This is a genomic window from Mesorhizobium sp. M1399 (assembly GCF_040317735.1).
In the GTDB taxonomy this organism is placed as follows: Bacteria; Pseudomonadota; Alphaproteobacteria; order Rhizobiales; family Rhizobiaceae; genus Mesorhizobium.
The window spans coordinates 170,423-228,093 of record NZ_JAMYKZ010000009.1 but is presented as its reverse complement, the minus strand read 5'-3'; the positions used below and the strand labels follow the sequence as shown (position 1 = coordinate 228,093).

Annotated in this window: 48 protein-coding genes and 1 riboswitch (2 of these 49 running past the window's edge); of the genes, 17 read left to right on the top strand and 31 right to left on the bottom strand. The window is 62.7% G+C overall.

What is annotated here, in order from left to right:
- The 3 genes from mmsA to araD1 all read left to right on the top strand — a co-directional run.
- On the top strand, positions 1 to 943 hold the 3' portion of the coding sequence (mmsA, locus tag NKH05_RS17845) for a multiple monosaccharide ABC transporter ATP-binding protein (protein ID WP_353025816.1). It extends 590 nt beyond the left edge of the window; only the last 943 of its 1,533 coding nucleotides appear in the window; its start codon lies off the left edge, out of view; it ends in the stop codon at positions 941 to 943.
- Positions 940 to 2,232 (top strand): multiple monosaccharide ABC transporter permease, encoded by a 1,293-nt coding sequence (gene mmsB, locus NKH05_RS17840; RefSeq protein ID WP_023719488.1) that lies wholly within the window; start codon positions 940 to 942, stop codon positions 2,230 to 2,232. Before mmsA ends, mmsB begins: the two co-directional genes overlap by 4 nt.
- Positions 2,233 to 2,415: 183 nt before the next feature.
- On the top strand, positions 2,416 to 3,408 hold the full coding sequence (gene araD1 / locus NKH05_RS17835; RefSeq protein WP_353025814.1) for an AraD1 family protein: 993 nt from the start codon (positions 2,416 to 2,418) through the stop codon (positions 3,406 to 3,408).
- A gap of 30 nt (positions 3,409 to 3,438) precedes the next feature.
- On the opposite strand, the gene NKH05_RS17830 is transcribed toward araD1, so the two are convergent.
- Positions 3,439 to 4,533, bottom strand: coding sequence for a 2'-deoxycytidine 5'-triphosphate deaminase (locus NKH05_RS17830; protein WP_352493787.1), 1,095 nt, complete (start codon positions 4,531 to 4,533; stop codon positions 3,439 to 3,441).
- A gap of 135 nt (positions 4,534 to 4,668) precedes the next feature.
- A riboswitch (SAM riboswitch) is annotated at positions 4,669 to 4,746 on the top strand.
- 70 nt (positions 4,747 to 4,816) lie between these two features.
- Between NKH05_RS17830 and NKH05_RS17825 the strand changes: the two genes are divergently transcribed.
- Entirely contained in the window at positions 4,817 to 6,007 is a 1,191-nt protein-coding gene (locus tag NKH05_RS17825) for an O-succinylhomoserine sulfhydrylase (protein ID WP_352493786.1), read from the top strand.
- 34 nt (positions 6,008 to 6,041) lie between these two features.
- On the opposite strand, the gene NKH05_RS17820 is transcribed toward NKH05_RS17825, so the two are convergent.
- Complete coding sequence (locus NKH05_RS17820) at positions 6,042 to 7,196, bottom strand: ceramide glucosyltransferase (RefSeq protein ID WP_353025813.1); 1,155 nt, start codon at positions 7,194 to 7,196, stop codon at positions 6,042 to 6,044.
- Positions 7,197 to 7,423: 227 nt separating this feature from the next.
- On the opposite strand from NKH05_RS17820, the gene apaG reads away from it, so the two are divergent.
- Positions 7,424 to 7,816 carry a Co2+/Mg2+ efflux facilitator ApaG/CorD gene (apaG, locus tag NKH05_RS17815; RefSeq protein ID WP_023719493.1) on the top strand — a complete coding sequence of 131 codons (393 nt, stop codon included), beginning with the start codon at positions 7,424 to 7,426 and terminating at the stop codon, positions 7,814 to 7,816.
- 76 nt (positions 7,817 to 7,892) lie between these two features.
- Here the strand turns inward: apaG and NKH05_RS17810 are convergent, their stop codons facing one another.
- From NKH05_RS17810 to NKH05_RS17800, 3 genes are all read right to left on the bottom strand, one after another.
- Positions 7,893 to 8,903: an Hsp33 family molecular chaperone gene (locus tag NKH05_RS17810; protein ID WP_023719494.1), complete on the bottom strand. Its 1,011-nt coding sequence runs from the start codon at positions 8,901 to 8,903 to the stop codon at positions 7,893 to 7,895.
- 117 nt (positions 8,904 to 9,020) lie between these two features.
- Entirely contained in the window at positions 9,021 to 9,932 is a 912-nt protein-coding gene (gene argF, locus NKH05_RS17805; protein WP_031194171.1) for an ornithine carbamoyltransferase, read from the bottom strand.
- A gap of 14 nt (positions 9,933 to 9,946) precedes the next feature.
- Positions 9,947 to 11,146: an aspartate aminotransferase family protein gene (locus tag NKH05_RS17800; protein ID WP_353025811.1), complete on the bottom strand. Its 1,200-nt coding sequence runs from the start codon at positions 11,144 to 11,146 to the stop codon at positions 9,947 to 9,949.
- A gap of 354 nt (positions 11,147 to 11,500) precedes the next feature.
- Between NKH05_RS17800 and NKH05_RS17795 the strand changes: the two genes are divergently transcribed.
- On the top strand, positions 11,501 to 12,025 hold the full coding sequence (locus NKH05_RS17795) for a GcrA family cell cycle regulator (protein WP_023719497.1): 525 nt from the start codon (positions 11,501 to 11,503) through the stop codon (positions 12,023 to 12,025).
- A 69-nt stretch (positions 12,026 to 12,094) separates the two neighbouring features.
- On the opposite strand, the gene NKH05_RS17790 is transcribed toward NKH05_RS17795, so the two are convergent.
- The 3 genes from NKH05_RS17790 to NKH05_RS17780 form a co-directional block, all read right to left on the bottom strand.
- Positions 12,095 to 13,102, bottom strand: a complete 1,008-nt coding sequence (locus NKH05_RS17790; protein ID WP_023677347.1) for a magnesium and cobalt transport protein CorA — start codon at positions 13,100 to 13,102, stop codon at positions 12,095 to 12,097.
- Positions 13,103 to 13,294: 192 nt separating this feature from the next.
- Positions 13,295 to 14,020, bottom strand: a complete 726-nt coding sequence (gene phoU / locus NKH05_RS17785; protein ID WP_023719498.1) for a phosphate signaling complex protein PhoU — start codon at positions 14,018 to 14,020, stop codon at positions 13,295 to 13,297.
- Between the two features lie 113 nt (positions 14,021 to 14,133).
- Positions 14,134 to 15,399 (bottom strand): ATP-binding protein, encoded by a 1,266-nt coding sequence (locus NKH05_RS17780; RefSeq protein ID WP_352493784.1) that lies wholly within the window; start codon positions 15,397 to 15,399, stop codon positions 14,134 to 14,136.
- Positions 15,400 to 15,508: 109 nt separating this feature from the next.
- Here NKH05_RS17780 and ppk2 point away from each other — a divergent pair, with 109 nt between their 5' ends.
- Positions 15,509 to 16,411 carry a polyphosphate kinase 2 gene (ppk2, locus tag NKH05_RS17775; RefSeq protein ID WP_352482484.1) on the top strand — a complete coding sequence of 301 codons (903 nt, stop codon included), beginning with the start codon at positions 15,509 to 15,511 and terminating at the stop codon, positions 16,409 to 16,411.
- 24 nt (positions 16,412 to 16,435) lie between these two features.
- Here the strand turns inward: ppk2 and NKH05_RS17770 are convergent, their stop codons facing one another.
- The 3 genes from NKH05_RS17770 to NKH05_RS17760 all read right to left on the bottom strand — a co-directional run bounded on the left by NKH05_RS17770 (position 16,436) and on the right by NKH05_RS17760 (position 18,667).
- Positions 16,436 to 17,185 (bottom strand): enoyl-CoA hydratase-related protein, encoded by a 750-nt coding sequence (locus NKH05_RS17770; RefSeq protein ID WP_023719501.1) that lies wholly within the window; start codon positions 17,183 to 17,185, stop codon positions 16,436 to 16,438.
- 14 nt (positions 17,186 to 17,199) lie between these two features.
- Positions 17,200 to 17,838, bottom strand: coding sequence for an acyl-homoserine-lactone synthase (locus tag NKH05_RS17765; RefSeq protein WP_023719502.1), 639 nt, complete (start codon positions 17,836 to 17,838; stop codon positions 17,200 to 17,202).
- 97 nt (positions 17,839 to 17,935) lie between these two features.
- Positions 17,936 to 18,667 (bottom strand): helix-turn-helix transcriptional regulator, encoded by a 732-nt coding sequence (locus NKH05_RS17760; protein ID WP_352482485.1) that lies wholly within the window; start codon positions 18,665 to 18,667, stop codon positions 17,936 to 17,938.
- A 271-nt stretch (positions 18,668 to 18,938) separates the two neighbouring features.
- On the opposite strand from NKH05_RS17760, the gene NKH05_RS17755 reads away from it, so the two are divergent.
- Positions 18,939 to 19,790, top strand: a complete 852-nt coding sequence (locus NKH05_RS17755) for an ABC transporter substrate-binding protein (protein WP_353025810.1) — start codon at positions 18,939 to 18,941, stop codon at positions 19,788 to 19,790.
- Between the two features lie 14 nt (positions 19,791 to 19,804).
- On the opposite strand, the gene NKH05_RS17750 is transcribed toward NKH05_RS17755, so the two are convergent.
- Complete coding sequence (locus NKH05_RS17750; protein WP_023719505.1) at positions 19,805 to 20,215, bottom strand: tellurite resistance TerB family protein; 411 nt, start codon at positions 20,213 to 20,215, stop codon at positions 19,805 to 19,807.
- 247 nt (positions 20,216 to 20,462) lie between these two features.
- Between NKH05_RS17750 and NKH05_RS17745 the strand changes: the two genes are divergently transcribed.
- Positions 20,463 to 22,118 carry a lysine--tRNA ligase gene (locus NKH05_RS17745; RefSeq protein WP_352716970.1) on the top strand — a complete coding sequence of 552 codons (1,656 nt, stop codon included), beginning with the start codon at positions 20,463 to 20,465 and terminating at the stop codon, positions 22,116 to 22,118.
- Here the strand turns inward: NKH05_RS17745 and NKH05_RS17740 are convergent.
- From NKH05_RS17740 to NKH05_RS17710, 7 genes are all read right to left on the bottom strand, one after another.
- The gene (locus NKH05_RS17740) at positions 22,081 to 22,917 is read right to left on the bottom strand and encodes a thermonuclease family protein (RefSeq protein ID WP_353025809.1); all 837 of its coding nucleotides are present in this window, start codon (positions 22,915 to 22,917) and stop codon (positions 22,081 to 22,083) included. The genes NKH05_RS17745 and NKH05_RS17740 overlap by 38 nt on opposite strands.
- A gap of 11 nt (positions 22,918 to 22,928) precedes the next feature.
- Positions 22,929 to 23,573 (bottom strand): S24 family peptidase, encoded by a 645-nt coding sequence (locus NKH05_RS17735; RefSeq protein ID WP_023719508.1) that lies wholly within the window; start codon positions 23,571 to 23,573, stop codon positions 22,929 to 22,931.
- An 81-nt stretch (positions 23,574 to 23,654) separates the two neighbouring features.
- Complete coding sequence (locus NKH05_RS17730) at positions 23,655 to 25,874, bottom strand: 3-hydroxyacyl-CoA dehydrogenase NAD-binding domain-containing protein (protein WP_352716972.1); 2,220 nt, start codon at positions 25,872 to 25,874, stop codon at positions 23,655 to 23,657.
- A gap of 12 nt (positions 25,875 to 25,886) precedes the next feature.
- Entirely contained in the window at positions 25,887 to 27,095 is a 1,209-nt protein-coding gene (locus tag NKH05_RS17725; RefSeq protein ID WP_352547915.1) for an acetyl-CoA C-acetyltransferase, read from the bottom strand.
- Positions 27,096 to 27,126: 31 nt separating this feature from the next.
- Complete coding sequence (locus NKH05_RS17720; RefSeq protein WP_023719511.1) at positions 27,127 to 28,296, bottom strand: acyl-CoA dehydrogenase family protein; 1,170 nt, start codon at positions 28,294 to 28,296, stop codon at positions 27,127 to 27,129.
- Positions 28,297 to 28,410: 114 nt separating this feature from the next.
- Positions 28,411 to 30,207: an acyl-CoA dehydrogenase gene (locus NKH05_RS17715; protein ID WP_023719512.1), complete on the bottom strand. Its 1,797-nt coding sequence runs from the start codon at positions 30,205 to 30,207 to the stop codon at positions 28,411 to 28,413.
- A 237-nt stretch (positions 30,208 to 30,444) separates the two neighbouring features.
- Positions 30,445 to 30,906 carry a MerR family transcriptional regulator gene (locus NKH05_RS17710; RefSeq protein ID WP_353025839.1) on the bottom strand — a complete coding sequence of 154 codons (462 nt, stop codon included), beginning with the start codon at positions 30,904 to 30,906 and terminating at the stop codon, positions 30,445 to 30,447.
- A gap of 549 nt (positions 30,907 to 31,455) precedes the next feature.
- On the opposite strand from NKH05_RS17710, the gene NKH05_RS17705 reads away from it, so the two are divergent.
- The 4 genes from NKH05_RS17705 (at position 31,456) to NKH05_RS17690 (ending at position 38,580) form a co-directional block, all read left to right on the top strand.
- A complete protein-coding gene (locus NKH05_RS17705; RefSeq protein ID WP_353025807.1) occupies positions 31,456 to 35,310 on the top strand; it encodes a peptidoglycan-binding protein in 3,855 nt (1,284 codons plus the stop codon).
- A gap of 191 nt (positions 35,311 to 35,501) precedes the next feature.
- Entirely contained in the window at positions 35,502 to 36,425 is a 924-nt protein-coding gene (locus tag NKH05_RS17700; protein ID WP_023719515.1) for a sulfite exporter TauE/SafE family protein, read from the top strand.
- Positions 36,425 to 37,216: a TIGR02186 family protein gene (locus tag NKH05_RS17695; RefSeq protein ID WP_353025806.1), complete on the top strand. Its 792-nt coding sequence runs from the start codon at positions 36,425 to 36,427 to the stop codon at positions 37,214 to 37,216. Before NKH05_RS17700 ends, NKH05_RS17695 begins: the two co-directional genes overlap by 1 nt.
- Before the next feature lie 107 nt (positions 37,217 to 37,323).
- Positions 37,324 to 38,580, top strand: a complete 1,257-nt coding sequence (locus NKH05_RS17690; protein WP_352483221.1) for an Hsp70 family protein — start codon at positions 37,324 to 37,326, stop codon at positions 38,578 to 38,580.
- A gap of 5 nt (positions 38,581 to 38,585) precedes the next feature.
- On the opposite strand, the gene NKH05_RS17685 is transcribed toward NKH05_RS17690, so the two are convergent.
- Positions 38,586 to 39,488 (bottom strand): LysR substrate-binding domain-containing protein, encoded by a 903-nt coding sequence (locus NKH05_RS17685; RefSeq protein WP_023719518.1) that lies wholly within the window; start codon positions 39,486 to 39,488, stop codon positions 38,586 to 38,588.
- Between the two features lie 280 nt (positions 39,489 to 39,768).
- Between NKH05_RS17685 and NKH05_RS17680 the strand changes: the two genes are divergently transcribed.
- From NKH05_RS17680 to NKH05_RS17670, 3 genes are read left to right on the top strand one after another with little or no spacing between them, the layout of a single operon-like run.
- The gene (locus NKH05_RS17680) at positions 39,769 to 42,699 is read left to right on the top strand and encodes a molybdopterin oxidoreductase family protein (protein WP_023719520.1); all 2,931 of its coding nucleotides are present in this window, start codon (positions 39,769 to 39,771) and stop codon (positions 42,697 to 42,699) included.
- Positions 42,696 to 43,430, top strand: a complete 735-nt coding sequence (locus NKH05_RS17675; protein ID WP_023719521.1) for a 4Fe-4S dicluster domain-containing protein — start codon at positions 42,696 to 42,698, stop codon at positions 43,428 to 43,430. Before NKH05_RS17680 ends, NKH05_RS17675 begins: the two co-directional genes overlap by 4 nt.
- Positions 43,431 to 43,441: 11 nt before the next feature.
- Positions 43,442 to 44,377: a dimethyl sulfoxide reductase anchor subunit family protein gene (locus tag NKH05_RS17670; protein WP_023719522.1), complete on the top strand. Its 936-nt coding sequence runs from the start codon at positions 43,442 to 43,444 to the stop codon at positions 44,375 to 44,377.
- A gap of 6 nt (positions 44,378 to 44,383) precedes the next feature.
- Here the strand turns inward: NKH05_RS17670 and pdeM are convergent, their stop codons facing one another.
- The 5 genes from pdeM to NKH05_RS17645 all read right to left on the bottom strand — a co-directional run bounded on the left by pdeM (position 44,384) and on the right by NKH05_RS17645 (position 50,365).
- On the bottom strand, positions 44,384 to 45,082 hold the full coding sequence (gene pdeM, locus NKH05_RS17665; protein WP_502895892.1) for a ligase-associated DNA damage response endonuclease PdeM: 699 nt from the start codon (positions 45,080 to 45,082) through the stop codon (positions 44,384 to 44,386).
- 14 nt (positions 45,083 to 45,096) lie between these two features.
- The gene (locus NKH05_RS17660; RefSeq protein ID WP_352483225.1) at positions 45,097 to 47,619 is read right to left on the bottom strand and encodes a ligase-associated DNA damage response DEXH box helicase; all 2,523 of its coding nucleotides are present in this window, start codon (positions 47,617 to 47,619) and stop codon (positions 45,097 to 45,099) included.
- A 67-nt stretch (positions 47,620 to 47,686) separates the two neighbouring features.
- On the bottom strand, positions 47,687 to 48,547 hold the full coding sequence (locus NKH05_RS17655; protein ID WP_352483226.1) for a C40 family peptidase: 861 nt from the start codon (positions 48,545 to 48,547) through the stop codon (positions 47,687 to 47,689).
- A gap of 30 nt (positions 48,548 to 48,577) precedes the next feature.
- A complete protein-coding gene (locus tag NKH05_RS17650; protein WP_023719526.1) occupies positions 48,578 to 48,928 on the bottom strand; it encodes a MarR family winged helix-turn-helix transcriptional regulator in 351 nt (116 codons plus the stop codon).
- Positions 48,929 to 48,997: 69 nt separating this feature from the next.
- Positions 48,998 to 50,365, bottom strand: a complete 1,368-nt coding sequence (locus NKH05_RS17645; protein WP_023719527.1) for a leucyl aminopeptidase family protein — start codon at positions 50,363 to 50,365, stop codon at positions 48,998 to 49,000.
- 122 nt (positions 50,366 to 50,487) lie between these two features.
- Between NKH05_RS17645 and NKH05_RS17640 the strand changes: the two genes are divergently transcribed.
- Complete coding sequence (locus NKH05_RS17640) at positions 50,488 to 51,309, top strand: tetratricopeptide repeat protein (protein ID WP_023719528.1); 822 nt, start codon at positions 50,488 to 50,490, stop codon at positions 51,307 to 51,309.
- Between the two features lie 116 nt (positions 51,310 to 51,425).
- Here the strand turns inward: NKH05_RS17640 and NKH05_RS17635 are convergent, their stop codons facing one another.
- The 6 genes in view from NKH05_RS17635 to NKH05_RS17610 are tightly spaced (at most 54 nt apart) and all read right to left on the bottom strand, a layout consistent with a single transcriptional unit that may run on beyond the window.
- The gene (locus tag NKH05_RS17635) at positions 51,426 to 52,442 is read right to left on the bottom strand and encodes a type II secretion system F family protein (protein WP_352483228.1); all 1,017 of its coding nucleotides are present in this window, start codon (positions 52,440 to 52,442) and stop codon (positions 51,426 to 51,428) included.
- 11 nt (positions 52,443 to 52,453) lie between these two features.
- Positions 52,454 to 53,467, bottom strand: a complete 1,014-nt coding sequence (locus tag NKH05_RS17630) for a type II secretion system F family protein (RefSeq protein ID WP_023719530.1) — start codon at positions 53,465 to 53,467, stop codon at positions 52,454 to 52,456.
- A gap of 29 nt (positions 53,468 to 53,496) precedes the next feature.
- Complete coding sequence (locus NKH05_RS17625) at positions 53,497 to 55,005, bottom strand: TadA family conjugal transfer-associated ATPase (protein WP_023719531.1); 1,509 nt, start codon at positions 55,003 to 55,005, stop codon at positions 53,497 to 53,499.
- Between the two features lie 29 nt (positions 55,006 to 55,034).
- The gene (locus tag NKH05_RS17620; protein ID WP_023719532.1) at positions 55,035 to 56,318 is read right to left on the bottom strand and encodes a CpaE/TadZ family protein; all 1,284 of its coding nucleotides are present in this window, start codon (positions 56,316 to 56,318) and stop codon (positions 55,035 to 55,037) included.
- Between the two features lie 54 nt (positions 56,319 to 56,372).
- Positions 56,373 to 57,107, bottom strand: coding sequence for a CpaD family pilus assembly protein (locus tag NKH05_RS17615; RefSeq protein ID WP_023719533.1), 735 nt, complete (start codon positions 57,105 to 57,107; stop codon positions 56,373 to 56,375).
- Between the two features lie 14 nt (positions 57,108 to 57,121).
- Positions 57,122 to 57,671, bottom strand: partial view of a type II and III secretion system protein family protein gene (locus NKH05_RS17610; protein ID WP_023719534.1) — the final stretch only. Its footprint extends 977 nt past the window's final position; only the last 550 of its 1,527 coding nucleotides appear in the window; its start codon lies beyond the right edge, outside the window; its stop codon occupies positions 57,122 to 57,124.

The following is a 57,671-nucleotide window of genomic DNA, read 5'->3' as shown; positions in this document are numbered from 1 at the left end:
CCTGATCTCCCACAAGCTCAACGAGGTGAACCGGGTCGCCGACAAGGTCACGATCATCCGTGACGGCCGGACCATCGAGACGTTGGCCAAGAAGGACATCTCGGAGGACCGCATCATCACCTCGATGGTCGGCCGTTCGCTCGACGACCGCTACCCGCCGCGAGAGCCGAAGATCGGTGAGACCGTTCTCGAAGTGAAAAACTGGTCGGTCTACCATCCCATCCATGCCGAGCGGCAGGTCATCAAGGGCATCAGCCTCAACGCCCGCAAGGGCGAGGTGGTCGGCATTGCCGGGCTGATGGGCGCCGGCCGGACCGAGTTTGCCATGAGCCTGTTCGGCCGGTCCTATGGCCGTCGCATCACGGGCGAGGTGTTCCTTAACGGCAAGCCGATCGATGTCTCTTCGGTGAGCAAGGCGGTGGAACACGGCATCGCCTATGTTACGGAGGACCGCAAGACCTACGGTCTCAACTTGATCGACCATATCAAGCATAACATCACGCTGGCCAACCTGCCCGGCGTCTCGCGCCATGGCGTGATCGACGATTTGCGCGAGCTTTCCGTCGCCAACGATTATCGCGGCAGGACTAATATCCGCGCCTCAAGCGTCTACCAGATGACCGGCAACCTTTCTGGCGGCAATCAGCAGAAGGTGGTGCTGTCGAAATGGCTGTTCGCCAATCCGGAAGTGCTGATCCTCGACGAGCCGACACGCGGTATCGATGTCGGCGCCAAATATGAAATCTATACGATCATCGCGCGTCTCGCCTCCGAGGGTAAGGCAATCATCGTCATCTCGTCGGAAATGCCCGAACTGCTCGGCATCACCGACCGCATCTACGTCATGAACGAAGGACGCATCGTCGGCGAAATGGCGGCGAGCGACGCCAGCCAGGAAAAGATCATGCGCGCCATCGTCCGTGGAGAAGGGAAAGCATCATGAGCACCGAAAGCGCTCCCGGGCCGCAAACCGGCGTCGCCCAGGATATACAACAGGCACCTCGCATTGCCGTCTCGGCGCTGGTCACCAATCTGCGCGAATACGGGTTGGTGCTGGCGTTGATCGCAATCATGGTGTTCTTCCAGTTCACCACGTCCGGAACGCTGTTCAAGCCGGTGAACCTCAGCAATCTCGTGCAGCAGAACAGCTTCATCATCGTGATGGCGCTGGGCATGCTTCTGGTGATCGTTTCGGGCCATATCGATCTCAGCGTCGGCTCAGTCGCCGGCTTCATCGGCGCACTGGCGGCGATGATGATGGTTATCTGGCCGCTTGGCCCATTGAGCAATCCGCTGGTGGTGTCGATCATCTGCCTGATCGTGGGTGGCGCGATCGGCGCGGCACAAGGCTACTGGATTGCCTATCACCGAATACCGAGCTTTATCGTCACGTTGGCGGGCATGCTGATCTTCCGCGGCATCTGTCAGGCGCTGCTGGGTGGCGGGTCTTCCGTGGGGCCGCTTCCAGTCGGCTTCAAGGCGCTGAGTTCCGGCTTCATTCCGGACCTGATCGGCCCATTGACGCTGATACCACCGACCGTGAACGCCGCCGGCAAAACCATTGTCGGCAGCGGCCTGACGCTGCACCTGACGACTATCGTGATCGGCCTCGCCGCCGTGCTCGCCTATGCCTATTTCGGGCTCAGGGCGCGGCGCACCCGCGAGCGGCATGGCTACGAAGCCGAGCCTTTCTCGCTGTTCGTCGTCAAGACCCTGGTGATCAGCGGGCTGGCACTGTTTCTGGTCTACCAATTCGCCACCTATAGGGGCCTGCCCATCGTTCTCATGGTGATGGGCGTGCTGATCGCGTTGTTCGTCTTCGTTACCAAACGCATGACGATCGGACGCCGCATCTATGCGATGGGCGGCAATGCCAAGGCAGCCCAGCTATCGGGCATCAAGACCGAACGGCTGACGTTGATGGTGTTCATCAACATGGGCGTGCTGTCGGCACTCGGCGGCCTGATTATCGCGGCGCGCCTGGGGCAGGCGGTGCCTGCGGCGGGCCTCGGCAGCGAACTCGACGTCATCGCCGCGGTGTTCATTGGTGGCGCTTCGGCGATGGGCGGCGTCGGCCAGGTCATCGGCGCGGTGGTCGGCGGTTTCATCATGGGCGTCATGAACAACGGCATGTCGATCATGGGCGTCAATGTCGATTGGCAGCAGGTGGTCAAAGGCCTGGTGCTGCTCGGCGCTGTCGTCTTCGACGTCTACAACAAGAACAAGGCTTGAGAGGCAACCAGGAGGCATACGGGTCACATCGCGGCGCTGCCGGGCGGCGCGAAGAAGTCCCCCGAGGGACCTGACCCGCGAGCGCAATCCGGACGAAGAATTTCAACCGCGGCGTGGACAGGGTCCGAGCCGCGCCGGGCAGGGTTTGCCAAGAAGGCAGGCCGCAATTCAGAGAGGGTTACCATGCTGATCTCACAGATCCTCGACGACGCCGAGACGATCCGCGTCGTTGCCCGCAACGGCGGCAAGACCCGCGTCATCAACGGCGCTCGCAGCGTCTATTCGCTGGCGATGGAAGCCGCGCGCACCGGCACCGGGCTTGTCGCCCTGATCGAGCGCAAGGGCTTCGGCGAAACCGTCGATCTCGACGCAGCCTACAAGAAGGGACGGCTGCTGTCGCCGATCAACCATCCCGATCCGGCGCATCTCCATCTCACCGGCACCGGGCTGACGCATCTCGGCTCCGCCGCGACCCGCGATTCCATGCACAAGAAGCTCAGCGATGGCGGCGAGGAACAGCTGACCGATTCCATGAAGATGTTCCGCATGGGGCTGGAGGGCGGCAAGCCGGCGAAGGGCCAGATCGGCGTGCAGCCCGAATGGTTCTACAAGGGTAACGGTACCATGGCAGTGGCGCCCGGCGCGGCGCTCATGTCGCCCGCCTTCGCCCAGGATGCCGGCGAGGAGCCGGAAATCGCCGGAATCTATGTGATCGGCGACGACGGCGCCCCGTTCCGCGTCGGCTTCACGCTGTCGAACGAGTTTTCCGACCACGTCACCGAGCGCGTGAATTATCTCTTCCTCGCCCATTCGAAACTGCGCAACGCCTCGTTCGGGCCGGAGATCCTGATCGGCGACCTGCCGTCCGACATTCGCGGCGCTTCACGCATCCTGCGCCACGGCAAGCTGCTTTGGGAAAAGCCGTTCCTGTCGGGTGAAGCGAACATGTCGCACACCATTGGCAATCTCGAGCATCACCACTTCAAATACTCGGCCTTCCGCCAGCCGGGCGACGTACATGTGCACATGTTCGGCACGGCGACGCTGTCCTTCGCCGACGGCATCAGGACCGAGCCCGGCGACGTATTCGAGATCGAGGCGAAGGATTTCGGCCTGCCTCTGCGCAACCCGCTCGAAATCGAGCAGCCGGTGAAGGTGGCGGTGAAGACGCTTTGAGCCGGCATAGGCCGCAAAGTGAGGGGAAGCTCAGCGCGCGGCGCGGAAATGCTTGGACAGTTTTAGGCCTTGCGCCTGATAGTTCGAACCGAGATCGGTGCCGTAGAGCGCTTGCGGCCGTTTCAGCATGTGCTCGTAGACCAACCGTCCGACGATCTGGCCATGATCGAGAATGAACGGCACTTCGTGGCTGCGCACCTCGAGCACCGCCCGGCTGCCGGTGCCGCCCGACGCCGAATGGCCGAAACCGGGGTCGAAGAAACCGGCATAATGGACGCGGAACTCGCCGACCAACGGATCGAAGGGCGTCATTTCGGCGGCGTAGAGCGGCGGCACATGCACCGCCTCGCGCGACACCAGGATGTAGAATTCGTCCGGATCGAGCACCAGCTCGCCGGCACCGCTCTTGTAGAGCGGCTCCCAGAAATCGACGACATCCTGCGCGGCGCGCTTGTCGACGTCGACCAGGCCGGTGTGGTGCTTGCCGCGATAGCCGACCAGCCCATCCTTGTCGCCGTCGAGGTCGATCGACAGCGCGATGCCACCGCCTGAGATGTTGGGTGGTTCGGTGGCGACCAGCATCTCGGCGCGATGCAGGTCGTGCAGTTCGCTTTCCGACAAAAGCGCATTGCCGGTGCGGAACCTGATCTGCGACAGCCGCGAGCCGGTGCGTACAACGATCGGGAAGGTGCGCGGGCTGACCTCCAGATAGAGCGGGCCTTCATAACCGGCGGCGATCTTGTCGAACTCGTGGCCGCGGTCGGTCATTACCCGAGTGAAGATATCGAGCCGTCCGGTCGAGCTTTTCGGGTTGGCCGAAGCCGAAATATGAGCGGGCAGCGCCAGGCTTTCGAGCAGCGGCACGATGTAGACGCAGCCGGTTTCCAGCACGGCACCTTCGGCGAGGTTGATCTCGTGCAGCTTCAGCCGGTCGAGCTTGTCGACAACCCTGTGGTCCGGACCGGGCAAGAAGGAAGCACGCACCCGCCAGGCCTTGTCGCCGAGCCTGAGGTCAAGGCTGGCCGGCTGGATCTGATCGGCATCTAACATGCGCGGCGATTTCAGCGCGCCCGTCTGGAACAGCGCGGAAATATCCTGATCGGGAAGAATGCCTGTCTGCCGCAAGGGTCTGGCTCCGTTCGAACGCCGGGCGAGGTCTTGTTCTGTCGCAGGTCCGACCGTGGACGCCTTTGGCACCTGCTTGGTACAACCCTCTTAATCATGCCGGCAATTGACGCAAGCGCGGCGCGGGTCTAAAGCTCGTTATCCCGTGGTGATTTGGCCGGTCGGCTTGCAGCCACGTTAAACAAGTCGCTAAAGGACCGTCGGGCCGCAAGGCCATATGGACCGGTTGCGACTTTCGCGACCGGTTTTTTGTTGTTTGGACCAATTTTGGTGTTTGGATAGAATGATGACCAAGAAGCGCGACTGGAAGCCTCAGACCGCACTCGTGCACGCCGGGACGCTGCGTTCCGGCTTCGGCGAGACCTCCGAGGCGATGTATCTCACCCAAGGCTATGTCTACGAGACGGCGCAAGCGGCGGAAGCCCGCTTCAAGGGGGAGGAGCCGGGCTTCATCTATTCGCGCTATGCCAATCCGACGGTCGACATGTTCGAAAAGCGTATGTGCGCGCTGGAAGGCGCCGAGGACGCGCGCGCTACGGCGTCCGGCATGGCGGCGGTGACGGCAGCGCTGCTGTGCAGCGCCAAGGCGGGCGACCATGTCGTGGCGGCGCGCGCACTGTTCGGCTCCTGCCGCTGGGTGGTCGAGACGCTGGCGCCGAAATACGGCATCGAGGCAACGCTGGTCGATGGCACTGACATCGCCAATTGGGAACAGGCGGTCAAGCCGAACACCAAACTGTTCTTCCTGGAAAGCCCGACCAACCCAACGCTGGAGGTGGTCGACATCGCCGCCGTCGCGGCACTTGCCAACTCGATCGGCGCCAGGCTGATCGTCGACAATGTCTTCGCCACGCCCTTGCAGCAGAAACCCTTGCAGCTCGGCGCCCATATCGTCGTCTATTCGGCCACCAAGCATATTGACGGCCAAGGGCGCTGCCTTGGAGGCGTTATCTTGTCGGACAAAAAATGGATCGACGAGAACCTGCATGACTATTTCCGCCACACCGGCCCCAGCCTCTCGCCCTTCAATGCCTGGACCCTGCTGAAAGGCCTGGAGACGCTGCCGCTGCGCGTACGCCAGCAGACGGAAAGTGCCGGCCGCATAGCGGATTTCCTCGCCGAGCGCCCGCAAATCGCCCGTGTCATCTATCCCGGCCGTGCCGACCACCCGCAAGCGGCCGTGGTCAAGAAGCAGATGTCGGGCGGCTCAACGCTGATCTGCCTGGATGTGAAGGGCGGCAAGCAGGCGGCCTTTGCTTTCCAGAACGCGCTCGACATCGTGCTGATTTCCAACAATCTCGGCGACGCCAAGAGCCTGATCACCCATCCGGCGACGACCACACACAAGAACTTGACCGATGAGGCCCGCGCCGAGCTCGGCATCGGGCCGGGCACGCTCAGGCTTTCCGTCGGCCTGGAAGATACCGACGATCTGCTCGAAGATATCGAGCAAGCGCTGAGAGCCGCCGGATAGGGCTGACCGAACAGAGGTGAGCGGGGGGCGCCGATCAGGCGCCGGACGGGGTCTCTTCCAGCTCCGCGACGGCCTTGGTCTGGATGGTCATAACGTTGCCGCGCCAGTCGACGGCGCCGCTCAGCCAGCCGCGCGCCCATATCGCCGGCAGCATGCAGTCGCGAACCATCATCGCCAGGATGGTGCGCAGCGACAGGTGCCATCCTTTGACCCAGGCCAAGGCACATTCCGGCAGGTAGGCCGCGACCAGCACGGCGATGGCGGTTGCCGGCAGGCTGACGCCGGCGTCAGCCGCCGCGATCAGCGCAAGCAGCAGCGGCGGCGCCGCGCCGATCAGGATCTCGGGGGCGAAGAACAGCGCGAAGGTGACGCGGCGCAGCCGCGCCCAACGCGCCTGCCGAGACCAGATCTCGCCAAGCGTGCGCCGGCCGAGCGGCTGTTCGAAGGGCGAAGCGACAAGATTGACGCGAAGTCCGAGCCGGTTGACCAGCTTGGTCGCGGCGGCGTCCTCGGCGATCTCGGCGGCCGGTGCGCGGATGCCGCCATTGGCGTCAAGCATCGGCTTGTTCCACAACATGCTCTTGCCCTGGGCGAAGCCAAGGCCGAGCGCCTCTCCAGCGTACTGCCAGCGTGCCTGCAGTGTGTTGAGAAAGGCGCATTCGACCTCCCCCCAAAACCCTTCAGGCCGCGAGCCGATCGGCGTCGAGCAGACGAGGCCGGTGTCGGGCCGCCATGCCGCCATCAGCTGCTGGACATAATCGCTCGGCATAAGCACGTTGGAATCGGCAAGGATGACCCAGCGATAAAGCGCCGCTTCCCAACCCTTCACGCAATTGTTGAGTTTCGGATTGCCGCTGATGCGGTCGTCGCCGACGAGCAGCCGGGCGCGTATAGCCGGAAAACGCGCCATTGCAGTGGTGATCGACTTGACCACGGGGTCGTCGGCATGGGCGACGCAGAAGATGAGTTCGTAGCGCGGCCAGTCGAGTGAGAAGGCGCGCTCCAGCGTCTCCTCGGTAAACGGCTCGACGCCGCGCGCCGGGACGACGATCGATACCGGTGGCACGGTGGCGGCCGGCGATGCGATCCTAGCTGCTCGCTTCAGCTTCAGCGAAGCTAACAGGATGCTGGCGAGATTTGAAAGAAGGAGAGCTATGGAAAAGAGGGCGGCTGCGAATGTCGGTTCCATCGAGATCTGGTCACTCCAGAAATGCTGGCCGCATGACGGCCGTTTTCAACAATTCGACAGAACACCGAGTCGCCCGGCACAAGCCTGCACACCATCATTGTCATGTGTCACTTAAATGACATTGTTTTTCGGCACCTGCGCTTGAGTCGGGCAAGGAGATGACGCGCATCGTTGATCAAACTGCGCTGAGCGTCGAAAGTTCCGTCTACATTGCTTTGGAGCAGTTCATGTACAGCGCCGTCACCCGCAACATCGAAGTGCAGGTCAGGCCGTTCTATCTGGAGGATCATTCCGACCCGCCGCAAAACCGCTATGTCTGGGGCTACCAGGTGACCATCGACAATCGGTCGGACGAGTTCGTGCAGCTTCTGTCGCGCTACTGGCACATTACCGACGGCACCGGCAAGGTCGAGGAAGTGCGCGGCCCCGGGGTCGTCGGCGAGCAACCCGGACTCAACCCCGGCGACAGCTATCAGTATACGTCTGGATGCCCGCTCTCGACCCCGTCCGGCATCATGGTCGGGCACTACACAATGCGCAACAAGCGGGGCGAGACCTTCGACGTCGCCATCCCCGCCTTCTCACTCGATTTGCCAGGCACGCGGCGCACCGTCAATTGACGTTCACTTTGATTCCTCTTCCCGCCTTGCGGGGCGAGGAACCCAAGTTCTGCGAAGGCAGCCGCACTGACGCTCGTTATTGAGCCGCTGCAAATTCCGCCGGGTCGAAGTCATATTGCTTCGAGCAGAATTCGCAGGCGACGTGAATGCTACCATCCTCGGTGCTGTCTCTGATCTCCTCGGCGGAAAAACCCTCGAGGATGCCGCGGATCTTCTCCCTCGAGCATGAGCACTGGTCGGCGACCGGCACGCCGCCGAAGACGCGGACACCATGCTCGTGGAACAGCCGGTAAAGCAGCCGCTCGGCGCCGATAGTCGGATCGATCAGCTCGGTCGGTTCAATAGTACCAAGCAGCGCCAGCAGTTCCTGCCAGGAATTGTCGGTCGGGTCGTGGATTTCCTCACGCGGATCGCCGTCGCCCCCGGGAAGGTCGGGTACGCGCATGCGTTCCGGCGACTGCGGCAGGAATTGTGCCAGCAGGCCACCGGCGCGCCATTGCTCGCGGGCACCGCCGACGCCGGGCGTCAGAAGCTTGGCCACCGAAAGCCGTAGGTCGGTCGGAATCTGCTCCGATTGGCGGAAATAGGTGCGTGCGGCTTCTTCCAGCGTGACGCCGTCGAGCTGGACGATGCCCTGGTAGCGTTGCGTGTGGGCGCCCTGGTCGATTGTCAGCGCCAGGACGCCGCTGCCGAGCAGCGTCTGCGGCGACGTCTCGCCGGCAGCCGTCAAAGCCTCCAGCCGGTCGGCATCGAAGCGGGCATAGGCGCGCAGCGCGTGCGGCGTGGAGAAATCCGCGACCAGCATATCGACCGGCCCGTCGGTGCGGGTCTGCAGAATGAACTTGCCCTCGAACTTCAACGAAGTTCCGAGCAGGACGGTCAGCACACAGGCTTCGGCCAGTAGTCGTGCCACCGGCTCGGGATACTCGTGGCGGCTGAGAATAGCGTCGAGCATCGGCCCGAGCTGGACGGTACGGCCGCGCACGTCGAGCGGGCCGACCTCAAACGGCACGACATGGTCGTCGCCGGCGTAGCCGAACTCGCCGAGCTTGGGTTGATGTTCAGCCAATTGACGAGTTTCCAACATGACAAAGCTCCGGGGCGCGGCGATGCCGCCCTCCGGGGCGCATGCGACGAGACGCGCTCGATTTGCGTGATGCGCCTGAGATAGGCACCACGAACTCCCGGATCAAGGCGGCCCGGATCAAGCGCCCAGGCACCAGGCCAAAACCGCCTTCTGGGCGTGGAGCCGGTTCTCGGCCTCGTCGAACACCACCGAATGCGGCCCATCGATGACCTCGTCGGTAACCTCCTCACCGCGATGCGCCGGCAGACAGTGCATGAACAGCGCGTCCGGCTTGGCTTTCGCCATCAGGGCCGCGTTGACCTGATAGGGCAAGAAGACATTGTGGCCGCGCGCACGGTGCTCCTGACCCATCGAGACCCAGCAGTCGGTGACGATGCAGTCGGCCTCGTGAACGGCCTCCTCGGGCGAACGAGTGAATTTCAGCTTGCCGCCATTGGCCTTCGACCAGTCGACATGCCTCTGAGCCGGTTCGCTGCCTTCGGGCACGGCGACGTTCAGCTTGAAGCGGAACCGCGCAGAGGCCTCCAGTAAAGAATGCAGGACATTATTGCCGTCGCCGGTCCAGGCGATCGTCTTGCCGGCCACCGGACCGCGGTGCTCTTCGAAGGTCATGATGTCGGCCATCAACTGGCAGGGATGGGTTTCGTCGGTCAGCCCGTTGATGACGGGCACCGTAGCGTTTTCCGTCAGTTCCAGCAGCCGGTCATGCGAGGTGGTGCGGATCATGATGGCATCGACATAGCGCGACAGCACCTTGGCCGTGTCTGCAATAGTCTCGGAACGGCCAAGTTGCATCTCGGTGCCAGTCAGCATGATCGTCTCGCCACCCAACTGCCGCATGCCGACGTCGAACGACACGCGCGTGCGCGTCGAGGGCTTGTCGAAGATCATCGCCAGCACCTTGCCTTCGAGCGGCTTGGTGCGTTCGCCGGCCTTGAGCCTCGCCTTTCGCACAGCTGCGTCGTCGAGCATGAAGCGCAGATCGCCTTCGGAAACGGCGGAAAGATCGGTGAAGTGGCGAAGGGACATCAGGAATTCCAGGATTACTTCGCGGCGGCAGCGACGATGGCATCCGCCAGGCTCTTGGCGCCGGCACGAATGCGCTCGAGCCCCTCGTGGATCTCGGCATCGGTGACGGTGAGAGGCGGCAACAGACGGATAACGTTGTCGCCGGCCGGAACCGTCAAGAGATGCTGGTCGCGCAGTGCCACCGTAACCTTGGTGTTGGGCATCGCGCATTTAAGGCCGAGCATCAGGCCGGTGCCCCTGATGCTTTCGATAACGTCCGGAAATTCGTCGGCGACACCGGCCAGCCCCTGTTTCAAGAGCAGCGCCTTGCGCCGGACGTCATCGAGAAAGCCGTCTTCCAGCACCACGTCGAGCACGGCGTTGCCGACCGCCATGGCCAGCGGATTGCCGCCGAAGGTGGTGCCGTGCACGCCGGCGGTCATGCCGGCCGCTGCCTCGTCGGTGGCGAGGCAGGCGCCCATCGGGAAGCCGCCGCCGATGCCCTTGGCCACCGCCATGAGGTCGGGTGTGACACCCGCCCACTCATGCGCGAACAGCTTTCCGGTGCGGCCGACGCCGCATTGGACCTCGTCGAAAATCAAGAGCAGTCCGTGCTGATCGCAGAGCTGCCTGAGCCGCTTCAGCGATTGCGACGGCACTTGCCTGATGCCGCCCTCACCTTGCACCGGCTCGATCAGGATCGCCGCGGTTTCAGGCGTGATCGCCTTTTCGGCGGCGTCGATGTCGTCGAAGCCGACTTGGTCGAAGCCGTCGACCTTGGGGCCGAAACCTTCCAGATATTTGTACTGGCCGCCGGCGGCGATGGTCGCCAGGGTGCGGCCATGGAAGGCGCCTTCGAAGCTGATGGTGCGGAAGCGCTCGGGATGGCCCTTGATGAAGTGATAGCGCCGCGCCGTCTTGATGGCGCATTCAAGCGCCTCTGCGCCGGAATTGGTGAAGAACACCTTGTCGGCGAAGCTGGCGTCGGCCAGCCGCTCGCCGAGCCGGCTCTGTCCCGGAATCTCGTACAGATTGGAGACGTGCCAGAGCTTGGCGGCCTGTTCAGTGAGGGCCGCGACCAGATGCGGATGGCTGTAGCCCAATGAATTCACGGCGATGCCGCCTGCGAAATCGAGATATCGCTCGCCCTTGTCGGTGACCAGCCAGGTGCCTTCACCGTGGTCGAAAGCCAGGGGTGCGCGAACAAAGGTCTCGAAAAGCGCCGAACCGCTCATTATATGCGTCTCCGGAACCGGAAAATCAAAAAGCCGCCAAAGCGGCGGCCCTTGTGGCTTATCGTGTTTTTCGGCCGTGAAGTCAACGAAAAGGTCGCGCAAGGACGTGCGGCAAGCCCCCCAGCACAATGCCGGCTCATAAGCGACCGGGCAAGTTGGGGAAAACCGAAAAAACCGATTCGTGTTGGCCTTGGGACTCTTGTCACCGAGTCAGCGCATAAGGTAATTGTAGTAGAGAAATAACTAGATTTCGTGCGGCGGACCTAATCACCCGATATATGTGGTGTCTGCCCGGCAGAAGCCGGGTCGGGAATGGATTCCGATTGCCGCACTTTTCAGCAGGAGCGCGGTCTCATGAACTGGACTGACGAGCGAGTCGAACTTCTCAGAAAATTGTGGTCGGAGGGTCTCAGCGCCAGCCAGATCGCCGCACAGCTTGGTGGGGTCAGCCGCAATGCGGTCATCGGCAAAGTGCACCGGCTGAAACTGTCCGGCCGCGGACGCACAACCGCATCACCGGCACGCCAGAAGAAGACGGTACAGGGATCGACGATCCAGAAATCGGTGTCGCGGGCAGCAAGCGCCACGCGCCATGCCACCACGTCGATGTCGATCGGTGCGACCGCGCTCAAGGCGCAGTTCGATGCCGAACCGGTGTCGCGCCACTATATCCGCCCGGTCGAAAACGTCGTCGTGCCGATCTCCCGGCATCTGCAACTCGTCGAGCTGAACGAGCGCACCTGCAAGTGGCCGAATGGCGATCCGCTTTCGGAAGACTTCCATTTCTGCGGCAACGACGCCGCCGAAACCGGACCCTACTGCAAGTACCACGCCCGGGTGGCGTTCCAGCCGGCGTCGGAGCGGCGGCGGAGCAGGTGAATGGTGGCGGCTTGAGCCTGGCGTAAGAAGCAAGGCTCCCATTTAGCCCTATTCACTATTCACCTCTCTTCAAAGCCACCCATTCTTGCGAAACCGCCAGTAAAGAAACGTGCAGATCAGGGCGATTGCCGCCAGTACGGCCGGGTAGCCATATTCCATCCTCAGTTCCGGCATGTCGCTGAAATTCATGCCGTAGATGCCGGCGAATGCTGTCGGCACGGCCAAGATGGCGGCCCATGAGGCAAGCTTCTTGGAGATCGCCGTCTCCTGACTCTGGCCGACCAGAAGGCTCGCCTCGAAGGCGAAGGCGAGAACCTCACGCAGGCTGTCGATCTTTTCCTGGACCGTGCGGATGTGGTCGGTGACGTCGCGAAACAGCGGGTGCATGGCTGTATGGATTTGCGGCAGATCGGCGCTGGTCAGCCGCCGGCAGACCTCCACCAGCGGCAGGGCCGCATTACGCAGGCGCAAGAGATCGCGGCGCAGCATGTAAAGCCGCTCGATGTCGGAGCCGGTCATCGGCTTCAGCAGAACCTTGTCCTCGATCGCCTCGACCTCGTTTTCGATCTGCTCGAGCACCGGCATGTAGTTGTCGACGATGAAATCGAGAATGGCGTAGAGGACGAAATCCTCGCCCTTGGCGAGGGAATGCGGACAGCTTTCCCAGTGCTGGCGAACGGCGGCGTAGGAGGTCGACGGGCCATGCCTGACGCTGACAATGTAGCCAGCGCCGACGAACAGATGCGTCTCGCCGAAGGTGACACGGCTGTCGATCAGCTGCGCCGTGCGGGCAACGATGAACAGGGCATCACCATATTGCTCGATCTTCGGCCGTTGGTGCGGATGCTCGGCGTCCTCGATCGCCAACTCGTGCAGATGGAATTGCGCCTGGACGCGCAGCAATAAATTGCGGTCGGGCTCCAGCAGTCCGATCCAGACGACATGGCCCGGCTTCCCGGCCCATTCGCCGGCTTCCTCGATCGGTATGTCGGCGATGCGCCGCCCAGCCGTATAGACGCCGCAAGCGATTATGCCCGACATCGGCGGCGCGGGAGCAAACTCGCGGACATATTCCATCCCAGCCTCCTGAAGGCAGGCTTTCATCGCGGAACTGAGAAGTCGGCGCGTCGAAAGCTTAGCGCAATTTGCTCTCAGGTGGCGAATCCGAAATTCGCATTAGTGTGGAGCAGCAGGGGAGCTGCTTTTCGGATTTGAGAGCCACTCCACCAAGTGGCAACTCTAGCGGCCACCACGTTTTGTTTCGAGAACTCACTTCGCAGGCAGCGTTGCGGGAAGAATTATCTTATCCGTCTTGTCGCCCTTCGGGCGATCGGCCGGCATCTGATCGCCGGTGACGATATAGTAGATCGTCTCGGCGATGTTGGTGGCGTGGTCGCCGATGCGCTCGATGTTCTTGGCGCAAAACAGGAGATGCGTGCAGGGCGTGATGTTGCGTGGGTCTTCCATCATGTAGGTCAACAACTCGCGAAACAGCGAGGTGTACATGGCATCGATCTGGTCGTCGCGGTCGCGCACGAAACCGATTTTCTCCACCGACCGCGACGCGTAGACGTCGAGCACTTCCTTGAGCTGGGTCAGTGCCAGATTGGCCAAAGCCTCGAGGCCGCGGAACAGGCTGTTCGGCTGGCGCCCGTCGGCGACGGCAACCACCCGCTTGGCGATGTTCTTGCCGAGGTCGCCCACCCGTTCGAGGTCCGCCGAGATGCGGATCGCGCCGACGATCTCGCGCAGATCCGTCGCCATCGGCTGGCGCTTGGCGATGATGATGATCGCCTTGTCGTCGATCTCACGCTGCCCCTCATCCAGAACCAGGTCGTCTCGAATGACTTTCTGGGCGAGCCCCGGATTCGCATTGACCAGCGCCGCTACTGCCTGCTCGACCATGCGCTCGGCATGCCCGCCCATCGCCGCGATGCGCTTCGACAGATATTTCAGCTCCTCGTCATAGGCGCTGACGATGTGCACGGACTGCATGGACGAATGCCTTCCCGGATCTTCTGGTTGAGTCGTTCGCTCGAATCCCCGCTGATACGCTAGCCGGATGACAGAAAAAAGAAACGGCCCATCATGTGGTAGATAGTACGGCGTCAGCGAGCCGGCAAATGGACCGTGAACGCCGCGCCCTTGCCGACCTCCGACCTGATGGAGAGTCTGGCGTTGTGGCGGGTTAGGATATGCTTGACGATGGACAGGCCAAGGCCGGTGCCCTTTTGGGTCCGGCTGTTCTCGACATCGACGCGGTAGAAGCGCTCGGTGATGCGCGGGATATGTTCTTCGGGGATGCCGGGGCCGAAATCCCTGATGGTGACGTCGATGCCCGGCTCGGGATCGCTGTCGCCGCGCGTGATCGACACCACGACGCGTCCACCGGACTGACCGTATTTGCAGGCGTTTTCTAGCAGGTTTTCAAAAACCTGGAAAAGCTCGTCGCGATCGCCGGGCACGTCGAGCGGCCCTTGCGCGAAATCCCGCTCGATGACGACGCCGCTTTCCTTGGCCAGCGGCCCAAGCGAATCGATGACGCTGTCGATGGCCTGGCGCAGATCGACCTCGGTTCCCGGCTTGAGATAGGGCTTCATCTCCAGGCGTGACAGCGACAGAAGGTCGTCGATGAGGCGCGCCATGCGGCTGGTCTGGTTCTGCATGATCTGCAGGAACTGCTCGCGTGCCGCGGGGTCGTTGCGGGCCGGCCCGCGCAGCGTCTCGATGAAGCCAGCGATCGAGGCGAGAGGCGTGCGCAACTCGTGGCTGGCATTGGCAATGAAGTCGGCGCGCATTCTGTCGATCCGGCGCGCCTCGCTCTGGTCCTTGAACACCAGCACGTAGAGATCCGTGGCGTGGCCGACAGAAGACGCGCTCACCCGATAAGCTCGTTCGACCGGCAGCTTCTCGATGTAGTCGACGCTGTCCGAAGCGACGTTGCCCGACAAGATATTATCCAGCAAGGCCTGCATTTCCGGCGCGCGGAATTTCAGCGACAGCGATACGCCGGGGGCAATCCCACCAAAGGCTGCAAAGGCGGCGGCGTTGGCATGGACGATGGCGGCGGAGCGATCGAAAATGACCAGCGGATCGGCAACCGCCGCCGCGAGATATTCGCCGGAAAGCCGTTGCAGGCCGCTCGCCTCGATGGCCGCGGCATTTTCGGTCGATTGATGCGCGACGCCGGCCGGCAGCATCGCAGCGGCAACCAGCACGGCGCCTGCCAGCAGCACCACATAGCCGGATATGCCGGCAAAACCATAGACCATCAGAACTGCAACGAAGCCGGCCGCCAGCAGCCAGCGGCTGTTCCACAGCCGCATGGCGACGGCTTGCGCCCTGCCTTTCCGCTCTGTGCCGATGTCGGCCATTTGCGCTCCGTCGCCTGCGCTCCGTCTGCGGCCACCTCAAGAACTTCCTGCTGGACCGGCATGGAGGCTCCCAATAGCATGAGTCCGGAAGCTGGAAAGGTTCGTCTCGATGAAAAACGCCAAGGAAGGCCCCGCTACAGGTTCGTCGGGGCCGTTGAAGATCATGATCGACGGCAAGGAGCGGGAGTTCGACATCGAGGCCCCCACTCTTCCGGACTGGGTCGAGGACCGCAAGCTGACCGCCGGCGGCTATCCCTACGACAAGAAGATGAAGAGCGAGGGGTATGACGAGAGGCTCGAGCAGCTGCAGATCGAGCTGGTCAAGGCGCAGGCGTGGCTACAGTCGACGGGCAAGCGGGTGATGTCGCTGTTCGAGGGACGCGACGCCGCCGGCAAGGGCGGCACGATCTTCGTTTTGCGCCAGTATCTGAACCCTCGGACGGCGCGCAACGTGGCGCTGACCAAGCCAACACCCACTGAGCTTGGACAATGGTACTTCCAGCGCTACGTCGACCACTTCCCGACGTCGGGCGAATTCGTCACCTTTGACCGCTCCTGGTACAACCGCGCCGGCGTTGAACCGGTGATGGGATTCTGCACGCCCGCGCAGCACGAGCAATTTCTGGACGAGGTTCCGCATTTCGAGCGGATGATCCGCAACGAGGGCATCTATTTCTTCAAATTCTGGCTGAACATCGGCAGGGAAACGCAGCTTGAGCGATTCCATGACCGTCGCTGGAGCCCGCTGAAGAGCTGGAAGTTTTCGCCGATCGACATCGCCGGCATCACCAAATGGGACGACTACACCAAGGCGCGCGACCTGATGGTCGAACGCACGCACAAGGAGTTCGCGCCCTGGATCATTGTGCGGGCGAACGACAAACGGCGCGCACGGCTGGCGGTCATGCAGCGCATTCTCCTGTCACTTCCCTATGACGGCCGTGACCTCGACGTCATCGGCAAGGAGGACAAGAAGATCATCGGCGAAGGGCCGACTTTCCTCGAAAAATAAGCTCACCTCATCGATTCACGGCTCTCATGCCGCCATCCGGGCAATCCGCTGCAGCCGCTTCAGCGTGGTGTCGTCCTGCAGCGCCTGCTGGAAAAGCGAGATCTCCTGATCGATGCGGTCGCAGAGCGCGCCGGTGTCCCCCCTAAGCAGGTCGCGCGTCTGCAGCAGTGCCGCGACTGGCTTCTTGGCGAGCTGCCTGGCTCTGGCCAACGTGGCTTCCTCGACACTGACGTCCGTCACGATCTCGCCGACAAGGCCGAGCTGCCTGGCATCTTCGGCGGCGAGCGTGTCGCCGAGGCAGAAGAAGCGGAACGCACCGGCATAGCCGAGCTTCTGCGGCGCCAGGATGCTGGTCGCCGCGTCCGGCACCAGGCCGAAATCGACGAACGGCACCCGGAACGTGCTCTTGCTCGAGGCGATCACCATGTCGCAGTGGAACAGGATGGTGCAGCCGACGCCGACGGCGTCGCCGTCGACACAGGCAAGCACCGGTTTCGGGAACGTCGCCAGCGTGCGGAACATATCGGTGACGGCGGCGATCAATCGCCGATGTTTGGTGGCATCGAGAAATTCGGAGAAATCAGCACCGAGGCAAAAGCACCCGGCCAGGCCGCGCAGGACCACGACGCGGACGTCGTCATCGACAGCGGCTTCATGGAATGTCCTGGCCAGGCTTTCGTAGGCCCGCCTGTCCAGCACCGGGCGGCCGTCACCCGACGATACGGTGACGATCAGCGTGTGATTGCGGAATTCTGTTTTTGAGTGAACGTTCATGGCCCTCTCCAATCTTACGAGGCGCGTCTCTGTCCGAGCATGTCCGGGTACCCTCTGGCCAGCACCGGCGCAAAGTGATTGCGGCGCGATCGCACCACGTCGAGCGTGTGCTCGTTGAAGGTGAGCAGTGTGGCAACGACCTGCTGGTTGCCATAGGTCCGCTGATAGCCGAGCGGCGTTGCCAGGAAATGCAGTTGCAGCGCGCGAAGCACCCACATCGGCTCGAATTCGATGATCACCTGGTTGACGTTGCGCTTCAGACCCCACTCGACGAAGCCGGCGATCAGTTCGGTGCCCACCGTCGACACGCCGCGCCGGCCGTCGCGGAATCCCGGCGCAACCGCATAGCGGGTCAGTTCATAGACATTCGGCCCCGACGGTGGGGTTCCCTCATAAAGGTCCGCCAGCACATCGGTTAGAAGATGTGCCCGGGTCGTCGGCAACATACGCTGGTAACCGGCGAGCTCGCCATTGCGGATGACGATCTGGTGCACTGCCTCGTCGTGGTCGAATTGATCGATCTCGAGGCCATCGGGGCGCTGCAGATCGGTCCATCCCATCTCCTCGACGAAAATCTTGTAACGCAACCGATGAACTGCCTCCCAAAGGCCTGGGCGTTCCATCAATTCCTGGGTGGTGAGGGAAAAAAGCATTTGCCGTCTCCTAGGTTCAATAGGAAAATACGGCCGTGCTCCCCCGAGAAAATTACGCGATCACGTAGGCAAGAATTTCTAGGCCGGCGCGGCCGACCTAGTTAATATAGCCGCGCCTTATCGCTTCCGCGACGGCTTGGACCCGGTTGACGGCACCGAGTTTGCTTTTGGCGTTAAGAAGGTGTTTCTCTGACGTGTGTTCCGAAATGCCGAGAATTTGGGAAATCTCCCATTCGGACTTGCCAACGGCGGCCCATTGCAGGCATTCGCGCTCACGCGGCGTCAATTCGACATGGTCGATGGTTTTGCCCGCCATGGTGTGGAGCTGCATGGCGCGGCCAATCGCATAAGTCGAGACCAACGAGACCAACCCGAACTCGGCGCCCGACAATTCGACAGCCTCGCCGCCCAGCGACACCATGACGATCTGGCCATCGAGCGTGATCAGCGGGAAGGCCAACCCGTCGCGCAGCTTGAATTCACCGGCGTCGCCCATCACCTCGCCGCCGCTCTTGCCGATGCGGATGCCCTGAGACGCTTCCCGCCACTGGAACGGCGCCTGAAGCTGCTTCATGTGGCTGACGACGGGATCGTGATCGACGTAGTTGCGTGCGACGTAGCGCTCAAGCCATTCAGCCGGCCAGTCGCAAAGCAGCACATGGTTCTTTTGCTGATTTTTCGGCGTTCCAGGTTGCGGAACCGTCCCGGCCATCAGCGCCGTCAGCCCGAACCCGCTTGTTACCCCCAGCAGCTTTTCGCAGACGGCGGCCGCTGTGCCGGCGTGCTGCAACTGATCTATCAACTCCAGGGTACGATCGAAATGACCCATCGCAACATCTACCCCATGTTGCCTTCCGCACTTGAGACCAATGGCAGTGATCAACCCGCACTACGCCATCAACCCCGGACTGCAAAGCTGCTCCCTCTGTACGCCCCACCGCTCCTCTTGAGCCGGCATCATACAGTCACTTGCAAACTCACTAAACAATATCCCTAAATTGCCATGATGAAACCAAAAACCGTTGTGCCTGAGTTATTTTCGTACAAGAACCTGTGTTATTTCGTACGAAAGCCGGGGCAAGACTGGACGGAGTCGTCGCGTGGCGTTTCGGTGCATATCCATTTCATTGATCTCGATGCTGATCGGAGTGCAATCGCTTGCGGGTGCTGCGCGCGCTGCGGAGCCGCAGGTGCCGGTGTTTTGGGACGCCAAGGTGCGGCTGCCAAAGCCGGACCTTTCGATGCTGCCGCGGCTGCGATTCCTGACCACCACCGATTTCCCGCCCTTCAACTTTCTCGACGGGGCAGGCCGACTGTCCGGCTTCCATGTGGACCTGGCGCGCGCCATCTGCGCCGAGCTCGGCATTGCCGAAAAATGCCAGATCCAGGCGCTGCCCTGGGCCGAGCTCGAAGGCGCGCTGCGGAAAGGCGAAGGCGAAGCGATCATTGCCGGAATCGCCGCCACGCCGGAATCGCGGTCGAAATACGCGTTTTCACGCTCCTACCTGCAATTTCCGGCACGCTTCGTCGTGCCGAAGACACAGGCGCTGACGGAACCAATGTTCGACAAGCTGCGCAGCAAGCGTGTCGGCGTGATCGCCGGCTCCGGGCATGAGCGGATGCTGCGCGATTATTTCGGCGACGTCCAAATCGTCCCCTTCGCAAAGCCGGAGGAGCTTTATGGCGAGCTGAAAGCCGGCAAGATCGACGTCGCCTTCGGCGATGGCATGCGTTTTGCGTTCTGGCTCGGCGGTTCGGATGCGGCGGGCTGCTGCCGCTTTGCCGGCGGCCCCTATCTGGCGCCCGAATATCTCGGCTCGGGCATGGCGATCGCCACCAGGGCCGACGATCCGGCCCTGGCCGCCGCTTTCGACTATGCGCTGCAGGAAATTTCGGTGAAAGGCACGTTCGCCGAGTTCTATCTGCGCTATTTTCCGGTCAGCTTTTTCTGAGCTTGGCTGCTGGCTCAGGTCAGCGTGCGAAGGCGGGCCTTGGCGGCTCGCGCGATGGCGGCGACCGTCAGCGCATCGAGGTCGAGTTCCCGGCGGACGAGCTGCAGCACGCGCACCTCCTCCAGTCGCATTTCGAGATCGACGGCCGCGACCTCGAAGGCAGCGGCATAGGCGGTGTCACGCAGGCGGTCGGGCAGCGCCTCGGCGACGCGCGCCAGGACGCCCTCCAGCCCGTCCTTTTCTTGCAGCATTTTCTGGCAGGCCTGGGCGACCTCGACCAGCCGCTCCTGATTGAAATCCTCAAACACCGGCCAGGATCGAACGACGTCGCCGATCCGCGCCAGTTCGACATCGGTCATGTCGCGGTCTGACGCCGAGGTGATGACCATCAGGTAGATCATGGCTTCGTGTGGCGACAATGGCATTTACAACTCCTTGAGACGGGTCCCGAAGTTAGGAACGAGGGACCGGCGCCGCAAGGAAAAAGAGCCGCGATCGTTGACGCTCCGGTCAGGCCCTGAAGCCTGATCCATACCGATTAAATGGGACGGGGCTCATATCTTCTTGCCTGATCACGGTCCTGCCCGGAAACCGGGTTCCACTTTTCGGGATCATAGTCTAGAGCATGCGGCTGCCGGCACGGATGCCGGCAAAGCTGCAGGAAATAGCATCATGGCCGGACAACAGCCGATCGATCTCAGCCCGGAAGTCCTCACCGCCGCCGCCGAAAGCAAGGCGTGGCCGTTCGAGGAAGCGAAAAAGATCGTCGCCCGCTACGCGAGCAGCGGCTACCCGGAAACGGTGCTGTTCGAGACCGGCTACGGCCCGTCGGGGCTGCCGCATATCGGCACTTTCGGCGAGGTGGCGCGCACATCTATGGTGCGCCACGCCTTCCGCGTGCTGACCGAAGACAAGGTCAAGACGCGGCTGCTGTGCTTCTCCGATGACATGGACGGATTGCGCAAGGTGCCGGACAATGTGCCTAACAAGGACATGCTGCGCGCGTATCTCGGCAAGCCGCTGACCAGGATACCGGACCCTTTCTCCAATGAGTATCCGTCCTTCGGCGCCGCCAATAACGCACGGTTGCGCGCCTTCCTCGACCGTTTCGGCTTCGATTACGAATTCGCTTCCTCGACCGACTATTATACTTCCGGCCGCTTCGACGCGACGCTGCTCAAGATGCTCGAGCGCTTCGATAAGGTGATGGCAATTATGCTGCCGTCGCTGCGTGAAGAGCGGGCGCAGAGCTATTCGCCCTTCCTGCCGATCCATCCCAAGACCGGCATCGTCATGCAAGTCGCGATCGATGAGCGCAAGCTCGACGCCGGCACCATCGTGTGGCGCGACCCGGACACCGGCGAGCGCTTCGAGACGCCGGTGACCGGCGGTCATGCCAAGCTGCAATGGAAGCCAGACTGGGCGATGCGCTGGGCAGCACTCGGTGTCGATTACGAGATGTCCGGCAAGGATCTGATCGATTCCGTCAAGCTCGCCGGGCAGATTTGCCGTGCGCTCGATGCTCCAGCGCCGGAGGGCTTCAATTATGAGCTGTTCCTCGACGAGCACGGCCAGAAGATCTCGAAGTCGAAGGGCAATGGGCTAACCATCGACGAGTGGCTGACTTATGCGCCGACCGAGAGCCTTAGCCTTTATATGTTCCAGCGCCCGCGAACCGCGAAGAAGCTTTATTTCGACGTCATCCCGAAGGCGGTAGACGAATATTACACGTTCCTCTCTGCTTATCAGAAGCAGGATTGGAAAGAACGGCTGGGCAATCCGGTCTGGCACATGCATGACGGCAATCCGCCTATCATCGACCTGCCGGTGTCGTTCGCGCTGCTGCTCAACCTGGTCAGCGCCTCGAATGCGCAGAACAGGGACGTGCTGTGGGGCTTCATTTCGCGCCACGCACCGGGTGTGACGCCGGCAACTCACCCCGAACTCGACCGGCTGACCGAATATGCGATCCGCTATTTCGACGATTTCGTGAAGCCGGCTAAGGTGTACCGTGCCGCCGACGCGGTCGAGCGCGAGGCGCTGACCAAACTTTCGGAAGCGCTCGCCGCGCTGCCCGCTGACGCCGCCGGCGAGGCGATCCAGAACGCCGCCCTCAATGTCGCGCGCAAGATCGAGCGCTACCAGGATCGTTCCAAGCAGAGCCCTGAGGGTGGACCCGGCGTCTCCGTCGCCTTCTTCCAGATGATTTATCAGGTGCTGATAGGTCAGGAACGCGGGCCGCGCTTCGGTTCCTTCGCCGCACTCTACGGCATTGCCGAAACGCGTGAGCTCATTCGACGGGCGCTTGCTGGTCAGCTGGCGGCTTGAGGACGCCGTCCTGCTCCTCCAGGATCGAGCCCGGCGCCACAGGCGCGGATCGCGACGCAGCCGGGAGCGGCGGCAGGCCTGAGACGCTCGGCGCCGGCCCGAAGACGCCCTTTTTCGCTGCACGCGCCTTCTCGCCGGCTTCTATGTAAGCGCCGCCCTTGGCGGCGCGCGCCCAGCCGTTTTCGACCAACCATTGGCCGATATCCTGATTGCCGATCCGGCACTCGGCGGCGATCAGGTCACGGCCGCCTTCGGGCGGCACGGCACAGACCACCGCACGACCGCGCAGAAAAGCGCGGAAGGCAGTTCGCGCCCGGATGCCGCAACTCCAAGACTTGCCGCCGTCGGTGCAAGTCTCGTCCTGCTTGACGATGTCGATGCCGGAAACCGCAATCGAATAGCCCTTTGCCTCGATGACCCCGGCGGCCGGCGCGACCGACTGGAACAGTTTCGTGCCTTTCCAGTCGTCAGGCATTTTCGTTTTTGGCGGCCTGGGCAGTCCGGCCAATGCCAGATCGCTCAACGGTGCGCGCGGCTCAATCCGTTCAAGCTCGTCGGAACCGAGCTGCGGCGGCACCACGATTTCCGGATCGATTGCCCTTGAATGCGTAGCCTGCTTGGCCGCCTCTGGTTTCGAGATGGCCGACGTAGCCGGCGCGGCGGGCTGGGGTTCAGCGCTGACCTGAATTTGCTCGCCAGGGCCGCCGCTTTGGTTCTGGACGGCGCGGCCGCCAGCGACAATTGCCGTGGCCATCGCCGGAATCGCCAGAACGGCCAAGGCAAGGTGAGGCAGACGCACCGGCCCCGCGCCTACTGGCTTGCCCAGACAATCCGCGCCACCCATTCGACATCACGCATGGGGATGTCGCGGTCCGGATGATCGGGATTGAGGGAGACCAGCGCGATCGACTTCGGTGTCTGGCGGTCGAGCACCTTGGCCATCACCTCGCCGGCATTGGTCTTGACGACGACGCGATCGCCCTTTCGTATGATAGCCCCCGGCTCGACGATCAGGACATCGCCATTGCGGTAAAGCGGCAGCATGGAATCGCCCTGGACCTTCAACGCATAGGAGGTTTCGGTTGCCCGTGCCGGCAGCTCGATCAGGTCCCATCCCTGCCCCGCCGGAAACCCGGCGTCGTCGAAGAAGCCACCGGCGCCCGCCTGGGCGAAGCCGAGCAGCGGCACCGACGATTTCTGCACGGGCAGTGCGCCGGAATTACCCCGGCCTTCGACCAGCCCCGCAAATTCATCCAGCGAGGCGCCGGTCGCCTCGATGATCTTGGCGAGCGATTCGGTCGACGGCCAGCGCGGCCGCCCATCCGAGGACAGCCGCTTCGATTTGTTGAAGGCCGTCGAGTCGAGGCCAGCGCGCCTGGCCAGCCCGGAGGCCGAAAGCGAATAACGCTCGGCGAGAGCGTCGATGGCGGCCCAAACGCGGTCATGCGAGAGCACCTTGCTCTCCTTCGAAACAGGAAAAAATACCTTCCCTGTTCTACCTCTTGGCCGCCATCTTGTCCACCGCCGAAGACGGCGTCACGCTGCCTCCTTGGCCTCGTTCCTGTCATAGGGATCGAAACGCTCATAGAAGGTCTCGCCCTTCTCGGCCATGTCGAGCAGCAGCTTCGGCGCCCTGAACTCGGCGCCGTATTTCTTCTGCAGGCGCTTGGCGATCTTGACGAATTTCTTCGCGCCGATGCCGTCGATGTAGGACAGTGCACCGCCTGTGTAGGGCGCGAAGCCGAAGGCCAGGATCGAGCCGACATCGGCCTCGCGTGGATCGGTAACGATGCCCTCCTCCATCACCCGTGCCGCCTCAAGCGCGATGGTGACCAGCAGCCGCTGCTTCAGCTCCTCATAATCGACCCTCTCCGGCGCCAGTTGCGGGTAGAGGTCCCTGAGGCCTGGCCACAGCTTCTTCTTGGCAGGTTTTGCCGGATAGTCGTAGAAGCCCTTGCTGTTCTTGCGACCCAAGCGACCGTGTGTGTCGACCATCGTGCTGATCAGCGCCATCTGCTTCGGGTCGACCGCCTTGTCGCCGAGATCGCGCATCGTCTGCTTCATGATCTTCTGGGCAAGGTCGATCGCGGTCTCGTCGGTCAACGCCAGAGGACCGACCGGCATGCCGGCGGCTTTCGCCGCATTCTCGATCATCGGCGCCGGAACACCTTCGATCAGCATCTTGTAGGCTTCCGACATGTAGCGCAGTACGCAGCGATTGACATAGAAACCGCGCGTATCGTTGACGACAATCGGGGTTTTCTTGATGGCGCGGACAAAGTCGATCGCGGTGGCCAGCGCTTTGTCGCCGGTCTTCTTGCCGAGGATGATCTCGACCAGCATCATCTTGTCGACCGGCGAGAAGAAGTGGATGCCGATGAAATTCTTTGGCCGCGCCGAATTCCTGGCCAGCGATGTAATCGGTATGGTGGACGTATTCGAGGCGAAGGTCGCCGAAGGCTTGAGCACAGCCTCGGCCTGTTCGGTGGCGCCCTTCTTTACGGCCGAATCCTCGAATACCGCCTCGACGACAAGATCGCAGCCGGCGAGATCGGCGTAATCGGCCGTCGGCGTGATCAGCGTCAGCAACTGGTCCTTGTCCTGTGGCTTGGCACGGCCCTTCTTCACCTGATCCGAGATAAGGTTGTCGGAATGCGCCTTGCCCTTGGCGGCAGACTCCATGTCACGGTCGAGCAGCACCACCGGAATGCCCGCCTTGGCCGTCACATAGGCAATGCCGGCGCCCATGAAGCCGGCGCCGAGCACGCCGATCTTCTTAAACCTCGTTTCCGGCACACCGGCCGGGCGGCGCGCGCCCTTGTTCAGTTCCTGGAGCGACACGAACAACGAGCGGATCATCGCTGCCGCTTCCCTGGTCTGCATGATCTCGGTGAAGTAGCGCTGCTCGATCCGCAAGGCGGTGTCGAACGGCACCAGCAAGCCCTCGTAAACGCATTTCAGGATGGCGGCAGCGGCGGGATAGTTGCCATAGGTCTCGCGGCGCAGGATGGCGATGGCCGGCGGCCACAGATTGGCACCGGCCACCGAATAGATCGGAGCGCCGGGCAGCTTGAAGCCTTTTTCGTCCCAGGGCGCCACCGGTTTCAAGCCGTTCCTGATCATCGCCTTGGCGGTTTCGACCAGCTTGTCCGGCTCGGCAATCTCATGGATCAGGCCCATCGACTTGGCCTTCTGCGGCGACAGCGTCTGGCCGGAGGTCAGCATTTGCAGCGCCTGCTGCTGGTCGGTCAGCCGCGGCACGCGCTGGGTTCCGCCGGCGCCGGGGAAAATGCCGATCTTCACTTCGGGAAGTGCCATCCTCACTTTGTCGGAATCGGCCGCGACACGGCCATGGCAGGCGAGCGACAATTCGAACGCGCCGCCCATGCAGGTGCCGTTGATCGCCGAAACCCACGGCTTACCCGAGGTTTCCAGCTTACGGAACAGGCCGTTCATATAGCCCGCATTGTCGAACAGCGCCTTGGTCGCCTTCTCTGGGTCCTTTGCCTTGTCGGCGGCGAAGGTCGCCAGCATCTTCTGCAGCATGGTGATGTCGGCGCCGCCCGAGAACGTATCCTTGCCGGAGGTAATGACCGCCGCCTTGATCGCTGCATCGGTCGCCACCTTGTCGACGATGACGTTCAGCTCGAGCGTCACCTCTTGGGTGAAGACGTTCATCGAACGGTCCGGCATGTCCCAGGTGACCAAAGCAATGCCGTCGGCGTCGGTGTCGAGGGTGAAATTGGTATAGCTCATCATCTCTCTCCGTCAGACGCGTTCGATGATCGTTGCGGTGCCCATGCCGGCGCCGATGCAAAGCGTCACCAGCGCGGTGTTCAGGTCGCGGCGTTCCAATTCGTCCAGCACCGTACCGAAGATCATCGCACCGGTGGCGCCCAGCGGATGGCCCATGGCGATGGCGCCGCCATTGACGTTGATCCGGTCATGAGGAATGTCGAAAGCCTGCATGTAGCGCAGCACCACCGAAGCGAAGGCCTCGTTAAGCTCGAACAGGTCGATGTCCGACAGCTTCATCTTCGCCCGCCTCAACAGCTTTTCGGTGACGTCGACCGGACCGGTCAGCATCAGCACCGGTTCGGAGCCGATGTTGGCAAAGGCGCGGATACGCGCGCGCGGCTTGAGGTCGAGCGTCTTTCCCGCCTTTTTCGAGCCGAGCAGCACGGCCGCCGCGCCATCGACGATGCCGGACGAATTTCCGGCATGGTGGACGTGGTTGACCTCTTCCACCTCGGGATGCTTCTGCACCGCGACGGCGTCGAAGCCGCCCATTTCGCCGGGCATGACGAAGGACGGGTTGAGCGCGGCCAGCGACTGCATGTCGGTCGAAGGCCGCATGTGCTCGTCGTGATCGAGAATGGTCAGGCCGTTCTGGTCCTTGACCGAGATCACCGAATTCTTGAAGCGGCCCTCGCCCCACGCCTTGGCGGCACGCTTCTGGCTTTCGACCGCGTAGGCATCGACGTCGTCGCGCGAAAACCCGTATTTGGTGGCGATCAGGTCGGCCGATATGCCTTGCGGCACGAACCAGCCGGGCAGGCCGACCGAAGGATCCATGAACCAGGCGCCGCCGGAGGCGCCCATGCCGACCCGCGACATCGATTCGACGCCACCGGCAATCACGATCTCGTCGGCGCCTTGCGCGATCTTGGCGGCGCCGAAATTGATGGCGTCGAGGCCCGAGGCGCAGAAGCGCGATATCTGCATGCCAGGCGCCTTGGTGTCGTAGCCGGCCTCGAAAGCAGCGGCACGTGGAATGACTGCACCCGCCTCGCCAACCGGATCGACACAGCCGAAGATGATGTCGTCGACGGTGCCGGTGTCCAGCCCGTTGCGGTCGCGGATCGCCTCGAGCACCTTGGCGCCGAGCCGCACCGCCGGCACTTCGTGCAGCGAGCCATCCTTCTTGCCCCTGCCGCGCGGCGTGCGCACGGCATCATAGACGTAAGCTTCGGCCATTTTCCTGCTCCTTGGGTTTGCTGAAAGTCGCTCAGAGAGAGCGCCCGATCAGCAATTTCATGATCTCGTTGGTTCCACCGTAGATGCGCTGGACGCGGGCGTCGCGGAACATGCGCGCAATCGGATATTCATTCATGTAGCCATAGCCGCCATGCAATTGAAGGCATTCGTCGACGACTTTTCCCTGCAGGTCTGACAGCCAGTATTTGGCCATCGAGGCCGTCACCGGGTCGAGGCCGCCGTTAATGTGGCGGGCAACGCAGTCATTATAGAAGACGCGCCCAATGGTCGCCTCGGTCTTCAATTCGGCCAGCTTGAACTGGGTGTTCTGGAATTCGATGATGGCCTTGCCGAAGGCCTTGCGCTCCTTGACGTAGTCGATGGTAAGAGCCAGCGCCCGCTCGACCATGGCGATAGCAGTGGTGCCGATCTGCAGCCGCTCCTGCGGCAATTGCTGCATCAGCTGGACGAAGCCCTGGCCTTCCTCGTTGCCAAGCAGGTTCGAGGTCGGCACACGCACGTCGTTGAAGAACAGTTCCGACGTGTCGTTGGCCTTGAGGCCGATCTTGTCGAGGTTGCGGCCGCGCTCGAAGCCCTCCACCTCGTCGGTCTCGACGACGATCAGCGAGATGCCCTTGGCACCTTTCTGCGGATCGGTCTTGGTGACGACGATGATGAAGTTAGCGAGCTGGCCGTTGGTGATAAAGGTCTTCGAGCCGTTGAGCTTGTACTGGTTGCCGTCCTTTTCGGCGCGCGTCTTGACGCCCTGCAGGTCGGAGCCCGCACCCGGCTCGGTCATGGCGATGGCGCCGATCAGTTCGCCGGTCGCCAGCCTCGGCAGCCATTTCTTCTTCTGCTCGTCCGAGCCGTAATGGAGGATGTAGGGGGCGACGATCGAATTGTGCAGGCCAATGCCGAACCCGTCGACGCCGACATGGGCGATCGCCTCGATGATGGCGCTCTCATGCGCGAAGCTGCCGCCCGAGCCGCCATATTCCTCCGGCATCGAGGCGCAGAGCAGGCCGGCCGCACCCGCCTTCAGCCAGCTTTCGCGGTCGACCATCTCGTTCTTCTCGAACTCGTCGTAACGCGGCGCGATCTCTTCCGACATGAAGCGGTGCGCCATGTCATAAAGCATGCCGACCTCGTCCGCCGCCCAGGCGGGTTTTGGAAGGCCAAGGATTTCGGCGGGACTGGTCATGTTTATTCTCTGATCCTCCTTCCAAGCACGCCGCCAGAATTGAGGCTGGCGCGCTGCCGTGGCGCCCTCTCCCGGCCGCTTCGCGGCCACCCTCCTCGCGAGGAAGAGGGGAGCCTAGAACGCTTCGGCCGGCAGCGCCATCAATGTGTCGGCGCCGCTGGAGATGCGGGCAAGGTGCGCCGCCGTCTCCGGCATGATCCGCTCCACGAAGAAGCGCGCCGTCACCAGCTTGTTGTCGTAGAAAGACGAAGCGCCGTCGGCGCCATTCGCCAATTTCGCTGCGGCCACCCTGGCCATCTGCGCCCACATATAGCCCAGCGCCACCAGGCCGAAGAGATGCATGTAGTCGGTCGAGGCGGCACCGGCATTGTCGGGCTTGGCCATGCCGTTCTGCATCAGCCACATCGTCGCCGCCTGCAGATCGTTGAGGCTCTTCTTCAGCGCCTTGGTGAAGGGCGCCATCTTCTCGTCGGTGCGGTTCTCCTCGCAGAACTCGCCGACTTCCCTAAAGAACGCCTGCACCGCGCGACCGCCATTCAAGGCCAGCTTGCGGCCGACGAGGTCGAGTGCCTGGATGCCGTTGGCACCCTCATAGATCATGGCGATGCGGGCATCGCGGACGAACTGGCTCATGCCGTGCTCTTCTATATAGCCGTGGCCTCCGAACACCTGCTGCGCCATTACCGCGTGATCGAAACCCTTGTCGGTGAGCACGCCCTTGACCACCGGCGTCATCAGGCCGGTATAGTCATCGGCTGCCTGGCGATCCTTGTCGTCACCGGAGCGGTGAGCGATGTCGGACTTGATCGCCGTCCACAGCGCCAGCGCGCGGCCGGCCTCGTTGAAAGCCTTCATGGTCATCAGGCTGCGGCGGATGTCCGGATGGACGATGATCGGATCGGCCTTTCTGTCCGGCGCCTTCAGCCCTGACAGCGAGCGGCCCTGCAGACGATCCTTGGCGTAAGAAACCGCATTCTGATAGGCAACCTCCGACAGTGAGAGCCCCTGCAGGCCGACGCCAAGCCGCGCCTCATTCATCATGGTGAACATGGCTTTCAGCCCGCCATTGGCCTCGCCGAGCAGTGTGCCTTCAGCGTCGTCATAATTCATGACGCAGGTCGAATTGCCATGGATACCCATCTTCTCCTCGATCGAGCCACAGGAGACGGTGTTCTTCTCGCCCGGATTGCCTGATGCATCGAGCTTGAGCTTCGGCACGATGAACAGCGAGATGCCCTTCACGCCATCCGGCGCGCCCTCGATACGGGCCAGCACGAGGTGGACGATGTTTCCCGACATGTCATGCTCGCCGGCCGAGATGAATATCTTCTGGCCGGAGATCCTGTAGGTGCCGTCGCCATTTGGAACGGCCTTGGTGCGCAGCAAGCCGAGATCGGTTCCGCAGTGCGGCTCGGTCAGGTTCATGGTGCCGGTCCAGGCGCCCTCGACCAGCTTCGGCAACCATGTCGCCTTCTGCTCTTTGGTGCCATGGGTGATGATCGCAGCGATCGCACCTTGCGTCAGTCCGGCATACATCATCAGCGACATATTGGCCGACACCATATATTCGGCAACCGCAGTATGCACTGCATAGGGCAAGCCTTGCCCGCCAAACTCGACAGGTGCGGCGAGCCCCATCCAGCCACCTTCGCGATACTGGTCGAAGGCTTCCTTGAAGCCTTTTGGCGTCGTCACCGATCCGTCGACATGGCGCACACAACCTTCCACGTCGCCGACACGGTTGAGCGGCTGCATGACGTTTTCGGCGAGCTTCGCGCCCTCGGCAAGGATGGCCTCGAGCACATCCGGCGTCGCGTCGGAAAATCCGGGAAGATTGGAATAGCGCTGATAGCCCAGCACCTCGTTCAGCACGAACAGCGTGTCCCGGATCGGCGCTCTGTAGATCGGCATGCGTTTCCTCCACCATGCGGTCTTGGCCCCGAAATCAGCCTCAGCATATGAGGATGGCAGACGGACCAACGTTGCGGTCGAGATAACAAATATTGACGTTTGCGTAAACGTCAATTCTGCGATGGGGCAAATTTTCTCCCGCGCGCCAAGACGGCAAACGGCGAAGGACGGTAACGACGAAGAACCGCGCGGCGCAAGCCGCGCGGGTGTCCTTAGGCAGAAATAGGGAGGGTTTGTTTAGCTCGCCCCGCTGGCCTGCGGCGCCGCGCGCGCGCTCAGCATTTGCCGGACGGTCGACATCGAGGCACTCAGTTCGCTGATGGCGTCATCGATCAACGCCCGCTGCTTCTGCAGGCGGGCAAGCTGCTTCTCCGACTTGTCGAGCGCCAACCGCAACTGCTTGGTGTTGGAGCCGTTCGGATCGTAGAGGTCCATCATCTGCTTGACATCACGCAGCGAGAACCCGACCTTGCGGCCGAGCAAGATCAGTTTCAGCCGGGCCCTGTCGCGGCGTGTATAGAGACGGGTTGAGCCGTCACGCTGCGGGTTGAGTAGACCCTTGTCCTCATAGAAACGCAGCGTGCGCAGCGTCACTCCGTATTTCTTGGCCATTTCGCCGATGCGGACAAGCTCTTCACCGGCTTCGCTCGACATATCGTTGGTATTGGCCGCGGCTTGGCCGGGCGAAATAAGTTTCATGGTCACTGGCTTTCCCCGTCTGGTGGCGTCGCGGTCGCGGACCTTGCGTCGCCTGAGTGAAAGCGGGGGCGTGCTTCCACTCGTGGTTTCAACAAACAAATCACAAACGGCGTAATCCGCTCGTTTACGTTTACGTCAATGCTATATCGATAGCCGCCTTACGACGCAAGAGCGTTCTGGGCTTGGAACTTTATGCCGCAGCGCCGGTGGATAACCTAAAAGTCGTGGCCGATTCGGGAGCGATCATGCGGCTGATCAAAATTCTACAGCGTCTTTTGTGCGTCCAAAAAGACACCCGGCGCCGTCCGCAGCCAGTCGACAAAGTTGCAACTTCTTAAGCTTGGTTAACGCGTTGTTTACCACGTTGGGGCGAAATGTGCGCATGTCGGTTACCCGTGTTTATCCTGTATTGAATTTTTCACGGTTTTTCGGAGCGCGGGTAAGACCCGGGAAGCTCGTCTTCCACTGCAACAAGCCAAGCAGTCGCGTTCGTCCCGGCAGGACTTTGGGAACCTGGTGAAAGCCAGCAATTCTGAAACGGGCGCATTGATGAACAGCAAGCGGTCCTACCTCGATACACTCAACGCCGGCAGGCAGCGCAGGCCGCACACGACGCTTGAAGAGCTCAACCGTTCCCTGGAAACGCTGGAGCAGCGACTGGAGCGGACGCGCGAGGAGACTGCAAGCCATCCCGGTCCACGCCGACCAGCGGCAGAACCGCGCTATCCTAGTGCCCAACCCTATGGCCAGCAGCGCCGGTACGAGGACCCACGCGACGCGCAGCGGCCGAAAGGTCCAGCGGCGGCCGTCGACCAGAACTACCAGGCGATCGCCCGCGATATCGACCGGGTGCGCGGCCAGGAGGACGGCGTCGCCCTAGCCGGCAAGATCGCTGGCGAATTGCGCGGCCTGCGCGAAGAGCTTCGCCAGCAGATGACCTCCGGCCTGCAACGCGAGTTCGACGCACTGCGCAAGAATATCGAGCGAGCCTACCAGTCAAATGGCGGCGGCAAGGGCAGCGCCGAACTCGGCGTCGAATTCGAGCGGCTTTCCGGCGCCATCCAGACGCTGGCCGAAAAAAGCGACGACAGAAGCGTCAATATGTTGCGGCTCGAGCTTGAGCAGGTCAAGGCAGCTCTCGATACGCTGGCGCGCGACGAGAGCGTGCAGGCAGTGGGCCGCCGCTGGGACGATTTCGACCGCCGCTGGAGCGCCTTCGAGGACCGCGTCGACGCCGATCAGCGCAAGCGCTCCGACGCGCCCGGCCTGTCGGCGCTGACCGAGCGGCTCGAACAGATCAGCAATGCCGTCAGCAATCTGCCGGAATCGCTGTCGCTGCGCTCGCTGGAGGAAAAGGTCCGCATGCTTGCCGGAGCGGTCGACCATTTCGCCCGCCAGCAGGACAATCGCGGCAGCGACACATTCAGTCAGATCGACGAGCGGCTCGACGAGATTTCCCGCGCGATCGTCGCCTCGACGGTTGCCGCGCAAGCCAATTCGTTCGACCCCGAGCCCTTCGAACGCATCGAGAAGCGGATCGATTCACTGGCCCAGCAAATCGAAGAAGTGTCGCAGGATCATCCGGGCCGGGAGGTCATCGACCGTCTCAACACATTGTCGAGCCGCGTGGATGAGCTGGCCGGCCGAGCCAATCTGCCGGAACAAGCTATGGAGCGCCTTGCCAGGCAAGTCGCGCTTATCGCCGACAAGATCGACCATGCACCTGCCATGCCCGACGCCGACTACATCTTCCAGGGGCTCGAGCAGCGCTTCGATGTGCTGTCCAGCATGATGGAACGTCGCCAGGGCGACGCCATCGAACAAGGCAACATGCTGTTTCGCGACCTTGAGCGCCGGTTGGACGAAGTCGCCGACAGGCTGGATCAGCGCATGCCGCAGGTCGACAGCGCCGGCATCATGGATGCCATCGACGCCCGCTTCACCGCGCTGGCCAAGCGGATGGAGACGCGCGTTCCAGATCCCGCCAGCGAGGCGGCGATCCGCGGCCTGGAGAGCCGGCTCGAAGACATTTCAAGCCGGCTGGATTCGTCCGCGGCACAGGTCGCCAGCATCGACCCGGCGTTGATCCGCAGCCTCGAAGCGCAGGTCGCGGGCCTGACGGCGCATCTTTCCAAGCCCGGCACGCCGCTGCCGGAATTCGACGACATCAGCCCGCGCCTCAACGAGATCGAGAAGTCGCTGGCCGGAACCCGCGATTCCATCCTCGGCGCGGCGCGCGAGGCGGCCGAGAGCGCCGTCCGCTCGCTGGCCGGATCAAGCGCCAACACGGCGGCCGTTACCGGCCTCGCCCAGGACCTGAAGACGCTCGAGGCGCTGACGCGCCGTTCGGACGAGCGCAATTCAAGGACGTTCGAGGCTATCCACGACACGCTGCTCAAGATTGTTGACAGGCTAGGTTCACTGGAGACCGGCGAACCGGCAAGCGCAGAGTTGAGCAAACGCTTCGGCCGGGCATCCAAGATCTCGGTGCAGGACGCACCGTCGATGGACATCGACCAGCCGCTGCCGTTAACGGGCAACATGGCCGATCTGGACGGTCGCACCGCGGCGCTCGTGCGCGACGAGCCAGGTCCGCGTACGCCGGCCGAGGCGGCCGCGGCAGCCGCCCTGGCGGCCCTCGGTTCAGACACGACGCATGAAAAAACCGAGCACGGCGGCGGCAGGAAATCGATGTTAGGCGGGCTGGCGCGCGCCTTGAAGGGCAAGAAGGAGGCCGAGATGCCGCCGCTTGCCGGCTCGGCGTCGAGCGTCGAAATACCGAGCGTCGATCTGGACGAGCCGCTCGACCCCAAGGTCGCCAATCGGCCATTGGAACCCGGCTCCGGCGCCCCCGACCTCAGCGCCATCATGAAACGTGTGCGCGACGAGCGCGGGCAGCCGGCCCGCGAAGGCGGCGCCGAAGCGGCGAAATCGGACTTCATCGCGGCAGCCAGACGGGCTGCGCAAGCGGCGGCCGCCGAGGCGGACGCCCTTAAGCGCCAGTCGACGATGAAAGGCCCGGTCAAGGCGCTCAGGATAGGCGACCTGCTCAAGGCGCGGCGCAAGCCGATCCTGATGGGGGCAATTGCCATCATGCTGGCGCTTGCCGGCCTGCAACTGGGCAAAGCCTTCTTCTCCGATCCGGTCGAAGTCGCCAACAATGACGCGGCGCCGGCTGTGGCCGCACAGCCGGTGGAGACTGCATTGGCCAGCGTTGCCAGCGAACCGAAGGCGGACGCGCAGACGGCAGCGCAGGATAGCGCGCCGTCCTCCATCGTCAGGCAGGCAGAGCCGTCCGCAGCGACGACCAAGGACGACACGGCGGCGCAAACCGGCCCCGCCACACCGGCAACCGAGGCATCGACAGCCCCCGCGGCAGCCCCTGACATGGCGGCGCCAGACGCCACGGCCGCAGTGCCCGCACCGGCAGCGGCGACGGCCAGCGACGCCGAGCCAATGGCTGCCGCGCCTGCTACCACCACAGCTGCGACGCAGGACACGACGGGCACGGTGCCGCCGGCAGATGCTGCCGCGGCAAGCGTTGCCAAGATCGAGGTTCCGGCCGGTGTCGGTCCGGCCGCCCTGCGCGATGCAGCGGCCGGCGGCGACGCCAAGGCACTGTTCGAGATCGGCTCGCGCTACGCCGAGTCGCGCGGCGTCAAGGAAGACATGGCAGCGGCGGCCAAATGGTACGAGAAAGCTGCCGATCTCGGTTTCGCACCGGCAGAATACCGCATCGGCAATTTCTACGAGAAGGGCATCGGCGTCGCACGCGACATCAAAAAAGCGAAGACCTGGTACCAGCTTGCCGCAGAGCAGGGCAACGCCAGCGCCATGCACAATCTGGCCGTGCTGTTTGCGATGGCGGCGGATGGCGTGACCGACAATGAATCGGCAGCGCGCTGGTTCCAGGCGGCGGCGGACCTCGGCGTCAAGGACAGCCAGTTCAATCTCGGCATCCTTGCGGCGAAGGGCGTCGGCATGAAGCAGAACCTCGAGGAGAGCTACAAATGGTTCGCGCTCGTCGCCAAGACCGGCGACAAGGATGCGGCGGCCAAGCGCGACGAGATCGCCAAAGCCCTGAGACCCGAGCAGCTGGAGCGTACGCGTGCCGCGGCCGAGCTGTGGAAGGCCAAGCCGCTCGATCCAGCCGCCAATTCGGCCGACATTCCTGAATCGTGGCAGGACGGCACACCGCAGACGACGGCCGGCATCGACATGAAGAAAGCGGTCCAGAACATCCAGCGCATCCTCAACAAGAACGGCTACGAGGCCGGCAATCCCGACGGCATGATGGGCCGGAAAACCAAGAACGCGATCATGGCCTTCCAGACCGACAACGACATGAAGGCAACCGGCGCGATCGACGAAAAGCTGGTCAAGGCGTTGCTCGCGCGCAAATAACGGCGGATGCGTCGTTTCCGCGACGCCCTTGCCACAGATTTGCCTGTTAACTGATTGAGTTGTTTTTTGTTTCGGCGGTGCGACGAAGTTTGACTTCACCGCCCGGCCGGCGCAAGAACGAGATAGCCTTCTGGCGCAAAATGCCCGCAACGGTTGCATTCGCCAGGAGGCAAACTGATCGAGACTGACGGGTGGGCATCTATCTCCCGATCGCGGAAATTTCCGTTAACGTCTTCGTGCTGCTGGCCATGGGCGCAGCGGTGGGTTTCCTGTCGGGCATGTTCGGCGTGGGCGGCGGCTTTCTCATCACGCCGCTGCTGATCTTCTACAACATACCGCCCGCGATTGCGGTCGCCACCGGCGCCAACCAGGTCATCGCTTCCTCCTTCTCCGGCGCCCTGTCGCACATGAAGCGCGGCACGCTCGACTTCAAGCTCGGCGGCGTGCTTTTGGCCGGCGGCATCGTCGGCTCGACCGGCGGCATCTATGTCTTTGCGTTCCTGCGCCGACTCGGCCAGCTCGATCTGTTCATCTCGCTGCTCTACGTCGTGCTGCTCGGCACTGTCGGCGGGCTGATGCTGGTCGAGAGTATCAATGCGCTGCGCGTCACCCGCAGCGGCGCCGCACCGGTGTTGAAGAAATCCGGCCAGCACAACTGGATCCACCGCCTGCCGCTGAAGATGCGGTTCAGGGCCTCGAAGCTCTTCGTCAGCGTCATTCCGGTGCTTGGGCTGGGCGCGGCGATTGGCTTCCTATCGTCGATCATGGGCGTCGGCGGCGGCTTCATCATGGTGCCGGCCCTGATCTACCTTTTGAAAGTGCCGACCAACGTCGTCATCGGCACCTCGCTGTTCCAGATCATCTTCACCTCGGCTTACACCACGCTGGTCCACGCCACCACCAACCAGACGGTCGACGTCATGCTCGCCTTCCTGTTGATGGCAGGCGGCGTCGCCGGCGCACAATATGGCGCCAAGGCCGGTCAGAGGCTGCGGGGCGAACAACTCAGGGCGCTGCTGGCGCTGCTTGTGCTGGCGGTCGCCATCCGGCTCGCCATCGATCTTTTCGTCACGCCTCCCAATCTCTATTCGCTGTCCGGCGTGGGCCTGAGCTGATGGCTGGCTTGAGGACGCTCGCGGCCGCCGCCTTGCTGTCGCTGCTGGCCGCGGCGTCAGCGGCGAAGGCACAGACGCCACTAACCGAAAACATCCAGATCGGCCTTTCCACCGACAATGTCTCGATTACCGCCGGCTTTTCCGGCGCCGACCTGACCATCTTCGGATCGCTGGAAAATGCCGATCCGCTTGTCGCACGGCAAGGGCGCTACGACGTGATCGTTGTGCTGGAAGGCCCGGCCCGACCGGTCGTCGTGCGCCGCAAGGACCGGGTGCTCGGCGTCTGGGTCAATCTGGAGTCGGAGACCTTCGAAAACGTACCTGTCTCCTATTCTGTGGCGACGACGCGACCGCTGCAGGACGTCACCGATCCGAACAGCTACAAGCAGCTGTCGCTTGGCGCCTCCAACCTCTATTTGCAGCCGGCCGACGCCGAGGACAGCCCGGCGACAATCGAGGAGTTCACCGCCGCGCTGCGCGAGCGCAAGGCGGCAACAGGCCTCTACAGCGAGAAGGTCGGCGGTGTGCAGTTCCTGTCGCAGAACCTGTTCCGCGCCACCGTCAGGCTCGCTCCCAACGTTCCGGTCGGCACCCACAAGGCGCGCGCCTTCCTGTTCAAGAGCGGCCTGTTCATCAAGGAAAGCTCCGCCCAGCTCGAAATCCGCAAGTCCGGTTTCGAACAGTCGATCTTCCGCGTCGCCCACGACTACTCCTTCCTCTACGGTGTCTTTGCCGTATCGCTGGCCATGCTGACAGGCTGGCTCGGAAGACTGGTCTTCAGGAAAGACTGAACTCTCGTAAAAGTGGTTTCCCTTTCCGAGGGTATGGGCTAGACCGCGATCCCCGGTCCGACCGGGCACGAGCTGCTGCTCCCCAAATCAGAATATAGGAACGCACGATGCGACCAGCATTTGCCGGTATCGACTTCGGCACTTCGAATTCCACCGTGAGCGTGGTCAGGAACGGGCAGCCGCGGCTGGTGGCCTTGGAAGACGGCCAAGTCACTCTGCCCAGTGCGGTGTTCTTCAATTTCGAGGACAACCGCACCTATTTCGGGCGACGCGCCATCGCCAACTATACGGACAGTATCGAAGGCCGCCTGATGCGCTCGCTGAAGAGCGTTCTCGGCAGCTCGCTCGCTCACGAAAAGACGCGCATCAAGGCGCGCTCGATCGGCTTCATGGAAATTGTCAGCCTATTTGTCGGCCACCTGAAAAAGAAGCTCGAAGAAAACGCCCTCGACACAGTCGAAAGCGTCGTAATCGGACGGCCGGTACAGTTCGTAGACGACGACGCCGGGGCCGACGCCGAGGCCGAGCACGAACTCGAAAATGCCGCTCGCGCTCAGGGCTTCAAGCACATCGCCTTCCAATTCGAGCCGATCGCGGCGGCACTCGACTACGAACAGAAGGTGACGCGCGAGGAACTGGCGCTGATCATCGACATGGGCGGCGGCACGTCCGATTTCTCGATCGTGCGGGTCTCGCCCGAGCGCGCCCGCTCGCTCGACCGCAAGGACGACATCCTGGCCAGCCGCGGCATCCACATCGGCGGCACCGACTTCGATCGGCTGCTGAGCATCGCCCATGTGATGCCTCAGCTCGGCTATCTGACGTCGACTAAGGATGGCAAGCGCAATCTGCCGGCGAGCTACTTCATCGACCTGGCGACATGGCAGCGCATCAACCTGGTCTATACCGCAAGGGCGATGACGCATCTTCGCCAGATCCGCTACGAGGCAGAGCGCGCAGACCTGGTCGACCGCTTCATCCACATCGTCGAGCATCGTTACGGCCACGCGCTAGCGGCGCTGGTCGAAAGGGCCAAGATCGAGCTGACGGATCGATCGTCGGCCGGTATCGAGGTCGCGCTACCGGAGGTGAGGTTCACGGCAGAGATCACGCGCGAAGGTCTCGAAGCCACTATCGCTCGGGATATTGAGCGCGTTGCAGGTACCGTCGAGCAGACCGTCCGCGACGCGCAGGTGAAGCCCTCCGACATCACGGCGGTGTTCCTGACCGGCGGATCGACCGCGATCCCGCTGGCCAGGCAGCAGATCCTGGCTCTGGTGCCGCAGGCGTCGGTTATCGAAGGCGATGTGTTCGGCTCAGTCGGGCTTGGGCTGGCGCTCGACGCACAGCGGAAGTTCGCCTGATCGGCTTAAAGCGGCGCGGCTCTCTCAGCTTTGCCGCCGAGATGCGCCTTGAGCGCCATCTGGGCCAGGCTTGGCTGCCGGTCGCGATGCGTGATCATGGCAAATTCGCGCTTCGGCAGATCGATCGGCACGGAACGCAGACTGCCTTCGGCGACCGCGCGCGCGACGACGAGTTCCGAAATGATGCTGGCGCCGGCGCCGGCCTCGACCGCCTGGCGAATAGCCTCATTGCTCGGCAATACCAGGAATATCTGTAGGTCCGCGAACGAAATCCCGTCGCGTCGGGCAAGGTCCTCCAGCGCCTCGCGCGTGCCCGACCCGCCTTCGCGAATGATCCAGCGAAGCCCGCCAAGGTCGGGATGCCCAGGCGAAACTTCCGCGATCTCAGGGTGCGAGCGCGCCACGACCAGCATCATGCGATCGATATCGACCTTGGCACGCCGCAAAATGTCGGATTCGGTGCGCCCCTCGACCAGGCCAAAATCGGCTGCGCCATCAAGTACATTGGTCTCGACCTGCCTGGTGTTGCCAATGCTCACGCTCAGCCTGACGGCAGGATAGGCTTCGTGGAAAGAAGCGAGCCGGCGCGGCAGCCAATAGCTGGCGATGGTCTGGCTGGCAGCGATCGAGAGACTGCCTGATATCGTCTGCGAGACATGCTCCAGCACGTTGTGGGCGGCCGCCGCCCGCTCGAGAACCGCCTTGGCCTCCGGCAGGAACCGGCGTCCGGTCTCGGCGAGCTCGATATTGCGGCCCACTCGGTTGAACAACTGCACGCCGTGCTGCTGTTCGAGCGAGCGGATGGCGGCGGACGCGGCCGACTGTGAAATGCCTAACAAGTCGGCCGCTTTGGTCATGTGCGCCCGTTCGGCGACGGCGACGAAGATCCGCAATTGGTCCAGAGTCATGCCAGCATTAAGAAGCAAATCCGATTGGAATTACAAGAGCAAGTTGTTAGACAGATTGATTGCTTTGTTCTAAATTTTAGCCCGAAATTGGAAAAAAGTCGCGCCAGAACAGTCGAGGGTAGAAATTGGTTAGGCTGTTCAAATCCGTGTTTACGCACTGGACCCGCAGCCTGCGGTGGCGGCTCGTCGGTGAACGCTATCGGCCGGAACAGCATTACATGCGCGGCCCAGGCCCGAAGACGAGAGCCAAGGCCGCGGAACGCAACAACATCGCCGGATCATGACCAACAAACCGCTGCGCGGCGCCAACTCAGCACCATCCCAACGGCCGCTTGCCGATACGCGCGCGCCCGCCGAAGGCGACGGCGTCGATACTTCGCCTGATGTCTCCGACAGCATCGCCAAGACCACCTGCTATATGTGCGCCTGCCGCTGCGGCATCGACGTTCACATCAAGGACGGCAAAGTCCGCTACATCAACGGCAACAAGGACCATCCGGTCAACCGTGGCGTGCTGTGCGGCAAGGGCAGCGCCGGCATCATGCAGCACTACAGCCCGGCTCGGCTGAAGAAGCCGCTGCTGCGCACCGGCCCGCGCGGCTCGGGTGAGTTCCGCGAGATCGAGTGGGAGGAAGCTTTGTCGATCGCGACGAAGCGGCTTTCGAATATCCGCCGAACCGATCCGAAGAAACTCGCCTTGTTCACCGGGCGCGACCAGTCGCAATCGCTGACCGGCTGGTGGGCGAGCCAGTTCGGCACACCGAACTTTGCCGCCCATGGCGGCTTCTGCTCGGTCAATATGGCGGCCGGCGGCCTCTACACGATCGGCGGCTCGTTCTGGGAGTTCGGCGAGCCCGACTGGGACAACACCAAATATTTCATGCTGTTCGGGGTTGCCGAGGATCATGATTCCAATCCGATCAAGATCGGTCTCGGCAAGCTCAAGGCACGCGGCGCCAAGGTGGTCTCGATCAATCCCTGCCGCACCGGCTACAACGCGATTGCCGACGACTGGATCGGCATCCGGCCCGGTACCGACGGCCTGTTCGTGTTTGCGCTCGTCCACGAATTGCTTAAGGCCGGCCGTGTCGATCTCGACTACCTCTTGCGCTACACCAACGCCCATCTTCTCGTCATTCAAGAGCCTGGTGCTGCCGATGATGGGCTGTTCATGCGCGACGGCGACGGCAATCCGCTGGCTTGGGACAGGGTGGCAAAGATGCCAGTCAATGCCAGTGACGCCGACGCGAAGCCCGCACTGACCGGCAGCTTTCTCGTCGACGGCCGCCGTTGCGTGCCGGTCTTCCAACTCGTCGCCGACCGCTATCTGGATGAGAGCTATTCACCCGAGGCGGTCACTGACCGGTGCGGCATCTCCGCCGATACCATCCGCAGGATCGCCGCCGAACTCGCTCATGTCGCCTTCGAACAGCAAATCGAATTGCCGGTGGCGTGGACGGACTGGGCCGGCCGCCGGCACGAGACCATCAAGGGCCGACCGGTGTCGATGCATGCGATGCGCGGCATCTCGGCCCATTCGAACGGTTTTCACTCTTGCCGCGCCATTCATCTGCTTCAGGTGCTTCTCGGCACGGTGGACGTGCCGGGCGGCTTTCGCTTCAAACCGCCTTATCCACGGTCTGCACCGCCGGGTCCGAAGCCAGCCGGCAAGAATGTGAAGCCGATGACGCCGCTCGAGGGCATGCCGCTCGGTTTTGTCTGCGGACCGGGGGACCTGCTGATCGACGAAGGCGGCAAACCGATCCGTATCGACAAGGCCTACTCCTGGGATGCGCCGCTGGCCGCACACGGGCTCATGCACACGGTTATCCGTAACGCCTGGGCCGGCGATCCCTACACGATCGACACTCTGTTCATGTACATGTCCAACATGGCTTGGAACTCGTCGATGAATACCGTCGAGACGATGGCCATGCTGACCGATATTGATGCGTCGGGTGAGTACACGATCCCGTTCATCATCTATTCCGACGCTTATTATTCCGAGACCGTACCTTTTGCCGATCTGGTGCTGCCGGACACGACCTATCTCGAGCGTCATGACTGTATCAGTTTGCTCGATCGGCCGATCAGCCACGCCGACGGGCCGGGCGACGCCATCCGCCATCCCGTCGTCGAGCCGGATCGCGACGTCAGGCCGTTCCAGACGGTGCTGATCGAACTCGGCGCGCGGCTCAGCCTGCCCGGCTTCGTCGACGACGATGGTTCCGCCAAATACCGCGACTATCCCGACTACATCGTCAATCACGAGCGCACGCCAGGTGTCGGTCCGCTCGCCGGCTGGCGCGGCAAGGACGGGGCCTCGGTCGGCAAGGGCGACGTCAATCCCGACCAGTTGCAGCGCTACATCGATAATGGCGGCTTCTGGCACCAGGATTTCGCCGCCGATCAGCGCTACTACAAGATGGCCAACCGCTCCTATCTCGAATTCGCCGAGAGCATGGGCTTCATCCCGAAGGCCGAGCCGATCGTCTTCCAACTCTATTCCGAGCCGATGCAGCGCTTTCGCCTTGCGGCGCGCGGCCATGGCGGGGTGCTGCCGCCGGAGGCGGAGCGCAGCCGTATCGAGACCTATATGGATCCGCTGCCGTTCTGGTACGCGCCCTTCGAAGAGGCTGCAGTCGATAGCCAAGCCTATCCGCTCCACGCGCTGACGCAGCGGCCGATGCACATGTACCATTCCTGGGGCGCGCAGAATGCGTGGCTAAGGCAGATCACCAGCCAGAACCGGCTGTTCGTGCACAATCGGACCGCCGCCAGCCTCGGGCTTGTCGATGACGACTGGGTGTGGATCGAGAGCATCAACGGCAAGGTCAAGGGGCAGATCAGCCTGATCGACGGCGTCAACGCCGATACGGTGTGGACCTGGAACGCGATCGGCAAACGGCGCGGCAGCTGGGGGCTCAAGGATGACGCGGCCGAATCCAATCGCGGCTTCCTGCTCAACCACATCATCGGCGACCAGACCTCTGCCGATGCGAATGGCAAACGCTATTCGAATTCCGATCCTGTCACCGGCCAGGCGGCATGGTTCGACCTGCGCGTGCGCATCGTCAAATGCGCGGCCGAGGAAGCTGGCTTCACCGAGCCGCAATTCGAGCGGTTCCGGCAGCCGCCACACTTCGAGCCCTCGCCCGACAAGCTCAGTTTCGGCGCCGAATTCCGTCGGGAGAGAGAAGCTGCCGAATGACTTGCCTTCCCGCCCACACCGACAAAAAGCTCGGCCTGGTCATCGACCTCGACACCTGCGTTGGTTGCCAGGCCTGCGTCACCGCCTGCAAGGAATGGAACACCGGCGGCCATATGGCGCCGCTAACCGACATCGACCCCTATGGCGGCAATGTCGACGGCGTCTGGTTCAACCGCGTGCACAGTTATGAGCACATGACCGAGATGGGTGGGCGCACGGTCAATTTCCCGCGCTCCTGCCTGCACTGCGAGACACCGGCGTGCGTCACGGTCTGCCCGACCGGCGCCTCCTACAAACGGGCGTCGGATGGCATCGTGCTGGTCGACGAGGACAAATGCATCGGCTGTAAATTGTGCAGCTGGGCCTGCCCCTACGGCGCGCGCGAATTCGACACGGATGTCGGCGTGATGAAGAAATGTACGCTGTGCGTCGACCGCATCTATAACGACAATCTGGCGGAGGAAGACCGCGTGCCGGCCTGCGTTGCCGCCTGCCCGACCAGCGCGCGGCATTTCGGCGATCTGGGCGATCCGGCATCGGCTATCTCGCAACTGGTGGCGGAGCGCGGCGGTGTCGACCTGATGCCGGAGATGGGCTACAGGCCGACCAACAAATATCTGCCGCCACGCGCCCACACCAATCGCGCCGCATCGGTGCCGGCACAGGCGCTCCAGCCGATGCGAGCCGAAGGCGGTTTCCTTGGCTGGGTCGACCGCATGCTTTCGAACTGACCCGCGCCTTCATGCATCCAGCCTTCTCCGTCGTCTTTTTCACCACCGCCACGGGCGCCGGTTACGGCCTGCTCGCGCTGCTTGGCGTGTTGGCCGGACAGGGCTTTATCCCGCCCGATTTCTGGCTTGGCCTCACCGGCATGGGGCTGTCGCTCGGCCTGATCTCGGCAGGCCTGCTGTCCTCGGCCGGCCATCTCGGCCGGCCCGAACGCGCCTGGCGTGCCTTCTCGCAATGGCGTAGCTCATGGCTGTCGCGCGAAGGCGTTGCCTCGGTCGCCACCTTCGTGCCGGCGGGACTGTTCGGTATTGGCTGGGTGGTCCTCGGCCGTACGAGCGGCTGGGTGGCTGTCGCCGGGCTGCTCGCTGCCATCGGCGCGGTCGCAACCGTCTGCACCACCGGCATGATCTACGCGTCGTTGAAGCCGATCGCCCAATGGCACAGCCGCTTCACCCTGCCCGGCTATCTGATCTTTTCGGCGATGACCGGCAGCGTACTGCTCAACGCCCTGCTGCAGGGATTTGCGGCAGGCTCGAATATGCTTCTGGCGGCTGCCCTGTTGCTGACCGCGCTTGGCTGGGGTTTGAAGCTGGCGACCTGGCGATACAATGATAGGCTGGAGATCCCGACCAATGCCAACACCGCAACCGGGCTTTCCGGCGGCACGGTGCGGTCGATGGAATGGCCGCATACCGAGGAAAACTATCTGCTCAAGGAAATGGGCTTTCGCATCGCACGCAAGCACAGCGCAAAGCTGCGGCTGATCACCCAGGCTCTGGCCTTTGCCTTGCCCGCTTTGCTGCTGATTGCGGCGTTTGCCTTGCCGTGGCCCTTTGCGGCGGCTTCGTCGATACTCTCCGCAATCGCCCAACTCGCCGGCATGCTGGTGGAGCGCTGGCTGTTCTTCGCCGAGGCCAAGCACACTGTTACCCTCTATTACGGACGATAGGGCAGCTCAGCCCGGCCTGAGCATCGAGTGGGAAATCGCGAAGATGCGCTCAGTGCCAAGCATATAGGCCATCAGCGTTTCGCGGCGGAACAGCCCGGCATAGGCGCGGTCAAGGAGATTGAGCGAACCGGTGTAGGCGCCGAAGGCCGGCATGATCATGCGGCCGCCATCGCCGGCAAAGCAGCGCCGCCGCACCGAACGGCCTTGCTGGACGATGCGGGCGCAAGGATGCAGATGGCCTGATATCTCGCCCTCCACCCTTACCGCCGAAGGCTCGTGCCGGAAGAGCAGAGAGCCGATGGCCAGCTCGCGCACGGTGTCGCCCGGCAGGTCGGCCGGTGCTTCCGGGTCATGATTGCCGGCGACCCAGAACCAGTCGCGCCCAACCATCAGCCCTTCCAGCCTTTCGCGAAAGCTTGCGTGCATGCGCGCGGCGCCGCCGCCATCGTGAAAACTGTCGCCCAGGCTGATGACGATCGCAGGCTGATAATCGGCAATCACCGTCTGCAGCCGGAGCAGCGTGGCGCCGGTATCGTAAGGCGGAACCAGCGTGCCGCGCCTTGCCAGTGAGGAGCCTTTTTCCAGATGCAGGTCGGATACGGCCAGAAGCCGGAATTCGGGAAAATAGAGCACGCCGCGGCGGTCGCAGATCGCGCGTTCGCCAGCGATACGGACAGCGCCCGTATCCGCCAGAGTCGCAGCCATTGCCAGCGCCACAGTCATTTCGTTCCCATGGCCTCCTCGACCAGCGTGGCTGCATCCATCAGCAGCGTCTCATCGGCCTCGCCGTGCACCGGCATCTTGCCGATCTCAAGCATGATCGGCACGGCGAGCGGCGATATCTGCTCGAGATTCTTATGCATGATTCGACCCTGGACGCGCGAGAGCATCTCGGCAAGTCTGCTGACATCCAGCAGACCGGTCGCGGCATCGGCCCGCGTCGCCTGCAAAAGGATGTGGTCGGGCTCATGGCTGCGCAGCACGTCGTAGATGAGGTCGGTCGACACGGTCACCTGGCGGCCGCTCTTCTCCTGGCCCGGGTGGCGTTTCTCGATCAATCCCGAGATCAGCGCGCAATTGCGAAAGGTGCGCTTCAACAGCCAGCTGCCGGCGAGCCAGGCTTCGAGGTCGTCGCCCAGCATATCTTGATCGAAGAGCGCAGCCAGCGACGGTTTCTTCGCCCTGAACATGTGACCCATATCGGCCAGCGACCATATGGCAAGCGCATAATCGGTGGCGACGAAGCCGAGCGGCCTGGCTCCCGCCCTGTCGAGGCGGCGGGTCAGCAGCATGCCCAGCGTCTGGTGCGCCAGCCTGCCCTCGAACGGATAGGCCACCAGGTAGTAGCGGTTGCCGCGCGGAAAGGTCTCGATCAGCAGATCGTCGCGTTTCGGCAGCACCGACTTGTCGGCCTGGAAACGTAGCCAGTCGGCGACCTGCTCCGGCAGCTTCTTCCAGCGCTGCGGATCGTCCAGCATGGCGCGCACCTGTTCGGCTAGGTACGTCGAAAGTGGGAATTTGCCGCCGCCATAGTACGGCACCTTGGCGTCGCTGCCCGGCGCGTTCGAGACGAAGCACTCACTCTCGCGGATGCCCTCGAAGCGCAGCACCTTGCCGGCGAACATGAAGGTGTCGCCGTGCGTCAGCGTTTCGAGGAACGCCTCCTCGATCTTGCCAAGAACCCGACCGCCACGCGAAGCCGCGCCTCTGCTGCCGGCCTGGACGTAGCGCACGTTGAGCGCCGGCACTTCAATGATGGTGCCGACATTCAGCCGGTATTGCTGAGCGACGCGAGGATTGGACACCCGCCACAGCCCGTCCTTGTTGAGACGAATACGGGCGTAGCGTTCGTAGTTCTTCAGCGCATAGCCGCCGGTGGCGACGAAATCGATGACGCGATCGAATGTCGGCCGGTCGAGATCGGCATAGGGTGCTGCCGTTCGCACTTCCTCGAACAGCGCATCGGCCTGGAACGGCGCACCGCAGGCGCAGCCCAGCACGTGCTGCGCCAGCACGTCGAGCCCGCCATTGACCAGCGGCGGCGTATCCTGGGCGCCCAGATAATTGGCGTCGAGCGCCGCCCTGCATTCCAGCACCTCGAAGCGATTGGCCGGGATCAGGATCGCCTTCGACGGCTCGTCCATACGGTGGTTGGCCCGACCGATGCGCTGTGCCAGCCGGCTGGCACCTTTCGGCGCGCCGACATGGACGACCAGGTCGACGTCGCCCCAGTCGATGCCGAGGTCGAGCGTCGAGGTGGCGACGATGGCACGCAAGGCGTTCTCGCCCATCGCTTTCTCGACGCGCCGGCGCTGGGCGACGTCGAGCGAGCCATGGTGTAGCGCGATCGGCAAGGTGTCCTCGTTGACCCGCCACAACTCCTGGAACAGCAGCTCCGCCTGGCTGCGCGTGTTGACGAACAGCAGGGTTGTCTTGTGGCGCTTGATCTCGTTGTAGATCTCCGGCGTTGCGTAGCGGGCCGAATGTCCCGCCCACGGCACGCGCTCCTCCGAATCGAGAATGGAGATCTCGGGCTTGGCGCCGCCAATGACAACGATCAGTTCGGCCATCGGCCCCGGTGGATTCTGGCTGACCAGCCAGCGCCGCAATTCGTCGGGCTCGGCGACCGTCGCCGACAGGCCGATCATCTGCAGGGCGGGCACAAACGAGCGCAGCCGGGCCAGGCCAAGCGACAGGAGGTGCCCACGCTTCGAGGTCACCAGCGAATGCAGTTCGTCGAGTACGACATAGCGCAGGTCCTCGAAGAAGCGCCTGGCGTCGGGCGCGGCAATCAGCAACGCCAATTGCTCGGGCGTGGTCAGCAGAATGTCGGGCGGCGCCAGCTTCTGCCGCTGGCGCTTGTGTGCGGGCGTATCGCCGGTGCGCGTCTCGACAGTAACCGGCAGCCCGATCTCTTCGACGGGTTTGCCGAGATTGCGCTCGATGTCGACGGCCAGCGCCTTCAACGGCGAGATGTACAGCGTGTGGATGCCGCGATGCGCCTGCCCTGGCCTTCTCCTTGGCCGGCCGGCCAGTTCGGTCAGCGATGGCAAGAACCCGGCCAGCGTCTTGCCGGCGCCGGTCGGGGCGATCAGCAATACCGACTGCCCGCCCTGAGCCTTGGCCAGCAATTCGATCTGATGGGCGCGCGGCGACCAGCCTTTTTCCGCAAACCATTTGACGAATGGCTCGGGCAGGACGACGGCGGCTTTCTGTTCGGCAAGGCGCGGCTGCTCTGTCACGCGTCAGAGGTAGCGCGGCGGCGCGCGATCGCCAAGCAGAATCAGAACAAAAGGTGATCGATTCGCGTTACGGCCGGCGAAACCCCGTCGGACCGCCATAGAGATAGCCGATACGGGCGATCGCTTCGCTCAGTCCTTCACGCGATACCAGCATGGTGTGGCCATTGGCGTGGATTATCGTCTCGGCGTCGGTCATGATAGCGACGTGGCCTTTCCAGAACACCAGGTCGCCGCGCTGAAGCCCGGAAAAGTCCGGCCCCGGAACGAGCGGCTCGCCGATGGTTGCCGCCTGCATGTCGGAATCGCGCAGCACCTGCCTGCCGGCCATGCGCATCGCCAATTGCACGAGACCGGAACAGTCGATGCCGAAGCCCGAGGCGCCGCCCCACAAATAAGGCGTGCCGAGAAAGCTCTCGGCAACAGCAACGTAGTCGGCGGCCGCCTCGGCGACAGGCCTGAGATGACCCGAGATGACCGCTTGACCGGACGGCAACAGCGCATAATGCGTGCCGCGTGTTTCGGCTGAGCCCGTCACCGTCACCAATGATCCCATCGACAATTGCCCGCTCACCGGAAAGCGCAAGTCGGGTCCTGGATAGAGAAAGGTGCGCGGCACCGAAACGATATGGGTCGGCGCATGGTCCCGAGCGCCCAACGCCGTGTCGGCGACATAGCCGACATAGCCGTCGCATTCGCCCTGGATCCAGGCCCAGCCTTCTGCGTCCTCGAAGACGAGAATGTCATCGCCGAACAGAAGCTGTGTGTTGACACCGGCATTCGGCCGTGGCGCCTTGCGGATGTCGGCCACGGAAGCGGTGATGCGAGCCGGCCGGCCGGCGACGAACCGGTCGGCGGCGACCTCGCCTCTCAGCCTGGCATCGGCGAGATCGGAGCGGAAGGCATGGAGGCGGGCATCCCTGGCGGTCAAATCGGCAACTCGTTCAAATGGACAATTTGGTCAAATCGGCAGCTCTTGGGCTCTGGCAATGATAACATCGCCGAAGCGTTCGACAAAGAGCGCACCTTCGACTGTGCGCCTGACCAGCACGTTGCGCTTGTCGAGCTCGTCGCGGTGGCGCGACACCAACTTCAGCGCCCCCATCGTGTCGAGCGCACGGGTGATCACCGGCTTGGTGACATTGAGGCGGGCAGCCAGACCGCGCACCGTGTGCGGCGGCGGATCGAGATAGATGGTGAACAGGATCGCCGTCTGGCGCATGGTGAGATCGGGTGCGTCGTCGCGCACCTGCGACAGCACCACCTGCTGCCACAGTCGCAAGGCCTGACTTGGACGCATGATAATCGACATCCGTCCAGCATGACGGAAAATTGTTTCGGTTCCGTTTCAGTCAACACCTTCGTCGGCTATGCCGAGACATCATCCGCCGAAGCGGTTCGAAATGACACGCTCCAGCGCCCGGATGCCTTGCGCCTCGCCGCCGGCAAGGCCGTGCGGGCGGTCCGACGGGTTCCAGGCGAAGATGTCGAAATGCGCCCAGCTGGCGGTCTTTTGGACGAAGCGCTTCAGGAATAGCGCCGCGGTGATCGAGCCGGCGAGACCATCCGACGTGACGTTGTTGATATCGGCAATTTTCGACGCCAGCTTGGCGTCATAGGGCTTCCACAACGGCATGCGCCATAGCGGATCCTCGACCGCAACGGAGGCGTCCGCCAGCTCGGATGCAAGCGCCTCGTCACCGGTGTAGAAGGGCGGCAGGTCGGGGCCGAGCGCAACACGGGCAGCGCCTGTCAGTGTTGCCATATCGACCAGCATCTGCGGCTCCTCGTCGTCGGCCAAGGCTAAGGCGTCGGCGAGGACCAGCCGCCCTTCAGCGTCGGTGTTGCCGATTTCGACGGTGATGCCTTTGCGGCTCACCAGCACATCGCCTGGACGGAAGGCGTTGCCGGCTATCGAATTCTCGACAGCGGGGATGAGCACGCGCAGCCGGACCTTCAGCCTGGCGGCCATGATCATGGAAGCGAGGCCCAGCACGTTGGCAGCGCCGCCCATGTCCTTCTTCATCAAAAGCATGCCCGAGGACGGCTTGATGTCGAGGCCGCCTGTGTCGAAGCAGACGCCCTTGCCGACCAGCGTTATCTTGGGGGCATTCTTCGGCCCCCAAATCATGTCGATCAGGCGCGGCGCGTCGGCCGAAGCGCGACCGACGGCATGAATCATCGGAAAGTTGGCGGCGAGAAGATCGTCGCCCTTGGTCACCGATATTTCAGCCTTGTGCGTCGCGGCCAAGGTCCGGGCGGCATTCTCCAGCTGGCCGGGACCCATATCGCTGGTCGGCGTGTTGACCAGGTCGCGTGCCAGGAAAACGCCATCGGCGATGCGTCTGACGCGAGCGGCGTCGGCGCCGGACGGCAGCGCGAAGCGAAGCGTCCTGCCGGGCTTCTTGCCATAGCGGGTGAAGACATAGCCGCCGAGTGCCAGCGCGAGTGCCGTAAGCTCCGGCTTGGCCGGTGCGGACGCAAGACGCCACTCGCCTTCGGGCAAGGCTCTCGCCAGTGCCCCGACGGCCATTGCACCCTCGTCGTCGCCGGTGCCGAACAGGGCTCCGGCAATCGCACCGTTGTCGCCAGGCACAACCAGCGTCCTGCCGGCCTCGCCGGAAAAGCCGTTGGCCTTGGCCCAGGCGACTGAGGATGGCTCAAGGCCCGCCGCCGCCTGCGCATCCTTCGCCACCAAATGGACCGGCAGCGCATTGCTCAATTTTTTCTCGACGAGTTCAACAGGCATTCGCTGGTCTCCGGCTTCTGAGTCGGCATTTCTTAACTCTCCGTTAGGGTTAACAGAATATTTCTGCGGGAGGGAAGATGACCACGCAAATGGTCACGCGCATGAACGGAGCCCTGGTGCCGATGCCGACCGACCGCAGGATGAACGCCAGCGCAAATAGGCTGATCACCACGGCGTTGATGATGGTGCTTGCCGCAAGCGTCGCTGGCTGCGGAACCAGCAAATTGACGACTGGCTCGATTTCTCGCCCAAGCGGCAAGCCGCTGGAAACAATGTCGGCGGGCGAACTGCACAACGCCACGATGGCGCTCGGGCAGTCCTACTCGAAAAGCCCCAACGACAAGCGGATCGCGACAAACTATGCCGCGGCGCTGCAGATGGACGGTGACGCCGACCAGTCGCTTGCGGTGATGCGCAAGCTGGCGATTGCCTTGCCGAAGGACCGCGACGTGCTCGCCGCCTATGGCAAGGCGCTTGCCGCCAACGGACAGTTCGAGCCAGCTCTCGATGCCGTGCGCCGCGCGCAGACGCCCGAATATCCTGACTGGAAACTTGTATCGGCGGAAGCTGCCATTCTCGACCAGCTCGGCCAAAAGGACGAGGCGCGTCAAGACTATCGCAAGGCGCTGGACCTCAAGCCGAACGAACCGTCGATCCTTTCCAATCTCGGCATGTCGTACGTGCTGGAAGGCGATTTGCGCACGGCCGAAACCTATATGCGCTCGGCCGCCCAGCAGCCGAATGCCGACAGTCGCGTCCGCCAGAACCTAGCGCTGGTCGTCGGTCTGCAAGGACGTTTCGACGAGGCCGAGAAGATCGCCTCACAAGAGCTGTCGCCGGAACAGGCGCAGGCCAACGTCGCTTACCTTCGCCAGATGCTGGCGCAGCAGAATGCCTGGAGCCAGCTCAAGGAGCAGGACAAGGCAAAGCCTGCCACCAACTGACCGCTTCGAGCGCCGAACCGGCGCGAGAATTCCGCAACATGTCAAACGCAAGGAACCGCGCGACACCGGCAGCGCGGCTTTGAATCGTAGCAGCGTTTGTGGCGACGCCGCTTGGGCTACTGGCTGCTCGATTTCGGCTGGTCGCCAAAGATGCCGCGCTGACTCACCTGGATGCCGGCGGGACCCAGAATGATGGCGAACAGCACCGGCAGGAAGAACAGGATCATCGGCACGGTAAGCTTCGGCGGCAGCGCGGCCGCCTTCTTCTCGGCGGCATTCATGCGCATGTCGCGGCTCTCAGCGGCAAGCACGCGCAGCGCATGCGCCACGGGCGTACCGTAGCGCTCGGCCTGAACCAACGCCTGGGACACCGACCTGACGGATTCGAGGCCAGTGCGGCTTGCAAGGTTCTCGTACGCCTGCTTGCGCTCCTGCAGATAGGAAAGTTCGGCATTGGTCAGGATGAATTCTTCCGCCAATGCCACCGATTGCGCGCCGATCTCATCGGCGACCTTGCGAAGCGCTGCTTCCACCGACATGCCGGACTCGACGCATATCAGCAACAGGTCGAGCGCGTCCGGCCACGCCATCTGAATCGACTGCTTGCGCTTGGTCGCACGGTTGTTGACGTAGAGCACCGGCGCGTAGAACCCGGCATAGGCAACCACGATGCAGACGAACAGCTTCACGAAAAGCGGCTGCTCGGGCAGTCCTCCAAGCACGAACAGATATATGGCCGCCAATGCAAAGCCGATGAAGGGCAGGACGAGGCGGAAAAAAAGGAAGCGCGTCAGCGGATTTTGGCCGCGAAAACCCGCCACTTTCAATTTCTGCAAGGTACCTTCGTCCGCCAGCGCACGCCTGAGATCCAGGCGATCGACAATATTGCGCATGCCGACCGACTGCTCTTCGCGCAGGCCCTTGCGGCGGCGGTCGGCTTCGACTGCCAGCCGCGCGCGCTGTTTGGCGCGCAGCTCATCGCGCTCCAGCGCCACGGATTTCATGCGCGCCTTGAGCTGGTTCCCGCCAAAGGCGGGCAGCAGCGTGAAGACCGTCGCAAACACCGCGATGCCGACCAGCAGTGCGATCAGCAGGGACGGGTCGGTGAGAGTTCTGATGACGTGATCGGTCATACGCGCGAATCCTAGACTTCGAAGTTCATCATCTTGCGCATTACCAGGATACCCATCGACATCCAGACGCCGGAACAACCGAGGATCAGATGGCCGGTGCTGGTGGTAAAGAGGGGCATGATGTAGTTCGGGCTCGTCAGATAGACGAGAAAGGCGACGACGAAAGGCAGCGCGCCGATGATCACGGCGGATGCCTTGGCTTCCATAGACAACGCCTGGACCTTGGCCTTCATTTTCTTGCGGTCGCGAAGCACGCGCGAAAGATTGCCCAGCGCTTCGGAAAGATTGCCGCCAGCCTGAGACTGGATCTGGATGACGATGCCGAAGAAGCTCGCCTCGGTGCACGGCATCGTTTCGGGCATGCGCATGGCCGCGTCGGGGATCGACAAACCCATTTGCTGCGAATCGACGATGCGGCGGAACTCGGTCTTGACCGGCTCGGGGGATTCATTGGCGATCAGGCGCACGGCGTCGTTCAGCGGCAGGCCAGATTTTACTGCACGCACGATGATGTCGAGCGCGTTCGGAAATTCGTTGAGAAACGCCTTGACGCGGCGTGCGCGGCGAAACGAGACGAACCAGCGCGGCAGACCCAAGACACCGACCAGCAGCGCAGCCGGCAAGACCAGCAGCGGTGCGCCGATGAAATAGACCAAAGCCGTCAAGACGACGCCGCAGACCGCCGAATAGACATAGAAGCGCTCAATCGAGACCTTCATGCCGGCCTGGCGGATTTGGATCTTCAGCGGTGGTTTCTTGACCAGGCTCTGGTTGGACTTTTGCTTTTGGTCGAGATCCTTCAGCGAATCCTGGACGGATTTGCGACGCTTGGCCGCTTCCGCCACGCGATCGCGCGAAGCCTTGACGACGGAACGATCCGTCTCGGCGGTCTTGATCGATTCAAGCCGCTTGCCGACCTGCTTCTCGGTGCTGATCCGATTGAACAGGAAAGCATAGGCCACTGCGCCGGCGCTGAAGCCGGCGAGCACGACGAATGCCAATACGGTGCTGTCAATCCCGAACATCGACCCTGGCCCCCACGCTTCCAGACGGATCAGTCAGCGCGTTTCTCCATCGCCTCGAGTGCAACGGCTAGGCGCTGCTCCTCGCCATAGTAGCGGGCGCGCTCCCAGAAATGCGGACGGCCGATGCCGGTCGACACGTGCTCGCCCAGCAACCTGCCGTTCGCATCCTCGCCCTTGATGTTATAGAGAACGATGTCCTGGGTGATGATGACGTCGCCTTCCATGCCGATCACCTCGGTGATGTGGGTGATGCGCCGCGATCCGTCGCGCAGGCGTGCAGCCTGTATGATCACGTCGACGGAGCCGACGACAATTTCGCGTACGGTTTTTTGCGGCAGCGTGTAGCCGCCCATGGCGATCATTGACTCTATACGGTTGAGGCATTCGCGCGGGCTATTCGAGTGGATCGTTCCCATCGAGCCGTCATGGCCGGTGTTCATCGCCTGCAACAGGTCGAACACTTCGGGTCCACGCACCTCGCCGACGATGATGCGCTCGGGCCGCATGCGCAGACAGTTCTTGACCAGGTCGCGCATGGTCACTTCGCCCTCACCTTCAAGGTTGGGCGGACGTGTTTCGAGACGCACCACATGTGGCTGCTGCAATTGCAGCTCAGCCGAGTCCTCGCACGTAATAACGCGTTCCTCGCGGTCGATATAGTTGGTCAGGCAATTGAGCAGCGTCGTCTTGCCGGAGCCGGTACCGCCCGAAATGACAATGTTGCAACGGACGCGGCCGATGATCTTGAGAATCTCGGCGCCTTGCGGCGAAATCGAGCCGAACTTGACCAGTTGGTCGAGCGTCAGCTTGTCCTTCTTGAACTTGCGGATGGTAAGGGCGGTGCCGTCGATGGCCAGGGGCGGTGCGATGACGTTGACACGGGAGCCATCAGGAAGACGCGCATCGCAGATTGGGCTTGATTCATCGACGCGGCGGCCAACCTGGCTGACGATACGCTGGCAGATGTTGAGGAGCTGCTGGTTGTCGCGGAAACGGATGCCGGTCTGCTCGACCTTGCCGTTGACCTCGATGTAGACGTTCTTGGAGCCATTGACCATGATGTCGGCAATATCGTCGCGGGCAAGCAGTGGCTCCAGCGGCCCGTAGCCCAAGACGTCGTTGCAGATATCCTCGAGAAGCTCTTCCTGCTCGGCGATGGACATCGCGAAGTTCTTGATCGCGATGATGTCGTTGACGATGTCGCGGATTTCCTCGCGCGCGCTTTCGGGATCGAGCTTGGCGAGCTGCGACAGATCGATCGTGTCGATGAGTGCGGAGAAGACCTGGCTTTTGGTGTCGTAATAGCTCTCGCTGCGCTCACGCTGAATCCTTTTCGGCTCCGGCGCCAATGGCGGCGGCTCGACCGCACGGCGAACCGCCGGCCCTGCAGGCGCGCCGGATGGCGGCAGCGCCCCGGGCCTGGCAGCTACCGCCGCTTCCACAGGGTTCGCGGCCGCCGGCGCGGCAGGTGCGGGTGCTGGCTGACGGAATTCCGGGATGGTCCGGTTGCCGTCGTCGCTGCCTCTTTTACCAAACATGATCGCTTACCAATTCCACCGCTGCGGCATCACTTCTTGTTGCGCGAAAGCTTGCCGAGCAGGTTGCCGAGGCCAGCCTTTTTCTTCACCTTGATTTCGCTGCGCCCCGTCAGCACATGGGCAATCTCGTTGATCGTGGCGACGACGGGGCTCTTGGCATCCATCTCACCGAGCATACGTCCGTTGTTGGCGGCATTTCCGAACAAAAGCGGCTCGAACGGGATGACCGACATCGGCGAAAGGCCGAGCGATTCGGAGAAATCGGACGGCGTAATCTCGGGACGTTTCGGCACACCGGCCTGGTTGATCACAAGCTTTGGCGCAGGATCGTTTGGACGAAGCCGCTTCAGCATGTCGACCAGGTTCTTTGTGTTTCGCAGATTGGCCAGTTCGGGCGTCGCCGTGATAACGATCTCGTCGGCCTTGACCAGCGTGTTCTTGGTCCAGCCGGCCCACACATGGGGGACATCGAGCACGAGGAGCGGCGCGCTACGCTGGGCTATGTCGATAAGCTGGGTGAAGGCGTCGGGCTCGAAATCGTAGACCCGCTCCAGGGTCGAAGGTGCCGCAAGCAGCGACAGGTGCTCGGCGCATTGGGCGAGCAGCCGGTCGAGATAGACCTCGTCGACGCGTTCCGGCGAGAAGACCGCCTCGGCAATGCCCTGCGCCGGGTCCTGGTCGAAATTGATGTTGGCCGTTCCGAAGGCGAGGTCGAGATCGGCGACAACCACTTCGGACTTGAAAAGGGACGACATGGCCCAAGCCACATTATGGGCTATTGTCGAGGAGCCGACGCCGCCCTTGGCGCCGATGAAGGCAATCGAGCGGCCGATCGGCTCAGCTTCCGGATCAACGAAGATCGAGGACACCACGCTGACGATGTCGGCCATCGATACCGGGGCGATGACATATTCGGAAATGCCCGAACGGATGAGTTCGCGATACAGGCCGACATCGTTGTAATGGCCGACAACCACCACCTTGGAGGTCGGATCGCAGTGCTCGGAGAGCTGGGCGAGTTGTTCCAGCAACAGCTTCGGCTCGCTGCGCGATTCAAGCAGGATCAGGTTCGGTGTCGGCGCAGACTGGTAGAATTCGATAGCGGTGGGGATGCCCCCCATATGCACCTTCAGATGGGCCTTGGCCATACGGCGATCCTCGCCAGCGCGCTCGACCGGATTGGCTACGCCTTCGGTCTCGCAGAACGCCTGGATCGAAATGCGCGGGATCGGCCGCAACGCCTGCATCGCGGCAATATCCTGCTCCGAGGTTTCGCCGCCTGCTACCTCTGTGTCATAGGCAAGATTGCTCATTGTCATCTCTTTCAGTGACTTGCGCGGCTTAGGTCTGTTGAGCCTCAACACTCGTTAATATTCGACTTCCGAATTGCCGAGGAGTTCGTCCGAAATTCCTCTGTCGCGATAGACGTCGATCACCGCGCTCCGATTTGCCGCGTCGATGGGAGTCTGTTTGCGCGGCCCGATCAGATCGGCCGGATTGGCCATCTGGGCGGCAAGGTTGTTTTGGTACGAACAGCCGAAATCGGCATAATGCTTGTTTTCCGAAGTCTCCAGAAGGTCTTCCGGCCAGCGCCCGCATTTGTCCGTCTGAGCCTTCACCGAGACGTAGGCGACACGGACCGGGGCGGACGCTTCGGCCGAAACGGATTGATAGGACCGCACGGCGATCCGCTTCCGGCTGATGCCGCTGGCTATGGCAAGCCTGGCGAAATCGCGGCCGGCCGCGGCCGCTGCGATTTCGTTAGCCGAGCCGCTCGGGACCTCAATCGTCAGCACCGGAGCCGCGCTCCTGTCGTATCCGTCCAGAAAGCCCAGGAGCGTGTCGCGCTGGAATCTGGTCATGCCACGGTCGCCGGCGCCGACCGGAAGGTCGATCTTCTGGATCTTCTCGGCGATGACGATCGGATGGGTGGTGCGATAGTCGTCCGGTATGGCACCGACCGTGACGCTGTCGCGATTGGCGCAGCCGGCCAGTGATGCCGCCATCACGACCGCCATGATGGGAACGGCGGGCCGCCAGATTCGCAAATGGACCGACCGCATCGCGGTGATCGCCTTTGTCTTCGATGCTGACTGAGACATGTCCGCTTCCCCGCTTACTTGTAGATGAAGCCGACAACGCCGTGATAACGGCCGTTGGGCTTGTCGGTCTGCATGGTGCCGTAGACGCGGTTGACGCGTCCAAGGAACATGGCGGCCCCGTCGCTGGCGGCGTTGAAATTGTCGTCAGGCTTGGCAAGGTCGTTGCGCGCCACCGGCTTCACCAGATAGGGCGTGATGATGATGACGAGCTCGGTCTCGTTGCGAACGAAATCCCTGCTGCGGAAGAGCGCGCCGAGCACTGGAATCTTTGTCAGGCCAGGCAAGCCGTTGACGGCTTGCCTGACATCGTCGCGGACGAGCCCGGCAATCATCATCGAGCCGCCCGAAGGCAGTTCCACCGTCGTGTCGGCCAAGCGTTTGCGAAGCGACAAGGCGTTCATGCCAAGGCTTTTTACGCCTTCGGAATAAGATACTGACCCTTCCGTTGTCGGCTCGGAGACCGACGTCCTGACTTTCAGGCTGATGCGGCCGGGAGACAGCACCACCGGCTGAAATTCCAGGCCAATACCATATTCGATCTTCTCGACTGAATAGGTTTTCAGA

Coding starts and splice junctions, on each gene's coding strand:
- mmsB (WP_023719488.1), top strand. CDS start 940: ATGAGCACCGAAAGCGCTCCCGGGCCGCAAACCGGCGTCGCCCAGGAT.
- araD1 (WP_353025814.1), top strand. CDS start 2,416: ATGCTGATCTCACAGATCCTCGACGACGCCGAGACGATCCGCGTCGTT.
- NKH05_RS17825 (WP_352493786.1), top strand. CDS start 4,817: ATGATGACCAAGAAGCGCGACTGGAAGCCTCAGACCGCACTCGTGCAC.
- NKH05_RS17820 (WP_353025813.1), bottom strand. CDS start 7,196: ATGGAACCGACATTCGCAGCCGCCCTCTTTTCCATAGCTCTCCTTCTT.
- apaG (WP_023719493.1), top strand. CDS start 7,424: ATGTACAGCGCCGTCACCCGCAACATCGAAGTGCAGGTCAGGCCGTTC.
- NKH05_RS17810 (WP_023719494.1), bottom strand. CDS start 8,903: ATGTTGGAAACTCGTCAATTGGCTGAACATCAACCCAAGCTCGGCGAG.
- argF (WP_031194171.1), bottom strand. CDS start 9,932: ATGTCCCTTCGCCACTTCACCGATCTTTCCGCCGTTTCCGAAGGCGAT.
- NKH05_RS17800 (WP_353025811.1), bottom strand. CDS start 11,146: ATGAGCGGTTCGGCGCTTTTCGAGACCTTTGTTCGCGCACCCCTGGCT.
- NKH05_RS17795 (WP_023719497.1), top strand. CDS start 11,501: ATGAACTGGACTGACGAGCGAGTCGAACTTCTCAGAAAATTGTGGTCG.
- NKH05_RS17790 (WP_023677347.1), bottom strand. CDS start 13,102: ATGGAATATGTCCGCGAGTTTGCTCCCGCGCCGCCGATGTCGGGCATA.
- phoU (WP_023719498.1), bottom strand. CDS start 14,020: ATGCAGTCCGTGCACATCGTCAGCGCCTATGACGAGGAGCTGAAATAT.
- NKH05_RS17780 (WP_352493784.1), bottom strand. CDS start 15,399: ATGGCCGACATCGGCACAGAGCGGAAAGGCAGGGCGCAAGCCGTCGCC.
- ppk2 (WP_352482484.1), top strand. CDS start 15,509: ATGAAAAACGCCAAGGAAGGCCCCGCTACAGGTTCGTCGGGGCCGTTG.
- NKH05_RS17770 (WP_023719501.1), bottom strand. CDS start 17,185: ATGAACGTTCACTCAAAAACAGAATTCCGCAATCACACGCTGATCGTC.
- NKH05_RS17765 (WP_023719502.1), bottom strand. CDS start 17,838: ATGCTTTTTTCCCTCACCACCCAGGAATTGATGGAACGCCCAGGCCTT.
- NKH05_RS17760 (WP_352482485.1), bottom strand. CDS start 18,667: ATGGGTCATTTCGATCGTACCCTGGAGTTGATAGATCAGTTGCAGCAC.
- NKH05_RS17750 (WP_023719505.1), bottom strand. CDS start 20,215: ATGCCATTGTCGCCACACGAAGCCATGATCTACCTGATGGTCATCACC.
- NKH05_RS17745 (WP_352716970.1), top strand. CDS start 20,463: ATGGCCGGACAACAGCCGATCGATCTCAGCCCGGAAGTCCTCACCGCC.
- NKH05_RS17730 (WP_352716972.1), bottom strand. CDS start 25,874: ATGAGCTATACCAATTTCACCCTCGACACCGACGCCGACGGCATTGCT.
- NKH05_RS17725 (WP_352547915.1), bottom strand. CDS start 27,095: ATGGCCGAAGCTTACGTCTATGATGCCGTGCGCACGCCGCGCGGCAGG.
- NKH05_RS17720 (WP_023719511.1), bottom strand. CDS start 28,296: ATGACCAGTCCCGCCGAAATCCTTGGCCTTCCAAAACCCGCCTGGGCG.
- NKH05_RS17715 (WP_023719512.1), bottom strand. CDS start 30,207: ATGCCGATCTACAGAGCGCCGATCCGGGACACGCTGTTCGTGCTGAAC.
- NKH05_RS17710 (WP_353025839.1), bottom strand. CDS start 30,906: ATGAAACTTATTTCGCCCGGCCAAGCCGCGGCCAATACCAACGATATG.
- NKH05_RS17705 (WP_353025807.1), top strand. CDS start 31,456: ATGAACAGCAAGCGGTCCTACCTCGATACACTCAACGCCGGCAGGCAG.
- NKH05_RS17695 (WP_353025806.1), top strand. CDS start 36,425: ATGGCTGGCTTGAGGACGCTCGCGGCCGCCGCCTTGCTGTCGCTGCTG.
- NKH05_RS17690 (WP_352483221.1), top strand. CDS start 37,324: ATGCGACCAGCATTTGCCGGTATCGACTTCGGCACTTCGAATTCCACC.
- NKH05_RS17685 (WP_023719518.1), bottom strand. CDS start 39,488: ATGACTCTGGACCAATTGCGGATCTTCGTCGCCGTCGCCGAACGGGCG.
- NKH05_RS17680 (WP_023719520.1), top strand. CDS start 39,769: ATGACCAACAAACCGCTGCGCGGCGCCAACTCAGCACCATCCCAACGG.
- NKH05_RS17675 (WP_023719521.1), top strand. CDS start 42,696: ATGACTTGCCTTCCCGCCCACACCGACAAAAAGCTCGGCCTGGTCATC.
- NKH05_RS17670 (WP_023719522.1), top strand. CDS start 43,442: ATGCATCCAGCCTTCTCCGTCGTCTTTTTCACCACCGCCACGGGCGCC.
- pdeM (WP_502895892.1), bottom strand. CDS start 45,082: ATGGCTGCGACTCTGGCGGATACGGGCGCTGTCCGTATCGCTGGCGAA.
- NKH05_RS17650 (WP_023719526.1), bottom strand. CDS start 48,928: ATGTCGATTATCATGCGTCCAAGTCAGGCCTTGCGACTGTGGCAGCAG.
- NKH05_RS17645 (WP_023719527.1), bottom strand. CDS start 50,365: ATGCCTGTTGAACTCGTCGAGAAAAAATTGAGCAATGCGCTGCCGGTC.
- NKH05_RS17640 (WP_023719528.1), top strand. CDS start 50,488: ATGCCGACCGACCGCAGGATGAACGCCAGCGCAAATAGGCTGATCACC.
- NKH05_RS17635 (WP_352483228.1), bottom strand. CDS start 52,442: ATGACCGATCACGTCATCAGAACTCTCACCGACCCGTCCCTGCTGATC.
- NKH05_RS17630 (WP_023719530.1), bottom strand. CDS start 53,467: ATGTTCGGGATTGACAGCACCGTATTGGCATTCGTCGTGCTCGCCGGC.
- NKH05_RS17625 (WP_023719531.1), bottom strand. CDS start 55,005: ATGTTTGGTAAAAGAGGCAGCGACGACGGCAACCGGACCATCCCGGAA.
- NKH05_RS17620 (WP_023719532.1), bottom strand. CDS start 56,318: ATGAGCAATCTTGCCTATGACACAGAGGTAGCAGGCGGCGAAACCTCG.
- NKH05_RS17615 (WP_023719533.1), bottom strand. CDS start 57,107: ATGTCTCAGTCAGCATCGAAGACAAAGGCGATCACCGCGATGCGGTCG.